The following is a 57671-nucleotide window of genomic DNA, read 5'->3' on the forward strand; positions in this document are numbered from 1 at the left end:
GGGCTGCTAGAGTTGCTGCGACGAGCTTCGCCGCGGCGCTGTGCGCGAGCTGCGGCCTGCTCGAGGTCGGACCGGCGAGCGAGATCACGACCACGGAGCCGATCTCCGCCCAGGTCCGCGTGGTCGAGCTCGGCCCCCTCGCGCCCGAGCGGGTGTTGTTCCCGAGCGAGGCGCAGATCTCGGAATTCCTGCCCGGCGACCGCGTGCGCCTCGAGGTCGTGGTCGTCGACCCGAGCGGCCTGCCCCTCGAAGACGCGGCGCTCGACAGCGTGTGGCTTCACTGCGGCGCGGGCCCGTGTCAGGGCGGGTCGGAGAACATCGTGTTCGCCGACCCGGTCTACGACCAGCCCTGTGACGAGCTCGACGACTGGACCACCGACTCGCGCTGCCGCCTCGGCGAGGGCCGCGGCGGTATCGAGTTCACGACGCCAGCGCTCGGAGAGGGAACGCTGACCAAGGGCGACTTCGCGGTCTATGCCGTGGTCGCCTGGAACGGTCAGCGAGCCGAGGACTGCTGGTCGACCCGCCGCGTGCGAGGGGTCATCGCCCCCGACTGCGGCTTCGTCCGCTTCGACGGGAGCGTCGGACCTTACTGGACGATGTTGGTCCACGCGGAGTCCGAGGGCCTGAGCACGCCCTTCGCGACCACACAGCTGCCCGCGGCCGTCTACGCCCAGCAGGCCAATCGGGCGCCGGTCGTCGACCACGTCGAGCTCGCGATCAACGGCGAGGCCCAGGCGCCGGTCGAGGTCGCGGCCAGCAGCTTCGTCGGGCCCGTCAGCGTCGAGCCCGGGGATGTCCTCGACCTGACGGTCGTCGCCGACCCAAACGAGCAGCTGGCTCAGCTCTACTTCAACCCGTGGACCCCGAGCGCCGACGCGTTCACGGTTGTATTCGAGACCCTGTGGCTGCGCGTGTCCACGGCCGGCGCGCTCACCTTCGATCGAGACAGGATCGAGGGCCCCGCCCTCCTGGCGATGGACTCGATCGAGCTGCAGGTCCACGACGCCGCCGGGCCCGGCACCGCGCGCGTGGTCCTGGTGACCTACGACATGCGCGGCGCCGAGGATGTCCTCTGGCTGGAGCTCGAGATCCAATGACGGTGGTCCGAAGGCTCGCGCCGACCTCGCTCGCGGCCGCGCTGGTGCTCGGATCCAGCCTGCTCGCGCGCGTCGCCGCGGCCTCGCCGCCCGAGCACGAGCGCTCGGCGGTCGAGCTCCGTGTGTCAGGCCGGGTGATCGAGGCCGGCGGCGAGCGCCGCGGTGTCGCCGGGGCCGTGGTCCTGATCGTCGACGCGCCCGCGAGCGCGCGACCTGGCAAGCGCGCACACGAGCCCCTCGATCCCGACGCGATCGCCTGGATGCGCAGAGCCGAGACCGACACCGAGGGCCACTTCGTGATCGACGAGGTCCCGGCTGGCAAGGTCCGGGTGGTCGTCGTCGCGCCGGGCTACACCCGCTTCGAGCAGTGGGCAGCGCTCGACGGCGCGAGCGGCACGGACGAGCTCGACCTCTACATTCGGCCCGACCTCCGCAGCGACTACCGGACCGTGGTCGAGAGCGAGCCCGAGCCCGACTACGCCGTCGAGCCCGAGCACGTCCTCGACGGTCAACAGGGCCGCGGCTACGCGGGCAGCGGCGACGATCCCCTGCTCGCCGCCCAGAACCTCCCGGGCGTCGCCCGCAGCCCCCTCGGCCTCGGACTGATCGGCTTCCGCGGCGGAGATCCACGCGAGGCCGGCCTCTACGTCGACGGCCACCCGGTGCCCCGGGCCTTTCACGTGCTCCCGATCGCGAGCGTGCTCTCGCCCCCGATGGTCGCGCAGGTCCAGCTCAGCCCGGGCAACTACTCCGCGGCCTACGGCAGCTTCGGCGGCGGGCTCGTCGAGATCGAGAGCCGCCCCGGGGGCCGCGAGGGCATTCACGGTCAGGCCCACCTCGACCTGTTCGACTTCGGCACGACCGTGTCGGGCGCCGTCGGCAAGGGCTCGGTTCACGTCGGCGTCCGCCGCAGCCACGTCGGCGACGTGCTCCGGGCGATCGACGCGCTGCCCGTCGGCAGCCCCCACTTCTGGGACTACCTCGCGCGCTTCGACTACCCCCTGCGCCCGGGTCACGAGCTCACGGTCCGGGCGCTCGGGGCCGGGGATCGGCTGACCGACGACGAGCTGTTCGATTTCGGCGCCTCCTTTCATCGCTTCGACCTCGAGTACCGCCGGTCCAGCGAGGACTGGACCATGCTCGTGAGCCCCTCGCTGCGCCTCGACGGCTCGCGACTGATCCGCGGCAACAGCGAGCTCCGCCGCGTCGCCGAGGTCTACTCGCTGCGGGCGGCGTTCACCCGACGCACCCAGCTCCCCTGGCTGAAGCTCGAGTTCGGTTCGGACCTCGTCGTCGAGCGCTGGCGCCGACAACAGCGCGTCGAGCAGGTCTTCTATACTTTCGATGGCGAGCAGGTGCCGTACGCAGAGCCGAGGGTCGACAACTCGCGCGGGGACCAGATGCGGCTCGGCATGTGGTTTGGTGTGCCGCTCGAGCTCGGAGCCTGGCGGCTGGTCCCCGCGGCCCGGGCCAACCTGTTCGCGTACTCGGGCTACCCCCAGCTGCGCCTCGATCCGCGCGTGGATCTGCGTGGCCCGGTCCACCCGCGCGTCGAGCTGCTCGCGGCCCTCGGCATGTACTCGACGCCCGTCGTCCTGGTCCGGACCGCAGACTCCGATCTGATCGACGAAGATGGCGAGATCGGCGACGGCCGGGCCGACGTGCCCCAGTATCTGCTCACCTACTTCGAGCCCGGCATCCAGACCGACGCCGAGGATCGGTCCTCGAGCGCGACCTACGTCATCCACGCCTCGACCGGCGTCCGCGTCGACCTGCCCTGGGATCTCGAGGCCCGGGCGACCGGCTTTTGGCGAGAGGGCCTGCCAAAGACCCTCGATCGGACCGGCCGCGATCCCTACTACTACGGCCGCCGCCGCTCGATGGGCCTCGAGCTGCTCTTGCGCCGCAGCCTCGTGTCGGGCGTCGTCGACGGCTGGGTCGGCTACACGCTGATGTGGGCGCGGGTCGACACCGAGGACGGCAGCTGGCTGCCCGCGGTGTTCGATCAGCGCCACAATTTCGTGGCCCTGCTGAGCGCGAACTTGCCCCGCGGCTTCCGCCTGGGCCTGCGCTTTCGCCTGGTCTCGGGCAACCCCGAGACCCCCGTGGTCGGGCGCCAAATAGGCTCGAACAACGGCAGGTGGAGCTACCGCCCGATCCGGGCCCCGCGCGGGACCACCTACCAGCCCCTGTTCCACCAGCTCGACCTGCGCCTCGACAAGCAGTGGGTCCTCGACCGGACCAGCGTGACCGCCTACCTCGACGTCCAGAACGTCTACAACCGGCTGTACCCCGAGGTCTGGATCTACACCTCGGACTGGGCCGAGCGGCGCTCGCTGATCGGCCTCCCGATCTACCCGAGCCTCGGCGTTCAGGTTGATTTTTGACTCGAGCGCGCGCTCAGCCGCTGGGCTGACCCACGACCGAGCTGAGCCCAAAGCCGGTCATGTCGCTGTAGGTGTACGCGCCGACGAGGCCGCCGTAGGTCTCGACCTCCTCGGTCTCGGTGTCGAGCCGGAAGGCCTGCGAGCTGGCGAAGGTGACGCCCCAGACCTTGCCCGTGAAGTCGACGCTGATCCCGTGGACGTAGGCCGGGATGACGTACTCCTTGTAGGGCATCACCGTGTCGGTATCGATTGCGATGATGACGCCCTGGGAGTAGCGGCTGTGATAGAGGGTGCCCTCGCCGTCGGTCATGCACCCGCCGATGCCACTGGACGCGCCCGGGGTCGACTGCCAGGTCTCGGTCTCGGGGTCGAAGCGCGAGGCGTGGCCGCCACCGCAGGTCCAGATCCGGTTTTGCGAGTCGACCGCGATGCCGTAGCCCGGCCCGCCGCCTGGCAGGGTCCAGTCTTGGACGGTGAAGTCTTCGCGATCCACGCGGACGATCCGCTGGCTGTTCTGGAGGCCCCAGAAGTTGCCGTCGCCGTCGACCGCGCCGCCGTAGAGGTACGAGCTGCCGACCTGCGGGATGTTGATGGTCTCGTCGATGTCGCCGGTCTCACCGTCCAACAACAGGACCTCGGTGCCGCCCTGGTACGAGCCCGAAGTCCACAGCTTCTCGTTCTCGTACTCGCAGGTGCCTTCGTTGAAGTCGCCGGGCGCCCAGGCCATCGGCCGGTTGGACCAGTAGGCCTTGCCCTCGAAGGGGTTGTGCCAGGCGCGGCACTCCTCGACGTCCCAGGCGAGGATGTCGTTGGCCCCGGTCGAGGTCTGGATGCCGGGCATCCCGTTGCTCTCCTGGCAGTCGTCGAGCTGGGCCCAGAATTTGGACACGCCGCCGTTGTTGCTGCGGGCCGAGATCGCGACGTCGCCGCTGAGTGACACCGTGGTGCGCGAGGGGCTGCCGCCGCCGTCGGGGCGCATGTAGTAGCGGCCCTCCTCGACCATCGTCTCGGTGTTGAGCTTGGTCATCGTCCCCTGGGACGAGTTGGCGATCCAGATGTAGGAGAACTCGGTGTCGCCGCCGATGCCGCTGCCGCACTGGTGGTTGCCGTCGGGGACCGCGGTCACGTCCCACTTGTGGTTGCCGCCGCTGCCCTCGGTGTCGGCGTCGCCGTCTCCTTCGCCTTCGCTGGTGTCGCCATCTCCGGTGGCGCCGTCTCCATTGCTGCTGCTGTTGCTGCTGGTGCCGCCGTCTCCGCTGGTCTCGGCGTCGCCGTTGGACGCGGACGCGGACGCGGACGTGGAGATGCCGGTGTCGCGACCCGCGACCTCGCCCTCGCCGCCGCAGCCGACCAGGAGAGTCAAACAAGCAAGAGATCCAAATCCAGCCAGGAGAGACGTCCGCATGGCCCGGAGTCTCCCAAGCAGCCGCATCAATGTCCAGCCGGATTTGGGTGCCGGAGACCTCGGGGCATTCGCCCGGCGTCGGGGCCCAAATGGCCGAGAAAACCCAAAGGGCCGAGGAAGCCCGCGCGGCAGAGTCACTGCTGGCTGACGTGAGCTAACAGCCCGGGCTGCTAGCAGGCTGCTGACCTCCGATGCCTTTTCGCCAAACGCTCGCAGTATGGCCCGATACAACTTCGTTTTGTCTTCGCGGCCTCGAACGCCAGTGACGCACTCTGGGTCGCGTTGGGGTTTTCAGCAGCCTGCTAACGCTAGCAGCCTGCTAGCGAATGTACCGGGCCCGAGCGACTCGCGCCAAGTGATCGTTGGATCGCCCACCTCCGAGTCAGGGCGCGACGCAGACCCCGACGTCTTCGAGACCCGGGCATGACCCCGACCACGGCCTCGACCACGCAGGTGTCGGGGTGGTCATCGAGCACAGGCGACAACGCGACCGCGAGCTCCTTGCGCAGCGCGTCTGCGTGGGCCTGATGTCGGGCGGCTGTGCTCTGCTCGCGGTGGTCAGGCCGGCCGCAAAATTTGGTCCCGGTCGGCGCAAAATCTCGTGCTCGAATCGATGCACATCAGATCATGATGGCGCATCTTTGCCGGTCGCCGACTGACTTTATCGATTGATACCTCCGGATTGTCTGCCAAAACTGACTCGTGGTATCGCACAACGTTGTCGTCGTGGTGTCGCTGAGCTTCAGCGCCGCTCTTGCCATGTCTGGCTGCGTCCCCGAGGACGGCGGCTCGAACACGCTCGATGACGGCGTGACCAGCCTTGGAGAGGACACGGGTGAAGGGGACGAGCCCGGCGACGGCGATCCCAACGGCGATGGCGACGATGACGGCGATGGCGACCCCGGCGACGATGACGGCGATGGCGACCCCAGCGACGGCGATCCCAACGGCGATGGCGACCCCGGCGACGGCGATCCCAACGGCGATGGCGACCCCGGCGACGGCGATCCCAACGGCGATGGCGACCCCGGCGACGACGGCGACGATGACGGTGATGGCGACGACGGCGACGAGAACGGCGACGAGAACGGCGACTGCATCGGCGGCACCCCCTACGCAGGCGGCTGGGACATCGGCTGCTGCCAGGACGACATCGTGCCGGGCGCGTGGTCTCCGGGCCAGGTCAGCGCTGGCGCCGTGCTGCCTGACTGGATCTTCAGCGATCAATACGGCGATGCGGTCCGCGTCTACGACTTTTGCCACGAGGCGATCTACTTCGAGTACGCCGCGATGTGGTGCGTCGCCTGCATGGCCCACGCGCCCGAAGTCGCTAGCCTGTTTGATACCTACGACGCCCAGGGCCTGATCACCCTCACCTACATGAGCCAGGACGCCGAAGGTGCCCCGCCGTCTCAGGCCGACGTGGACGCGTGGGCCCAACAGTTCAGCCAGGACGGCATCGTCGCGTTCAGCGACTTCTCGAACGTCTGGTACCCCTTCGGCGTCGACCAAGGCGGTGGCAGCTACTCGATCAGCCTGCCCGGGACGATGCTCGTCGCGCCCGGCGTCGAGGTTGTGAAGGTTGGCGTGCCCAGCCTCGCCGAGCTCGAAGCCGCGCTTCCGTAGGTGGCATGGCCAGGAGCCCGTGGTGCAGGCCACGCGCGACGGTCAATCTGTGGCACAGTACGGGCCGAGGGAACCTCGACGTCCTGGTCGTGTCTCGCCAAGCCCCATGCTCCGCCCGATCTGTCTCGCCCTAACCCTGCTCACCTGTGCCTGTGCCACCGCCCCGCGCGAGCGCGCCCTCCCCCTGACCAAGCTCAGGCTCTACGAGACGGGCGTGGGCTACTACGAGCGCGCGGGCGAGCTCGGCGGCCCGGCCGGGGCCACGCTGCCCGTGCCCTCGGGCCACCTCGACGACGCGCTCAAGAGCCTGGTCGTGCTCGGGGCCGACGGCGAGGTTCGCTCGGTCGCCTTCGACAGCCGCCAGAGCCCCGCGGTCGCCCGAGCCCGCGCCGGGCTCCCGCCCCAGTCCGACGCGCCGATCCGCGTCCACGACATCCTGCTCGGGCTCCGCGGCCAGGAGATCATCATCGACCAGAACAAAGCTCGCCGCGTGCGGGGCCGACTCGTCGATGTGATCGGGGTGCCCGACCCAGACCTGCTCGGGGTCCGGCCGACCGAGGACAACCCGGGGCCGAGCACGGCGGAGCAGGCCGGCGCGGTCCCTGAAAAAACCTTCGCGCTGCTCGTGACCCGGACCGGGCGCTATCGCCGAGTCGACGTCGCGGCGATCGACGAGATCACCCCGGTCGATCCCGGCGTCCGGGCCCGGATGCAGGCGGCCCTCGACGCGACCGTCGCCCTGCGCAGCAACACTCGCGGCGAGCTCGAGCTCGAGGGCGAGGGCGCCGACCTGAGGATCGGCTACCTGGCCGAGTCGCCGGTCTGGCGGGCGAGCTATCGCCTGGTCCTCGACGCGGACGAGGCCGCGACCTTGCAGGGCTGGGCGCTGGTCCACAACGACACCGAGGAAGACTGGGACGACATCGATCTCGAGCTCGTCAACGGTCGGCCCGACTCCTTCTTGTTCCCTCTCGCCGCGCCCCGCTACGAGCGACGCGAGCTGGTCGTGCCCGATCGTGAGCTGTCGAGCGTGCCCCAGCTGCTCGACACCACGCCCGACGCGATGTGGGGCGACTTCCTCGACCTCGACACGCTCAGGAGCTACGGCGGGAGCAGCTCGGCCTACGGCCGCGGCAGCGGGAGCGGCTTCGGCACCCGTGGCACGCGAGTCTCCTCCGTGCGCAGCACCCAGACCGGACGCAGCGACCTGCTCTCGGTCGGCAACCTCGCCGAGCTCGCGACCGGCTCGGGCCGCGAGACCAAGACCGCCTTCGTCTACGGCGCCGGCCAGCCCCTCGACCTCGGCGCCGGGCGCTCGGCGATGGTGCCCTTTCTCCAGTCCGAGCTCGAGTCGGCCGCGATCACCTGGTTCTCGAGCTTCGCCAACGGCACCGCCCGACACGCGATCCGCGTCGTCAACAGCACGGCCCAGACCTTGCCCGAGGGAACCCTCGGCGTGTTCGGCGACGGCGGCTTCGCGGGCGAGACCGTCCTGCCCCGGCTCAAGCCTGGCCAGCGCCGCTTCCTCGGGATCGGCGACGACCCCGACACCGAGATGACGATCGTCGAGCGCGACTCGAGCGACGAGCCCAAGCGCCTCGTGTACGCCCGCGGCCGGCTCGAGGAGCACTTCTTGCGCACGACCACGATCGTGCTCGACCTCGACAACCGCAGCGGCCAGGCCCGCCACGTCCACGTAAAGATCAACGCGAGCAGCAACACCACGATCGAGGGCGCCGACGCCGTCGACTTCGACGCCGAGCGCGAGCACCCCCTGGCGATCTTCGAGCTCGGGGCCAGCGCGAGCATCGACGGGCGCAAGGTCGTGATCCAGGAGGGCCTGTCGCGCAGGACCAACGTCGCCGACCTCAGCGAGGCCCAGATCGAGCCGCTCTCGGTCGCCGCGACCCTGACCGAGGCCGAGCGCGAGGCGATGAAGGCCACCCTCGCGCGCCTGACCGCCCAGCACGAGGCCGAGGCCGAGGTCGCGCGAATCAAGGCGGAGCTCGCCACGGTCGAGGCCGACATCGAGCGGCTGCGTGGACACCTCCAGGCGACGGGGGGCGAGGGCGCCGGGCAGCAGCGCCCGCTCGTCGAGCGGCTGCTCGAGACCGAGGACCAGCTTCAAGCCATCCGCGATGAGCTCGACGAGGCCGAGGCCACGCTCGCCGAGCGGGTCGAGACCACCCGCGAGGCCGTTTCGGTGCTCGGAGACTGAGCGCCCGCAGACTGAGCGCCCGGGGGCCAGCGCCTCGCGGGGCTGTTCGCCGAGGGCTCTGAAGTCGTCGGCGCCAGCGCGCAGAGCCCCCCTGCGCCGGGCAGCTGATAAGCTCCGCCGCGCGATGCGAAGCACGCCACCGCGCTCCTGGATCTTCGTGGGCCTCGCCGAGACCTTCGCCCCCGGCGAGGTCCACAGCGTCGAGATCGCCGACTCCTCGCGGGTGGTCTATCGGACCGCGAGCGGCCAGCTCGTGGTCACCGACGCCCACTGCCCCCACGTGGGCACGCACCTCGGCCAGGGCGCCACCCTCGAGGGCGATCGCATCCGCTGCCCGCTCCACGGGCTGCGCTTCGAGCCCAACGGCGAGTGCGTCGAGGCCCGCGCGAAGGGGGTCTGCATGCGCCTGGGCGTGCACCCCGTGCGCGAGCTCGCGGGCATGGTCTTTAGCTGGTACGCGCCGGATGGCTCGGGCCCGAGCTTTGAGCTCCCGCAGCTCGACGACGAGGCCTTCTTGCCCTACCGCATCCGCACCGAGCGTCTCGCGCTCGCCATGGAAGAGCCGCTCGAGGTCCACGCCGTCGACATCGGTCACAACACCACGCTCCACGCCGAGCGAGACGTCGAGCCCGTCGACCCGCTCACGATCGACGCCAGCAGCATCCACGCCTCGCTGGTCATGCGCCACCCGGCCACCCCCGCGGGCCGGCGCTTGCTTCGCCTGATCGGGGTGCCCGACGGGCACGTCCGGACCCACGTCGAGGTCCGCACCGTCGGCCTCGGCTACCAGCACATTCGTTCGACCGTGGACAGCATGGGGATCGTGGTCAATCAGTTCATGCTCGCGGTTCCGCGCGCGGCCAACGAGCTCGACCTCCACGTCGTCTACAGCATGCAAAAGCTCGAGCGCCCCCGCCTCCCCGCGATCTTTCGACCCTTTCCCCTGGCCCTGATCGAGCCCCCAATCGAGCGCTCCGGTCACGCCGAGCTCATGGCGGCGACCGACGAGCACATGCAAATGTGGACCCGCAAGCGGCAGCTGGCCGCGCCCGCCTGGCTGCCCGAAGAGAGCGGGCTACGCGACTATCGAGCCTGGGCTGACGCCTTTTATTCCTAGCGGGCCAGGGCTAGCCAAAGTCGGGCTCGAGCCCGTACTCGAGGGTCTCGAAGCGATCGCCGCTGCGGTTTTTGATCCGGAGCCGAGCCACGCGCTCGCGGGTCAAGAAGCGCAGCCCCTTCGCGGGCTCACGCTGCGCGACCTTCGGCGCCTGACTCGCGATCACGAAGTCGGCCCAGTCGTCATCCTCGCCGTCGACGTCGAGCTTGGCGAGCATCGGGTGGATCCACGGAAACGACGCCTCCACGCTGTCGCAGATCCGCCAAAAGCCCGCGGGATCCTGGCTGACCTGAACAGCGACGACGGTCTGCGCGTGGGTCAGCCCAGCGAGCGTGCGAAAGAACGCTGGCCCGAACAGGCGCGAGAGCTCGGGCCGGGTCTCGGCTGGGAAGTCGCAGATGACCACGTCGTAGGTCGGGCCGCGGGTCTCGATGAACTCGAGCGCGTCACCGATGATCAGGCGGACGCGGGGGTCCGCGAGGCTGGCTTCGCTCAGCTCGACCAGCGCGGGCACGGTCTGGGCCATCTCGATCACGAGCGGATCGAGCTCGCACAGCGTGACCTCTCGAACCTCCTCGTAGCGCAGGACATTGCGCAGCGCGAGGCCGTCGCCGCCGCCGAGGATCAAGACCCGGGCCGGGTCCGCCGCCATCAGGATCGGCGTGTCGGCCAGGACCTCGTGGAACACGTGCTCGTCCTGCGAGCGAAATTGCCAGACCTGATCGAGGGTCAGGTTGATGTGCCCGTCGGCCTCCTGGGCGAGCACGATGTCCTGAAAGTCAGAGCGCGCGCGGTAGAGCACGCGCTCCGTCGAGTCCGCAGCCGTCACAGCGAGGGCACGATCCGGTAGATGCTGCCGTTGGCGGTCGTGATGAACACGTCGCCCCAGGCGTTGCCGCCGAAGCCGAGCACGTTGTCGAACACCGGGGTGTCGAGGACCTCGCCGTCGTCGTCGAGCAGCGTGGCCGTGTTGCCGTCCCAGGTCAGCGCGTCGACGCGCCCCTTGCAGTAGTCGGCGAAGAAGTAGGTCCCGCTCCACGAGGGCACCTCGCAGCTGCGGTACACGTTGCCGCCCGTGACCGAGCAATTGCCGTTGCTGTGGCTGTATTGGTGGATCGGGTAGGTCAGGCCGTCGTCGTTGACCTGGCCCGCGGTCATCGGGCTGCCGGGAATGCACGGGCTGCCCTGGAAGCAGTCGAAGCCCTCCATCACGCTCCAGCCGTGATCCGAGCCGGCCTCGACGACCGTGATCTCCTCGCGCAGGTTCTGGCCGACGTCGCCGACGTAGAGCTCGCCGGTCTCCCCGTCGAAGGCGAAGCGGTAGGGGTTGCGCAGCCCGAGCGCGTAGGCCTCGTCGGCGACCTCGGGATCGTCGACGAAGGGGTTGTCGGCCGGGATCCCGTAGTCGAAGGGGCCGTACTGCGGGCAACCTTCACACGAGACCGGATCCTTGTCGGCGTTGCCGGTCGGCTCGACGTCGATGCGCAGCATCTTGGCCAACAAGACCTGGAAGTCGCGACCGGTATTGAAGGTGTCGTCGGCCCCGCCGCCGTCGCCCATACCAATGTAGAGGTAGTCGTCGGGCCCGAACGCGATCATGCCGCCGTCGTGATTGGACGCTGGCTGATGGAGCTCGAGGATCACCCGCTCGCTGTTGGGTATGGCCTCGTTGGCGTCGAGGTCGATCATGAACTCCGAGATTCGGGTCATGCTCTCGCCCTGCGGCGAGTAGTTGATGTACACGCGGGGATCGTCGGGGTAGTAGGGGTGAAACGCGAACCCGAGCAGGCCAAACTCGCTCTGGGTGGTGACGTCGACGCTCAAGAAGGGGTTTGGCTGCTCGTCGCCCGTGTTCATGTCGATGACCAGGATGTCGCCGTTGCGCTCGACGATGTAGAGCTCGTCGGGCTTGGTCGGGTGCCCGGTCACGAGCAGGGGCTCGCCGACTCCGCTGGCGATCAGCTCGGTCGAGATGCCGGTCGGGTTGTCGACGGGGGTGTACGGACACGGCGGGGCCATCGGCTTGGTGTCGCCGTCGCCGTCGCCGTCGCCGTCTCCGTCGCCGTCGCCGTCTCCGTCTCCGTCTCCGTCGCCGGGGTCACCGTCGCCGTCTCCGGTGTCGCCGTCGCCGTCGCCGGTGTCGCCGTCGCCGTCGCCGGACGTGCCGGTGCCCGTGTCGGCGGGCGTGTCGTCTTTGCACCCGGGCGCGAGCGCGAGCGCGGCGATGAGAAACAGGCAGGAGGTCCCAAGGCCATGCCGAGTCATGCGGCATCGTCACCCGGGCGAGGCGCAACGCCAACGACTGATTGGCCCGGCTCGGGTGCGGAATCTCGTGAGCGACGGTCTCCCACAGGCCGCGCAGGTAACCGCCGTGGACCTCGAGGAGCGCGAACCCGACCGGCCCGCGCGCAACCGAGCCCGTGCAAAACGCGACGCCCGCCGCCTGGTCTCAGCAGCAGCACCCCGGCCCGGCCGAGAATCCGAACCGCGATCCGCGCGACCCAATCCATGCCGCGGACGCGGCCCGGCCGAGCGTAGAGGCGCTCGCAAATCTGCTTGCAAGCTCCCGGACATCATCGCATTATTGCGCTGCTTGCGCGCCATCCGCACAGCGTTCTTGCTCTGGGCAGTCCTCTTGTTGAGCGTCGCCGGTCCGTCATGGCCGAATCTGCTCGACGACGACGACAAGTCGGTGACGAGTGAGCAAGAGGACGAGCGCGAGCGCGAGCACTGCGAGCGTGAGTCCCAAGACCGCAGCTCGAGCGAAGACGACGATGACCGGGCCCTCGGATCCGGGATGAACGCCAGCGCCCACGCGGCGCCCATCGTCCACGTTGTCTACCAGAGTCGATCGCCGCGTCCCGGCTACTCCGACCCACCCTTCCGTCCGCCCGCCGTCCTTCGCGGCTGAAGGCGGCTCGTCGCGCGTTGATTCGCGCTGACGACATCGGAGCGTGTGCCCATTTAGAGGGCGCGCGCGTGGTTCACGAGTACGAAGACGGCGATAGCAATGACCCAAGACGACAAAGTTCCAATCGAAGACGACGGCATGACTCGAACCGGGCGCCTCGCTGGCGGCCTGCGCAACGACCTGCGTCGACGCCTCCCCCATTACCTCAGCGACTGGCGCGACGGCCTCCACCCCAAGGTCGCCGGCTCGACCCTGTTTTTGTTCTTCGCCTGCCTGGCCAACGCGATCGCGTTTGGCGGGCTGACCGGGCTGGTCACGGGCGGCGAGATCGGGACGGTCGAGATGATCGTCGCGACCGCGGCTGGCGGCATCCTGTTCGCGCTGTGCGCGGGCCAGCCTCTCACGCTCCTCGGCGGGACCGGGCCGATCGTGATCTTCACGGGCTTGCTGTACACGACCTGCGTCGAGCTCTCGCTGCCCTTCTTGCCGGTCTACGGCTGGGTCGGGCTGTGGTCCGGGCTGTTCCTGGTCCTGCTCTCGATCACCGACGCGAGCTTCTTGATGCGCTACTTCACGCGCTTCACCGACGAGATCTTCGCGGCCCTGATCGCCGTGATCTTCATCGTCGAGGCCGTGAAGTCAGTCACGCTCGGATTCACCGAGGACGGCTCGGACATCGCCGCCGCGCTGCTGTCGCTGATCTTGGCGGTCGGGACCTACCTCGTCGCGCGCTCGCTCAAGGGCTTCTTGCACACGCCCTTTCTCCACCGGCGGGTCCGCGAGATGGTGTCCGACTTTGGCCCGGCGCTGGCGATCGCCGCGATGACCGGGGTCGCGCTGCTCTTCCCCGACGTCGAGCTCGAGGGCGCCGCGATCCCCGAGACCGTTGCGACCACGTCCGGCCGCCCGTGGCAGGTCGATCTGAGCGACGTCCCGACCTGGGTCATGTTCGCGGCCTCGGGCCCTGCCCTGCTCGCGACGATCCTGCTGTTCCTCGACCAGAACATCTCCACGCGGCTCGTCAACGCCAAGAGCCACAAGCTCGAGAAGGGCCCGGGCTTTCACCTCGACTTGCTCGTCGTCGGCGCGATCACGGTCGCGTGCTCGATCTTCGGGCTCCCGTGGATCGTCGCGGCCACGGTCCACGCGCTCAACCACGTCAAGAGCCTCGCCGACACCGAGGTCGTCGCCGAGGGCGGAGCGATCCGCGAGCGGATCGTGTCCGTGCGCGAGAACCGGGTGTCGCCCCTGATGATCCACGTGCTGATCGCCGGCTCAATCCTGATCCTGCCGCTGATCAAGCTGATCCCGATGGCGGTGCTGTTCGGGCTATTCCTGTACATGGGCTTTGCCACGCTCAACGGCAACGAGCTCGCCGATCGTGCGCGGCTGTGGTTCACCGATCGCTCGCTCTATCCCGAGACCCACTACATCCGCACCGTCCCGCGCCGCAAGATCCACCTGTTCACGATCATCCAACTCGGCGGACTGATCGCGCTGTGGGTGCTCAAGACCAGCCCGCTCGGGCTGCTGTTCCCGATCTTGATCGCGCTGCTCGTGCCCCTGCGCCTGGCGATGAAGCGCCTGTTTACCGAGGCCGAGCTCGAGGCCCTCGACGGCGAGGAGTCGGCCGAGGACATCGAGCACGACCACATGATGGCCGGCGATCTCCATGCCTAGCAGCCCGGGGTGCAATCCATCGTGTCGCCTCGCGCCGGAATTTTCGCCGAGGGCGCGAAGCCAAAACGCCGCTGTACCGGGCGTACTGCAAGTTTTGGCGACAAAGCCCTCGGCGAAAAGGCCAAGCGAGGCGGCGCGAGGGATTGCACCCCGGGCTGCTAGCAGCCCGTGGTGCAGTTCGCCGAGGGCGCGAAGCCAAAACGCCGCTGTACCGGGCGTACTGCAAGTTTTGGCGACAAAGCTCTCGGCGAAAAGGCCAAGCCAGGCGGCGCGAGGCATTGCACCACGGGCGTGTCCGTCCGGGTGACTGCGCCGAGGCGTCGTGCCTGCGCGAATACAGGCCCTACTTCAGGACTGACGACGGTCACGCCGGATTCGCCCCAGTCGGGAGCTACCCCGCCGGCGCCCGGGGTTCCGCTGCGCTGCCGACCCTCGCGTCGACTGAGCAGAGGTCTTCGCAGCTCATGGAGGATCGCAGGAATCGATCTCCGGTCGCAGTTTTTCGACGGCAGCCTCCTCGTAGCTATCCGTAGCCAAGTCATAGGGCAGGTGAACCCTGGAGGTGGGAGATGAGCAAACTTCCGCGAGGCAGTCCTGCACGATGTAGTTCGAGTTCATCTCGATGTCGCACCACGTCGCCGTCACCCCCTGGGGCGTCAACTCGACCTGCTCCCCAGCGATCTCCCGATCGGCGTACATACCGAGAATTGACGGGCGCATCTCTTGATGGATGATCGCGTCGAGTTGCCGGGTCAAGTTTGGCCGCAGCACTGTAATCCTCCGCTGAGCGTAGCTCTCGGCATAGTAGCTCCGGTAATCATCCGACGGCTCGGTGAGCTCGTAGTCGTCATCGAGGGCTACATGGCTTGTTTGCAGCACGATCTCAGCCGCCCCGTCCCCATCCACGTCCGCCACCTCCAACTGCTCGACCGAGATATCCGCGACCGACCTTCCCAAACCCCAGCTCTCAAAATCGTCGACAGGTTCTCCGCAACGACCAAAGTCGTCAGCCTCACAGGCACGAAATGACATACGAGCCCGTTCAAGGCGAGGCCGCCCTGGATCCGTATAGGACACCACCGCAACACCGAGAATATCCTCTGCCTCCCACGGGATGTAGGGAACGCTGACCGGACTGTGCTCACAGTCGTCCCAATCATCCTCATCAGCTATCATCGTGCAATACATCCACCCGCTTGTAGCAAATACAACAACATCATACCACCGACCACCGCGATAATCCAACTGCCGGAATGCGTGGACATCCTTAACTGAGAAATCCGAATTCAGCAGAGCCAACTCGACTTGTGCAATATCGAGAGGCCCAGGGGCCGGCGGCGGCGGCGTGTAAACCTTGGGTCGCTCCACCACCACATGTGGCGACTCGAGGCGTGGCCCAGAGCTTGGCACCTCGACGTTCGCAGTGGGCTTGCAGGAAATGAGAGCAAGATGTGCGACTAGACAAGGGAGGCGACGATTCATGATGTCACTCCGGGGGGAGATAGGACAGAAGGTCCGTGGCAAGGTTCTGTGTCTCGCGTCAGTCAGGCGGGGTCAGCACCCTCGCCTGGCCGCCAGGGCAATCTAGCAGCCCCTACATGCCGATCCGGAGCGCCCCGATGTCGGGCGCGCTGCCCTCGTAGGCCCGCGCGACCCCAACACCATCACCCCAGCTCAGCGCGGTGTCGAGGGTGAGCGTGTGCGTCACATCGTCGATCGCAAGCACCCGCGCTCGCTCGGTGCCGCCGTCGAGTTGAATGAGATCACCGACCTCGCCCGCGATCCCGTAGCCATCGAAGAACCAGCCCGAGTCGGCGACGACCATGCTCGTCCCCTGCCCGGCGCCAACGGTGGTCGTGAGAAACGCGCCCGCGTCGATCAGCGGGCTGGCCGGATCGAGCCGCAGATCACCGCCAGCCGCGTCGACAAACATCGGGTCCACCTCGAGGTTGTCGCTGAACAGCGCCGGGTAGTTCGCCTCGAACGACGCAAGGGTGCCCGCGGGCCCAAACAGCTCCTCGATCACGGGGTCCCCCACGCTCGCGCCCATGATCGCGTTATTGACAAACGAGAAGCCCGTGAGCCCGCGATAGACGATCTGAGCGGGCCCGACGCCCTCGCAGCCGAGGTTTGCAAACAGGATATTGTTGACAAATAAGTTGTCCTCGAGCTGCCCTGGCGCCCCCGAGCCCACGCTGACCCCGCCACACTCGTTTGCGTAGAAGGTGTTATTGTAGATCCGATTGTGGGTGTCGAAGTTGGCCTCGTCGCTGTAGCGCTGCAGGCCAAGGCCACCGTTGGTGTCGTAGAACGCGTTGTCGCGAAAAACACCGTACTGCCCCGCGTTTTGGATGCCGTTGCCGCCCGAGGTGCTGTAGTACTTGACCGCGAGCGCGAAGGTGTTGGCCTCGACGAGGTTGCGCCGGGTCGCGTCGAATGCCGTGATCTGGTGATCAAAGCCCGACGCGTCGCAGTCGTAGATCTCGCCGATTTTTTGATCCGCGTTATCGAACAGGTTGCCGCGCACGATGTTGTTATTGCCGCACTTGATCGCCCACAGCGTGTGGGCGGCGGTGCGGATCGTGTTACCGGCGATCACGTTGCGATCGCACGCGTGCAGGGCGAGGTTGTCCTGGGTGCTGTCCTCTATCAAGTTGCCGATAATTTTGTTGTCGTCGGCCTCCTCGAAGAACAGCCCCGTCTTCGAGCTGCCGCCGCCGTCCAGGGCCCGGGTGAAGGTGTTGTCACACAGGACGCTGTGGCTGGTGCCGCGGGCGTAGAGCCAGCGCTTGACCTCGTCGACGACCAGGCCCGAGATGAACACATAGGACTGGCCAGAAAGGTCGACGGCGGGCTCGAGGTTCGCGCCGGTGATCGTCGCGACTTCGCCCTCGTACGCCGCAAACACCAGGTAGTTGCCCGGCGTGCCCGAGCTCTGCACGATCAACGGTTCTTCATAGCTACCGCCCCGAACCACGACGGCGTCGCCAGCCGTGGCCACAGCCGTGGCGCCTGCAAGCGTAGCGAAGGCCACGTCGCTGCCCATGCCGCACGCACGCGCTGTGGGGTCGTAGCTGTCGCAGTCACCGGGGAGCTCGTTGTCGACGTAGATCGTGGGGGTATACACGATGGCGCAGGCGTCGGTGTCCCCGTCGCCGTCTCCGTCCCCATCGCCGTCGCCGTCACCGTCGCCGTCGCCGTCGCCGTCGCCATCACCACCGCCGTCGCCGTCGCCGTCGCCGTCGCCAACACCGCCGTCGCCGTCGCCGTCGCCGTCGCCGGTTTCGTCGCCATCACCGACTTCGCCGCTGCCGTCATCTGGACGATCGTCGCCGCACGCGGCCACACTCAATGACAGCACAATCGCAACGCCAAGACCCTGAGATATTTGTGTCGGCATGGGGCCGGCACCCTATCACAGCCTAGCAGGGTCTGGGATTAGTGTAGGATCGTGTTGTTAGAGGGGTGTAGGGGTGGGAATTCGGAGGGGTCCGAATTCTGTGGGTCGTCAGTGTGCTGCAGATCTGCAGCGGGCTGCGGAGCAAGGCGACGGATCAGTTCGTCGCCCAAGCCTCGGGCCAGGTGCGCGTACCTCATGGTCACGACGATCGAGCCGTGACCGAGCCACTCCTGGACCTGGCGGATCGGGATCCCGCGCATGACCGCGTGACTCGCGAAGCTGTGACGCGTGCAGTGGTTGTGGATCCGGCGGATGCCGGCGGCCTCGGAGATCTCCGCGAGGACCTCGTTGGTCTTGTTCGCGGACAGGACTTTGCCGTCCGCTCCGGGGAACACGAGCTCGCTGTCGACATCGACGAGCTCGCGCTGGGCTTCGAGGGCCGCGACCGCGTCCCACGTCAGCGGGAGCTCGCGGATCTTGTCGTTCTTCGTCGACGTGAAGCCGTTGTGCGGGTTGTAGGACTGCTGCACGGTCACACGACCGCGCGCGAGATCGATGTCCTCGCGCCAGCGCAGCGCGATCAGCTCGCCGATCCGAAGACCGGTCCGCAGCGCCACGACCACGAAGGGGTGCCAGTGTGGAGCGTGCTGCTTCGCCGCGGCGATGAACGCGTCGGCCTCCTCGAAGGTGAGGAAGTCGAAGTCGGTCTTGCGTGCCTTGAGCAGGCCGACCTCGGGCACGTCCGAGATCAGCTTCCACTTGCGCGCGACCCGAAGGATGCGCGCGAGCAGCTTGAGGTGCTTGTTGACGGTGTTGGGGTTGTAGGACTTGCCCCGCCTGGTCACCTGGTCGAGCTTCTCGACCTTGTAGGCGTCGATCGCCCGCTCGTCGATCTGATCGAGCCGGCGCTTGCCGAAGACCGGGAGCAGGTGAACGCGGAGGATCATCTCCTTGTTCGCTAGCTCGGACGGCTTGTTGAGGGTCTTCTGGTACGCGAGGAACTCCTCGGCGAAGCCCTCGAGGGTCGGGGTCTGCTTGCGATCTCCTTCCTTCCACGAGCCGGACGCCAGCAGCTTGCGGACCTCCCGCTCGTAGGCCTCGGCGCCGCGCCTGGTTTGCACGGGCGAGACCTTGCGGATGGACTGCTTGCGGCCGTCAGGCCAGGTGTGCTCTACGTGGATCATCCAGCGTGTGTGTCGGCGGCCATGCTTGTCCCGCCAGGTTCGTTTCCTAACGCTCATCGGTGTTCTCCTCCGATGGCGCGTCTTGGCGGAGCCAACGTAGCACGGATCCCCGCTCGAAGATCAGGCGTCGGCCCAGCCGACGGTGCGGGATCTCCCCGCGACTCGCGGCCTCGTAGATCGTCTTGCGGTTGACGCCGAGAAGCTCGGCGAGCTGGTCGGCCGTGAAAATTTCGATCGCTTGTTCTTCGCTACGCATCAGGGACCTCATCCGTGAGTGCTCCGGCCGCTGCGTGAGCGGAGCGGAGGCAGTCCATCGCCAATGGGTTTCGGCGTAGCACCTTGGCGTGGAGAGGCACGTGAATGCGCGTGGGACGCTCGCGAATTTGTCCACGCACGCCCATATCGATCTCCCCACGCACGTTCTCCACCACCCGAATTCGGCCTCCAAACTGCCCTCCACGTGCGTGAGAGCGACTCTTCGGATGTAAACCGCCAAGAATCTGTCGCGGGCGCCGAAACGGGTAGGTTCCCCACGACAACCCACCGCCGCCATCTGGCGGCAGACCGATCTTCAGTTGTGGCTTGCATATCCGACAGCAGACGAGCGGGTCTCGGAAGCGTGGATTCGACCCGTGATTGCCAGCCTCCAGCGGTGCTCGAGAGCCGGCCAACCTCGGGGGCGATCCCACGGCGACGGCGAGTGCGACGGCGCCGAGCTGACGACAACCTGACTCGGAGATCGAGCTGATGAGACTGCTGGCGGCGAGGGGGTCGATCGCTGCGTCGACAGGGTGCTGCATGGTGGACCTACTCATCATCGGAGGCAGCGCGGCTCCAAGGATCGCGACACGAGCCGATGCAACGCCGGTGATTGCAGTTGCACGGTGGGTGAACCTCATGTCCCTTGCAAGCCGCTCGTGCTGCAACTGGGGTTGCGCCTGCAACTGGGGTCTAAGTGCTTGGAATCACTGATTGCAGGCGGAATGCAACGGACATTACTTGCACCGAGTTCGCCCCGCTGTAGGGCTCGCATCACCCACCACGAGGTTCTGCGAGTAGGCACCCCCTCCGGGATCATCGCTGTCGAGCAACACGAGCGCGATGTCGTCACGCTCGCGCGGCCCAAGTCGTGCTCTGGCTTCGGGGATCATCGGCCGCCCATCGACCGCGAAAGCCCAGCCAACGGCAACAACGCGTGACGTACGATGGCATTCAGCGTCCAGAGGATCGGGGTCAACCGTCCTTCACCGACTTTGCGTCCGAGCTCTGTGGCTCCCCTTGCACCACTGTCACGAGCAGAGCGACCAACTCGTCGAAGTCCATTCGGTCCTCCGGTCGCGGCTGCAGCGCGGGCAGGAGCAACCGGGTCAGGTCAGGCATGCGCCCATCCTCCACCGGGAGCACCGCCCCCTCTCGAGCCCGATCCATCAACCGTTCGAGTTCCCCATCTTCCCCGGTCGATGCCCCGAAAGGCGGAGCACCGTAGACGCTCGCCCAGACCGTGCACGCGAACCCGAACACATCCGCGGCGACCCCGATGAGCCCACTACCTACCTCGGGCGCGATGTAGCCAGCGCTCCCGCGGACCCACAGCCCCAGACCTCCGTCGATCGCCGCCAAGTCGAGATCGGCAAGCTTCGCGGCCCCATCCTTGATCAGGATGTTCCCGGGCTTGACGTCGCCGTGGACCAGGCCCTCGGCGTGAACGGCTTGCAGCCCGCGACCCGCCTCGACGAGCCGCTCGAGCACGTACGGCCACGACTTCCCGGGGGCCCACACGCGCAGGTTCGCATCGCACAACTCCATCGTCGTGAACAGCTGGCCCTCGTGCTCACCGAGATCGTAGATGCGGACCACGTTGGGGTGGTCGAGCCTGGCCATGGCGCGGTTGCCGAACATCAGCTGTCGTCGCGCGACGACCTCCGTCGTGTGGTGAATTTTCAGCGCGACCGCGCGGGCGAGGATTTGATCGACCGCCGCGAACACCGTCGACGATCGGGTCTGGGCAAGACTGTCGAGGATCAGGTAGCGGCGGCCCCCGGGCTCGGCCAGTAGCTTGTCGGCGACATCGCCTGCGTCCTCGCCGATGGACTCTGCGACCAGCTCGACGACATGGTCAGCACGGCCAAACACCGCCGTGTCCATCGCAGGACCCCACGAATGAATAGGCTCTTCGGTCCATCGACCACGGCCAGCTTGCCCGGACTCGTCCTCCACACGCCCTCTCCTCAGCGACAGTGCATGAGCCTGACAAGCGGACCACCGGGGCTGTGGGCGATCCATTGAGCGAAACCACGAGCCAACCAGATGTTCGGTCCAGCCAGATCGACGATCATGCATGGTATCTCCCCAGCGATGTCTGTGGTGAAGCCCGTCCGGTTCTCCGACTCCGAGTTCAGGCGACTCAATCGAGCTCTCGTCGGCTACTTCCGCCGCCGCAACTACAGGCACGAGTCCGAGGATCTTGCCGCCTCGACCTGGGTGGACATCATCCGCTACTACGAAGGTCGCTGCTCACTTCGCAGCTTCGCCTTCTTGGTCGCGCGCAAGAAGGTCGCCGAGGATCTGCGCCGGAGCCGACGTCCGTCTCGTCGCGCTCTGATCGAGCCGCTGCGCGATGCCGGCGATGAGAAGCTCGGTAACACCCCCACCGCCGATGGCCCGAGCCCCGACAGCATCTTGATGCTCGCGGCCGGCAGCGAGGCGCTCGTCCGGGCGCTCGAGTCGGTCTGGGACTCGTACCGGGAGGTTGTCGCGCTCTGGCTCGAGGGCTTCTCGGCTGTCGAGATCGCCGCTGAGTTGAGCGTCCCCTACAACACGGTTCGATCGAGGCTCCACCGCGGCCGGACCCAAGCTCTCGCGGCCCTCGAGCAAGAACTCGGTCTGTGAGCCGACGCTTCGACGCGACGTCGACCGCGAACACCCGGCGGCGAGACTCGGGGAGTGGCGCGGCCGGTTGTGCTCACGCGCCGTCGCGGATCCGCGCCAGCGGGAGGTCGCGCCCAGGAACTCGGCCTGTGAGCTGACGCCAGGCTTCCGCGTGACTCGTAGATCGACGTCTCAGGGGCGCCCTGTAGCGTTCCCAGAAATTCCAGATCCCGCGCTACGCGCCTGGGTATGGTGCAGGCGTGCAACACCGGCCCCTGCACGAGATCGTGTCGGAGAACCTCAAGCGGCTCACCGAGGAGAAGGGCATCCCACTGGCGACCGTCGCCGATCGGGCTGGCCTCGATCGACGCGCGTTCTTCGATGGGTGAGGCCGCGGGCCTCTCGGAGCTCGCGGACGCGAGCGCCGAGATCATTGGGGGTCACGATGGCCATGACACGCCCGTGCCAGGGATGGTCGGTGATTGAGGGTGGTGTTGCATGCGGCGATCGTTTCCGGCATGCGGGCGCGGAGCGGGTGAGAGACCACTCCGCTACTGACCGAGCCCCGGCTTTTGCTCGGCAGGCCATAGGTAGTCCAGACGTGACCGCCTACGGCAGGGTTGAATTGTTGTCTGGCCCCTCTCACAAGGCCCGGGACGACCATACCAACGCGCCGACGCAGGCGCAACGGGTACGACGCACGCTCGAACCCGACAGGTTTGTCTGGCTCCGGGCGACATGTCCATCAGGGTTCGGTCCTTTGGGAGGCGCGACCAGGGAGGTCCCTAGCGCTCGGGTCGACGCGGACCGCCACGATCGCGCTGGCGTCGGGGTCAAGCCGACCAGGATCGAGGGCGCGGGGAGCAGCGTCGGCGAGGGCTGAATGGCTGACCTCAGTGCAGTTGCTGCAGGCGGATCGCCTGCGCGTGAAGTGAGGCGCCATACCTGCGAGTTGCCATGGTGACGGTCGATGTCGGGCAGCGAGGCCCCAACCCGAGTGCTGGTCAGACGCGCTCACGGGTGAATTCGCGGGATGTCGTCTACGGTTGCGATGGCGGTAAACAGTCGCCATCGTGGTGTAGTCGGCGTTTGGAGCGGTTTCGGCACCTCATTTTGGTCTAGTGGCGGGGCTATTCTTCCGTCGGATGAGCGCTTGCGTGGGAGCCTCGGGCGGTTCCCATTTCCGTCCTAACTCGTCGATTTCGCGGAATGGGAGGCGCCGCTCGTGTCCGCCACACGACGAGTAGTCTGAGTCAGATCGGGGGTCCCCCATCGCGTGCGGACGCGGCCCAAAAAGGGCCGTGAAGACGCAGGTCAACTTTGAATCACTCCGCGTCTACGACGAGTTACCATGGAGTAAGTCGACGATCGCCGATTTCTTCACGAGGCTACATCATGAAATCTTCACGGGCCGGCGAGAACAACGCACTGAGTGGCCAAAAGAGCAACCCCGAGGTAGTGCCCAGCTGGCTGACCGCGTTCCTCGAGGGTTTGATCTCGCCCAGCCCAGCTGTCAGGCAACACGAGCCCGATACCGTGATGCGCGGCGTAGGTCGCGGGTCTGCGGGAACCGCAACCAGCATCGCGCCGAGTTCGGGGGTCACCGGCTGCGCACCGACCACCGAAACTCGGGCTCACGAGTAGCGAGCGGTCTGCTACCCGCACCCGCGTGCACCCGAGGCCATCACCACTCACCAAGTCTTCCCGCAGCGCAGCGACTAAGTTCATGACCAAAGCCGAGTTGGTGGCAAGTGTCGACGACGCCTGGGATCCGCGGCTGGATGCGCGCGAGTCGACCAGTGTCCGAGTAAGTGGTGGCGTTCCGTCTGGCCAGTCGGTGGTCGGCGAGGGCACAATGACGTCGATGCGGTCTCGGCCTCACGGTCTCGCAGCTCATGGTCGACGACTTCGACCACGCCGACGATCTCGCCGCGATGATCCGCGGCCTGCCGGAGACCGAGCAGCGCCTACGCCATGCTCGGCAACCTCTACGTCTACGCCACTGCCAACCGCTGACGGTCAGTCCTGCTTGCGATCGGGGTCGGCGAACAGCTCGGTGACATCGACGTCGAGAGCGTCGGCGAGCTTGTTGAGCCAGTCGAGCTCGGCGTCATACTCGCCGGCCATCATGGCGAAGAGCTCACGTCTTCCGGTGACGCACTTCGTCACGCGGCACTCTGCGGCCCGACCCCGCAGTCGCCCAGCCCCCCCAGCGCCTCATCAGGCGTCGGGGTCGTGACCGAGTCGACGAAGTGCATCTGCGAGCATCTCGGCTTCGGGAATGCCAAGCGTCCGAGCGTCCCGTAACGCCGTCGAATACAAACGCACGATTTCGGGCTCGTCCTGGTCTGGCGAGTCACGACGCTTGAGGAGGCCAGCAAGGTTGGCTCGAGCGAAGACAAGCGATAGCCGGTCGTCACGATGCTCGAGAATCGGAAGGCACTCATGTCGGAACAACTCGATAGCGTCTTCGATGTGGCCTTGTGCACCCAAGATCAAGGCGAGCTGTCCCTTGGCCTGTGCGATCTCGAGCGGATCACCGACCTCTTCAAGAAGGGGTAGCTGCTCATCCTTGCATATCCGAAGCGCCTCGCCGAGGTCGCCCCGTTGTTTATGAATGTCAGCGACGTGCCCCTTGGCTACTGCCAGGAACGCCTTCATGTTCAAGCGTTCGTAGATCGGGATTTCTTTCTCAAGACGAATACTAATGTTCTGAGTCCGTAGCAAGCAAGAAAAGTCAAACGGAACCAAAGACGTCGAGTACGCGCTGACATCGGCGGGCGACAGAGGCGATGATTTGGTCAGCGGTCTTGTGCCAGATGAAGGCCTTGGGGTCCGCGTTGTGGGCGTCGAGGTACTCCATGATTGCCTGCTTGAGTTCGCGTGTGCTGCAGTGGACGCCCTGACGGAGCGCTCGCTCCGTCAGCAGCGCAAACCATCGCTCGACCTGGTTGAGCCACGAGCTGTAGGTAGGCGTAAAGTGGAAGTGGAAGCGAGGATGCTTCGCTAGCCAGCGCTTGATGATCGGAGCGCTGTGCGTGCCGTAGTTGTCGAGGACGATGTGGACCTCGAGGTCCTTGGGCACAGCCTTGTTGATGGTGTTGAGAAATTTTCGGAACTCGATGGCTCGATGCCGAGGGTGACACTCCCCAATAACTTCGCCGGTGGCGACGTTCAGAGCGGCGAAGAGAGTCGTCGTTCCATGCCGGAGATACTGCGGCGTCTTTTGCTTGGGGTGACCCATGAGCATCGGGAGCACCGGCTGGCCCCGCTCCAGTGCCTGAATTTGAGATTTCTCGTCGACGCACAGCACCAAGGCGTTATCGGGCGGGCTCATGTAGAGCCCAACGACATCGCGGACCTTCTCGATGAAGAAGTCGTCGGTGCTGAGACGGAAGGTCTCGACCCGATGGGGCTTGAGGCCGAAGGCCCTCCAGATCCGAGACACGCTCGACTGACAGACCCCCGCTTTCTTGGCCATCTGGCGCGTGCTCCAATGGGTCTGCCCTGGAGGAGTGGTCTCGATCGTTGTCCGAATGATCTCCTCGACCTTCTCATCGGAGAGCTTGCGGCTCGTCTTCGGACGAGTGAGGTCACCGAGTCCAGCGACCCCCAACTGCGAGAACCGCTTGCGCCACTTGGAAACCGTGGTCGGTGTGACGCCGACTTCGGCAGCGACTTCGCTGGTGGCTTTGCCCTCCGCGCAAAGTAGGATGATCTTCGCGCGAGTGACGAGTTGCTGAGAGACAGTGCGGCCTTTGCGTTGGCTCAACGGGGCAAGGCGGGCGGCCCATGCGTTTCTTGGTCTGCATGGCCGCTGAACGCACCATAGCATGCAAAATTCCCAGTTTTCTACTTTTTTTGCTTGCTACGGACTCAGGACACTAAGTGCTTCGTCGAGTTTGTCGGTCTTCTGATAGATGTTCCCCACGCGACCATGTGCGATGGCTTCGTCTCGTGCATACTTCAGCTTTTGATATGTGGGTATGATCTCCTCCAGATACATCTTCAACGCCTCGTCTCGGTCGCCTCGATGTTGTAGAATATCTGCAATTTCGCTCATCGTGCCCGCTCGACCCGCCGGAGTTCGGAGTCGGTCGTATATGGGCAAGAGGCTGTCGAGGACGCGGAGCGCCTCGTCGAAATCTCCCTGATCACGGTAGATCTGAGCCACATTGTGAAGAGCGATCGCTCGCTCACGCTCGTCGCCAAGGGTCTCGTATGCTGGAATTTCTTGCTCGAGTCGAATCTGAAGGGCTCCACTCAGATCTCCCTTGGCTCGGAGTACGTGCGCAATCCGCCCCATGACACCGGCCTTCATGCTGAGATCGCCGGTACGTTCGGCGATCGGCAGCTGTTTGCTGCGATGGATGTGCAGAGCCTCGTCGAGTTGTTCCATCTCGCGGTGTGTGTCGGCAATCATGCCCCACGCAATTGCAACTTCGCGAAGATCCCCCAGCCGCTCGAATGTCTCGATCTGCATCCTCCAGACATGATCAGCTGACCTCATGTCCCCGCGCTTGGTCAAAATCATGGCGAGTTTCCCCATGCAAATGGCGGCCTCGCGCACGCAGCGAAGGCGTTTCAGGGTAGGCAATGCTTCCGATTTGAGAATTCGTATAGCTGCGTCAGGTTGACCTTGTCGCTCCAAGATATCTGCGATGTTGACTTTGGTGAGTGCCCATGAGCGCAGATCTCCCGATCGCAGATATATCGGTAGCTCAATCTCCTCGCGAATGGTCAAAGCTTCGGCGAAGCGTCCCTGGATCACGAGTATGTCTCCAAGCCTGCCGGTAATTATTGCTCGGTCGCGTTCGCTCTGGCTGCCTTCGAGCAGCTTGAGGGCCTTTCGCAGACAAACCTCTGCTTCTTGGACCCTCCCGCGTCGAGCCATCGACATGGCCAGGTTGTAGTTGGCTCGGCTGTGATCGTCGCGAGAGTACTGGGCGGTGTTTTCCAAGGCCGAGAGGGCAGCTACCAAACAGTGATGATGGAATTCGCCATCATCACCAAGCTGGTGGATCCGCGCTGCGATCTCGTAGAGGAGGGGGTTGGGCGGAGCGTCGGCGGCTTCAAGGCGTTGCACGAGATCGCGGGCATAGCTTCGTGCGACCTGAACTGGACGGGAGCGGGCCACCCACGCAAGTGCCAGTTGGCCAAAGGATGAGGCCACATCCCAATTCGAGGTCTTCGACGCGAGCTCGACCAGCTCGTATCCAGCGCGCATCTTGGCTGGGTCGCCAACGTGGTTCCGAACTGGAGCCCAGTGCCGTGCCAGCAACGCGACGAGGCTCCTGGCTGTCTCCGGCTGGAGCTTGAGCTGCTCATCGTCGAGCCCGCGTATGGCAACGGCTCGCACGCAGTTCGTAACGACGAAGGCCCGCCCACCGTCTCCGATGTCGGCGAGTTCCTCCCAAACACCCCAAGCGATCAGGCGCTCGCCGTCCCCATTGCAGGCCTCGCCCGCGCTCGCAAGTATGGCCGCCGCCGTGAGCGGCAACGGGATCTGGAACACCAGGGCGCGCCGAAGCAACTCTCGGTCACCTTCGGCGAGCGAGTCGAGAAGATCGTTGATGGCGATGTCACCGAGCAGGTCTGCGAGTTCCTCATCGTTCGGGTCGTGCTCGTGGAGCCCTTCGATCTCTTCGAGCACTCGCTTGCATCCACTCGGATCAATTCCCGCTCGCTTGAGCAGCAGAGCCAACACCGCCGGATTGCCTCGACACGAGGCTGCGCAACGCAGGCGCAAGTCATCGTCCGTCACCAGACGGGGCTCGCGACGGCATCGCTTGATCGCGTCACTCCGTGTGAATGCAGTCAGCGGCACCGTCGCCAGCGCGGAGGTCAACTCCCGTCCCGAGCGGTCGAGCAGCGTGAACCTGTAGCGACTCGTCAACAGCAACCGCGAGCGCGTCGTGGCGTGTCGAAACGCATGCAGGATCGCGGACATGGTCGCCACTACCGAGGCCTGAACGACATGTAGAGCGCCGGGCCTGCGCTCGAGCAGTTGCTCGAAGTCGTCGAGAACCAGCAGCATTGGTCGCGCGCCGCCGGCCTCTCCGAGCACGCCATCGAGTAGATCCCGCAACGCGGCATCGAGTTCGTCTTCGACCCGTAGCGACCACTCGCGGTACCAGCTCTCCACGCGCGTCCCAAGTGAGTCGTGAATCGTCTCGATCAGATTCCTGCCGTCGAACCTGCCGTGCACCACCACGGTGTCGTGATGGCACATGCGATCGACGACGCGCGCCGCGAGGCTCGACTTGCCGATGTTGCCGGGCCCGTGCAGGAGCACGCCAGCGTGGTCTGGGCTTCGCAATTGTCGGACACAACGCTGCAAGAGTGTGCGTCGTCCGACGAACACTTCCGGCCCGGCGACGGGAAGCCGGCGGTCACCAGCCAAAAAGCCGCTGTGGATCGGTAGTTGCTTGCGGCGAGCACCCCTGGGCCGGGCAAGTTGACCGCCGCCAGCGGGGCCGAGGAAAAGCCGCGCGAGGTGCCAATCGGGATTGGGGATCCGCCGAGCGAGCAGCACCAAGCGCGCTCGGACCACGGCCTCCTCGAGCGGATCGCCGAGGGCGAGTCGTTCGTAGAGCTTGGACGCGAACGTCGTCGCGGCGTAGTCACCTACCGGTGCCGCCCAGCCCAACACGGCCGGGAAGCCCGCGCGCGCGAGGGCCAGTGCTACCGAGTCCTGGTCGCGAGTAAACCCGCCGCCGGCCGCAGTCGAGCAAGCCGAGACGAATAGCAGGGCAAGGTTGCGGGCCATGGCCCCCAACGCGTCGAACAGCTGCCTGGCGGAGGTCCTCTCCAGCGCGCCGGTCTCATCTTCGAGCGCAAGGACCGGCTCCGGCGAGTTGTGCCCGTGACAGCTGATGTGAACGACATGGAGGGCATGTGCGTCGTCGGAACCCAAGCGCGCGGCCTGTAAACTCAGCTCCGCAGCCGTCCCTGTTTCCTCGACGAACAGGTCGATCCCCAGCTTCTCCGTCGCGTCGAGAATGAGAGCTTCCTCGTGCTCGAAGTCCAACTCGGAGACGCCCGCGGGCGAGGCCGCCATGAACAGCACCGAGAACGCGCCCTCACGAGGGCCGACGATCTCACCGATCTTGCCGACACGACGCAACGGTGTGTAGCCAACGCTGATGTCTCGAGCCCAAAAGTCGTTCTCGTCGTGGAGCAGCTCCCAGGGGGCGTCGAGCAGTACGCGATCCCGAGGCTCGACCTGCTTGGGTGTGGCGATCTCGAAGATCAGCGGTGCGGACAGCTCGCGGAGATCGCTGACCCAGCCTTGGCTCCCCTCGAGCCAGGTCGCCAGCTGCCGGCCGATGGCGACGAACTCGGCAGCCTCGCGCAATTTCACGGCCCGGTCGTAGCGCCGCGTGAGCTCGGACAGCTCGTCAACCGCGGCCTGACCGAAGGGTCTGCGGTTCTCGGGCTTGTCGCCGATGCGTAGTGCCAGCTCGCGCCGATCGTTCGTGAGGTGCAAGTGGGCGGTCGTCACCTCGACATGGTCGGACAGCCCGCGCGGGGCGACAAGTGAGCGGTGACAGTTCGCGTGGTCGCCGGGGTGTCGAACCCGCTTAACAAACCGCTGGGCCGTGTCATCAGGCTCCGGCTCGGCGGTGGCGGATCGGGCGCACTCTCCCAACTCCGGAGATCCAGGCCGACAACCCAGGCCTGGCCAAGCCGCGCCACTCGCCGAGCCCGTTGTAGGATTCGCCTCGATGACCGGGGCCATGGCACCACGACCTGCGATACGTGACGCGCTCGAGCGTCGGTTCCGCTGGCAGACCAACGAGGCCCAGATGGTGGCCGACATCCTGCTTCCAACGCTGCGGAGGATGTTCGCGGGACCCAACACCGAGATCAAGGTCGAGAGCCATCTGCAACTTCGACTCGGTACCAAGTTGTACACGATCGACAGCACGCAAGAGAAGAACGCAGCCACGGGTCGCGCGGACTTCTTCATCATCGATCGCAGCCGCAACGACCGCGTCATCGCGGTCGTTGAGGCCAAGCGACCTGGGCATGCGCTAGAGGCTGAAGACCGTGACCAACTCGGCAGCTACATGGGCACTGTCCGGCCCCTGGCGTCATTCGGTATCCTGACCAACGGCGAGGCGTCGGAGATCTACACGTGGCGTGACGGTGACATCGTCCCAGTCGACAGCATCGACGGGCTCGCGCTCGCCGGGCCCAGCTTCGACGAAGAGATTCACAAAGAGTACACGCGCCGACTCCTCGCGGTATCGGCCGAATATCGCGATCAGGTCGCTACCCAGATCGCCCGTACCAAGCTCGAGTCTGTCGCTCGCCCGTGTCTCCATCCGCGCACCGTCGTCGCTGCGATCCAATCCAGGATATCGACGCGGACACGCTCGGTCACAGTCGTGACCTCGCCGCCCCAGTGCGGCAAGACTCAAGTCCTCGTCGATCTGCTCGACGCGCATATGGGCCCCGCGTTCCTTGTCGATGACGACACGGCTGGCGTCGTCACCGCCATGTTCGAGCCTCCCCCCTCGACTGCGAGCGATATCCTCGTCGCCTACCTCGAGGCCCGCGGAGCACTGGCCCCGGTCCTCATCCTCGTCGACGCGACCGAACCTGACGCGCGGCTGACTCAAACCCTCAATCACACCGCGACCGTCGCCGACGCACGTTGTCACGTGGTCGTCGCCGCCAACCCCGACACGGTACGCAGGCTACTCACGCGCGAGGACTGCTCGCTGCTGTTTGACGCGGACGCCCCCGTTGAGGTCTACGAACTCGGCGCGTTCACGGACGAGGAGTTCACCCGCCTTTACCCCGACGCAGACCTCACGCGCCTCGTCGAGCCCTTCATGCGCTTGGTTCGGTGGCCCGGCCTGCAGCGCGCGATCCGTGATCACGAACTTCGCTACCTTCACCTCGGCGACGCGCTCGCCGACTGGTTCGTACGCGCCGACGCCGATACCCAACACGCCATGATTGCGCTCGGCGACTTCTTATCCCAGAGCCCGTTGTCGATGCGCGGGCCGTTACCGTCGCGGTTCACCACCCAGCAGCATCACCACTTTATCCAACTTGAGCGGGCCGGGTTCGTTTGTCGGGTCCCCAACCCAAAGTCCGGCATCCCCAGTTACGTCCTAAGCTGCGTCGAGATCGCGGCCTACGCGCTGCTCGCTCATATTTTTCAGGTCGACCCGCCAGACCCCAAGCTTATCGATCAGATTGTCGCGCGGCTACGGGCCGGACAGTCCGACGCAGAGTTCACGGCGATCGTCGCGCTGCTGCCCCACTTCTTGACGACATCTGCGTCCTCTGGTGCACGCGGGAAGATCGCGCGACGGATGCTCGCGCTCGCGCTCGATGTCCATCGGCTCGAGGGCTTCGTCCGCGCGACTGGGTCTGACGCGGGCGAGGGTCTCGACATCGCACCCGTCCGCGGCGCCCTTGATGTTCCGCGCAGGGTCGAGCGAGCTTTGCTCGCGCTACGCAAGCATGCCGGCAACATGCCGAACTTCCGTGAATTCGAGCAACTGATCGGACCAAGCCTGCGCTACGACACGAGCCGCCGTGAGCAGATTCTCGCCCTGAACCTGTCGAGCGAGGAGCTCACCGACGAAGCGGTCCTCACCAAGCTGACCCGCGGCCAATGCCTCGACATCCTGTGGATGCTGGCCGAGGGCGACTACGCTTGGCTCGACCACGGCGACCAAACGCGCGATCGAGTTGTGGCTGTCGCCGACGCTATCATCGCTACGCTCGGCCACGACCGTCGTGGCCTTCCGCTTGAGGCGACGCTGCCCGAGTTGGCCGGCCGCATCACTCGAAACGAGGCTCGAGACCTGGCCCAACTCCTCCGCCGCCGCCAATACCGACGCGGAACGCTCAACCTCGACCCGCATGTCTGTACCCTCGTCGCGCGCGTGGTCGAGGCCCACGTCAGCGGCGACTCGGACCCACTCGCCGACAGCCTCAGCCGCGCCGGAGCCATGTCTCCCGAGCTCCTCGAGGCGTTGCTCGACGCCGTCTTGTCCCACGGAACGCCCACTCAGTTCGTATACGTGCTCCTCAACGGCCTCGCCCGCGAGCTGCCCCAGTTCGACGAGACCCAGCAACGACGGGTTGTTGGCCGTCTCGTTGAGGTCGTCTGCGCAGACCCCAAACTGCTCGACGCGCTTGACTCGAACCTGCTCCGGTGGCTCGCCGCCGAGTTCGCCGAGCTGTTCGCTGATCTGTGCCAAGTCTCGACTCAAGCCTCGCTATTGACCCAGCTTCGCCTACTGCTCGAGCGCGGGCCCCAAGCGCTCCCGAATATCACCGAACTCGTCGAGAAAATGTCCACGGCCCAGATCGCGCAGGCTTGGGACCTGCCGAACTTCGCCGAGCTCCTATCGCGCGAGACCGAAGTCGATGCCTGGGTCGACGGCCTGGCACCAGGCTGCCCCGCCCGTCTCGTGGGCTCTCTGATCGAGCTTGATGGGACGGCGCTGGGGGCGTTCGTGCGACCGCCGAGTGAGCTCGCCTATGTGCGCATGCGTGAGCTCCTCACTTCGGCACGCGGGCTGTCTCCGACGCCGTGCCCTCCACCCGCACCGCGGTGGGTCCGAGCGCGAGTCAGCCAACTGCTTGCAGCCTGCTTGCCCGCGACCCCCGATCGTACGTCGCTGATCGCGCTCGATCGTTTGTTGCGCACGGCGCTGTTACGGGTCCACAAGTCCGCACTTCACCGGTGCGTCGTTCGTGAGCTCTCGACGTGGATGACGTCAGTCCCTAGCGCGCGCCCCGTCCTGTTCCGCCGCCTAATCTTGTCCGGCTTCGATCTGTGGGAGGTCAAACTCGACGACCCCGATTGTCCGATGCTGTACACGCTGCTCAGCGAGCTCCGCACGGCCGCCGGCTCGGATGCCGACGCACTGTTTCGCAAAGTTGCCAACTGGCTCGTGCAGCACTGGGCTCGAGTGCGTCAGCTGCCGCAGCTTCCCGTCTACTCCCTTCAACACCTGATGGGCGTCGAAGGGTTCACTCTTGCTGTCATGGACGCTGTCTGCGAGCAAACCGAAGCTGACGGCCCATCGCTCGACATCCTCTTGATCATGGCCGACATGCTCCCGTGGTTGGCGCAGACTCGGGTGCACGATCTCAGGCTCGCATTTCTCCATGGCCTGCTCGAGGACACCCCCAAACTTCACGGCGCGTTCGAGCGCGAGCACCCGCAGGCCTGGCGACAGTTCGAGCGGCATGGCCAGGCCCCGGACGACCCCCCAGCGATCGAGGCCGACGAACTCCTGCGTGAGCTCGACGCAGCCATCGAGCTGGTGCCCAGCCTGCCGACGACGATGCCCACGAGCTCGCCGATCATGTACCGCCGTTCGATGCTCGCGCCGCTCGATGGCGGGTTCAAAGCGTGGCTGCCCGATGCGTACCTGGCGAGCTGGCGCGTGGGGTGATTCCGTGGAGGACTGACTGTGCGGCCGCACGCGCACGTCAGTCGAGGTCGGCGCCACCGGCCAACATGGCGATGCGCACGCGCCGATCGATGCCGGCCCGATCGGGACGACCGTCAACGGGATCCCCTTGGTAACCCGAGCTTGACCTCGTCGTCGATCGCTGCGAGTGAGCACCGATAAGTTGTCTCAGATTCAATCGATTAGTCGTCGGTAGTTACTACCCAGCCACCGAGCTGGGGAGATCGGAAGACAAATGAACACCGACAAAACCGCATCTACCGTGCTCCGTCTCTTCGCCTGTGCCTGTCTGGCTCTCAGTGCCTGTACTGTCGAACACCTCGATGACGTCGACAGCATCGAGGAGACCGAACGCAACAAAGTCATCAATACGAACGAGATCGTGGACGACGGTCACGCCTCGCTCCACACCTTCGAGTCCGATGACATGGTCTACTCCATGAAATTCGGCCCGCTAGACGACGGTCTGTTCGTGGACCTGAGGCTTGAGACCGACGAAGGGACCTACGAGAACAGCATCGAGTACGAGTTCGTCGAGACCGATGAAGGCCCGTTCTTGGTGGTCGTCAACCAGGACGAGGTCGAGGCCAACGCCCAGATCATCCAGACCCACCTCGCGGGCAGCGACATCGAGGCTTTCCTGAACAGCGGGGAGGTTGAGTTGACCCCGGTCATGGCCCAGGACCAGTTCCGCGGGTGCGGCTGGGAGGCGACTTTGGTCGGGGCAGCTTGTGGCGGGACGCTCCTGGCACTCATCCTGTCCGGTGGTGGGTTCGCCATCCCGATCGCTGTCGGCGCCGTGGTCGCGGGAGTCCCTCTCACGGGCTTGTGTGTCGGGGCGATCCACAACTACCGCATCTGCAAGGGCTATTAAGTCGTCGCAGGTCTCGGCCGCAGTCCGTCACCTCGAAGGGCAAGTCCGCCGCGTGGACGTCGCTACGACGGTCCCAAAACAATGACGAGGGGTCCACTCGTCTCGTTTGGACCCCGAGGACATTAACTCGTCCCACTCTTGGGGGCATCCGCGTCTACAGACTGAGGCAACTCAGCCTCCCCGACAAGGAGCCTCCGATGTTCGACCGAACCAAACACAACAGCAAAACCAACCTCCTGTCGGCCATGGGGCTCGTCCCGCTCTTGGCCGCCTGCACCCCCGACGCAAACGACCAAACCCTCCGCGGCGCCGATGTCCTCGAGCCCCACATGGGCGACGAGGTCTTTCACGTCGGCATCCACGTGTTCACGGCGGAAGACAGCCCAGAGCAGGTCACTCAAAAAGCGCGAACCATCAAGCAGATGGTGCTCAACTCGCCCAACGCGTCGACTTGCTTCGAGGGACCGGCAGGGCGGGCCCAGCTTGCCATCCAGACCGAGTTCACTGCGCTGGAGTACGCGGAGGATCCCGTGGCGAGCGTCGAGGCCCTCGACCAGCGCCTCGACGCGCTGTTCGCCGAGGGCATCGCGGTCCACTTGCTGCTTCCGTTCCACTACATCACACCCCACGTCCTGAACAAGCAATGGCCACAAGTCGACTGGGCCGCAGCCAGTCAGTGGTCCAACAAGTCCTACTTCGCGCCCATGAAGCCCTGCGCGGACGAGTGGACCGACGGTGTTCAGTGCCCCTACGACGTGATCTTCCAGGGTTTCCAGCAGCCGGTGATCGCTCACCTCGTCGAGACTGGTCGCGCGGACAAACTCGCGGTCATCTATGTCGGCAACGAGTTCGGCTATGACCCGAACACCGACCCCGAAGACATTCCTGGTTCCGAGGCCGAGTGGGGCGGCGGCGCGAACTGGAAGGTCGCGCGCGCCGAAGCCCTGTCCTGGACTGCGCGACGGGCTCTCGACACGGCCCGCGACGCCGCCGACGGCCACGTCCGTGTTGGCCTGAAGTTCGTCGACGTTCAGAGCCCACACACTGGATGGACACCATACACGCCGGGCTCGGACCAACTATCCCACATCGTCCACGACGTCATGGGCCCGGGGGGGGATGTGTTTGGCTACGACGCGTATATCAGCGATACCGGCTACGACTCCAAAAACTACACGCGGCTGAAAGAATACTTCGACTACTTCCCCGATGGTCGGTTCGAGATCGCAGAGTTCGGAAGGCAGTGTGTCGGCGCGCCCGGCTCCTTGAGCGTTCACGAGCGCACGAGTGTCGCCGATGTCACGGGCACCGTCGCCAAGTGGTGGCCAACTCGCGGCATCAACATGTTCGGCTTCAACGTCACCGGCATCGAGGACGGATGCTACTCGCTGGTCGAGATCCGCGAACATCCGGGCAACGGCCACGCGCACGGCCACGGCAACGGCAACGGCAACAGCCACGGCCCCGACATTATCAAGACCCTCCCGGGCGCGAACAACCAAGCGCGCGGCCTGTGGGAACAATTCCAAGCGGCGACGGGAACCAGCGACCCCTGGCCCTGCGCGGACGGGCAAGTGGACGACCCGGTGATCGAGCCTGAGCCGTGCACGCCCACGGTCGACTCCGTCAGCCCGCTGACGGCGAGCCTGAACCAAAACCAGGTCTTCACCGTCCACGGCTCGTGTCTGCCGAACACGCTCGCCGCTTGGATCGCAGACTGCGACGAGCTCATGATCCTGGACACAGACACGGACATCGCGCAGTTCTCCTGCACGCCGAAGTGGACCTCCGGCACGAAGTCTGGGCTCGTCAAAGACGAACCGGGCGGGACGGTCCTCGCGGCCTTCGAACTCGACGTCCAGTAGCGAATGCTGGGCGCATACCTCAATGGTGCGAGGGGTCCGACTGGACCCCTCGCACTGCGTCTTTTCCGCGTTGGCCGTGGTCGCCGACATGCCCGTGCCCTGTGTGGTGTGGAAGAGCTGCTCGGCCGATGGCTGTGCGCCCAGGCGGGGTGGGTCCACGGACGCGTCCATGGGGATCGTGGTTCTCCTGCTCGCGGTTGGTCACCGACGGCGCCCGCGGAAGCGTGTTTGACCCTGGAGGCTGGCTCGACTGAGCGGGGGTGGCGGGTCAGCGTTGCTGGCTCCGACCTCGCAGCCATCGTCCAACGTCGGCCTCGCGCGGGTCTTTGTGTTCGCGATAGCCGTCGCGGGCCTGCGTGGCGAGCTTGCGGGCCCTAGCCTCGTGTCCCGGCAGCTCGACGAGCGTCTGCGCGAGCAGGAAGCGACAGGTGGCGAGAGTGAGGGGGTCGTCCGCGTTTGTGAGCAAGTCTAGCGCGCGCTGCAGCGACTCCCGTGCGAGTTCGGGCGAACCGAGTTCTCCCTTCGCTCGACCGACACACATAAGCGCAGCCGCGAGATTGCCGGGATCATCATTCCCTGAAACGGCAAAAATCGACTGAGCCTGTTCACAAGTCGCCAGGGAGGCATCCCAGGCCTCGCGTTCAAGCTCGATCTCCGCACGAACCAGCAGGCCGCGACCGTACTGCGGGTGCTCGGTACCCGGAGAGGCCGCCCAGATCTCCAGCGCGCGATCGATCGAGCCTTGAGCCTCGTTCAGGTCACCTCGCTTGCGCTGAATCTCGGAAAGCGGCAGCAGCGGGAAGCCGACCTCGGGGTGGGTCGGCCCGTGCTTGCTCTCGGCGATCTCAAGCGCGCGCGCGCAGTGCTTGAGCGCGAGTTCGTCGGCACCGACGTCCTCGTGGATGATGCACAGCGCCGAGTGACCCGCGGCGACCGTCGGGTTGTCGGCCTCAAGGTGAGCTTCCCAGGTCTCGATGGCCTGGTTGATCAAGCTGATGGCGCGATCGTATTCGTGAGCGCGAGCGTGGATGATGCCGAGGCTGTAGCGGGTGTTTGCTACCGCAGGGTGGTCGGGCCCGTAGACTTCCGTCCCAATCTCGAGGGCCCGCTCGGTCACCTCGATGGCCCTCGCGTACTTGCCCATCTTGCGGAGCGTGGCACCGATACTGCTTAGGGTTGAAGCGACGGCGGGGTGGACGGGGCCGAGGTTGGCCTCGAACACGGTCAGTGCCTGCTCGTGCATCGCGAGGGCCCGCGGATAATCGCCCGCCGACTCGTAGTCGCCTGCGAGAGAGGTGACGTAGCGCGCGACATCGGGGTGGGCAGATCCGAATGCGTCTTCGAATATCTTCAGCCCGCGGGTCTTAAGCTCGATCGCGCGGGTTAGGTCGCCGCTTTGAGCGTAGGCCCGGCCAAGATGAAGTAGCGACTCAGCGACCTCGGGGTGGGTCGGACCAACTCGCCGCTCCGTGGCCTCAAGGACCTCTGTAAAAATTTCGATTGCCTTTTGATTGTCCTGGTTGCGACCGTGGATGACCCCGAGCACGCTGTGGAGCTGAAGACGGCGGATATCGTCCGCCGGTGTCTGGGCCCGGTCTAGGAGCGCGACGCCAGCGTTGTGCCAGTGCAGGGTTTCCTTGGTCCGCGCACCACTGACCCCGATGGCGTGGGCAAGCGCGTGAGTCGAGATGACCGCGACGTCGTCGGCGTTCGACGAGAGGGCGGCGAAGTAGGCGGCCTCGAGGTGTTTCTCCGCGAATTCGTAGTTGCCCATCTGCGCGTGCAGGCTTCCGAGCAAGTACAGTGTCTCCGCCTGCAGCGGCAGCCAGCCCAGCGCGTTGGCTTCTGGCTCGACCTGCTCGGTGATCTCAAGCGCTTCGGCGTAGTGGCCCGCTGCCCGCAAGGCCGCGGCCCGGCCCAACTCCGTTCGGATGGCGAGGATCTCATCCCACTCGTCCTCCGTGGTCATCGGTCGTGCGAGCAATTTCGCCTCGTCCTGGCACAGCGACACATCGGGTAGGCGTTGAAACGTCTGACCTGCTCCGCGGACGGTCCCGGGCTCTGCACCCAGCTTGGTGTAGATCTTCACGAATGAGTCGAAGGTCAGTCGTTGCTCTGCCAGGCAGTCTCGAGCCCGGGTCGCAAGGTCGGCATCCCACGTTTCATCGATAGACTCGGCACGGCACGTCGCCTCAGTCGCGCGCCTCCAGTGGGTGCTGAACTCACGCGCGTTGGTGACCATGGTCTCCACGGTCTCACTCGCGTAGATGACCTCGCTGGAGAGGATCGACTCGGATAGACTCCGCTCAATGGCCTCATTCCAGCTTTCGTCGATCGCGGCGGCCTCGGCCTCGCAGGCGGCGGCGGCCTCGGCGTGGGCCGCCCGTTTCTCGATGGTGAGCGCGCCAGCGACGAACGCGAACAGCACACCGGCGCCAAGGAGCCAACGCCGCGGACGTGGGTCGTTGTCGAGCGCCGCAGATAACTCGCGCAGGCTCGCATGGCGGTGATCAGGCACCTTTGCCAGGCCACGCAGGACGACCTTTCCGAGCCACCGGGGGACGGACACACGCGAGGGCGGGGGCGCGATCGCCATAGTTGTAGTTGCCGTGCCGACGTCGACGTAGGTGTCGGCGGACAAGGGCATAATCCCGTAGAGCGCGCGCCACAGAGCGACGCAGACGGAGTACTGGTCGGAGCGCTCGTCGCCGGAGAAGCCTAGGGACAGTTCCGGGGCCATGTACCCCGGGGTTCCGACAGGCCGAGTGGAACCCCGATTGCCGCCGGGTTGGCGATTGCCCGTGTCGCTGGCGAGTTCGTCCGCGTCCCGTGCCCGCGCTAGGCCAAAGTCGAGCACGCGGACTCGGTCGCGCCCGATCATCACGTTGGATGGCTTGAAGTCACGGTGTAAGATCCCGCGGACGTGAGCCGCGATCAGCCCATCGATCGCCTGTTTAAACACGTCGACGACCTCGCGCCAGGATCGCTCGGTCTCCTGCAGCCACTGGCTCATGGTCTGGCCCTCGATGAACTCCATCGCAATCCAGACCCGGCCCTTCCAAGTACCGACCTCGTAGACCGAAACAATATTCGGATGGTTGAATTGTGCGAGCGTCTGGGCCTCCTCAAGGATCTTCGAACGCGACGCATGGTCGAGATCCCCGTGGAGCATCTTGATCGCTACGTTGCGATTGAGCTGTGTGTCGCGGGCCAAGAACACGACTCCCATTCCCCCTTCACCGATTGTGGAGATAACGACAAAGTGATCGATGGTCGTCCCGGGCTTGAGAGTATCCAAGCTCGATTGGCCAGCACGAGGAAGCGTCGCTGCGTTGGTCGTTCGTTCGTCATTCATGTTGGCATCCTCCAGGAGCGTGGATCAGCTCGCACGTGGCGGAGTCGCCCTTGGATATGACGGACGGCAGTCGAGATCTGCGACGACATAGCGCCGATTCTCACCAATAAAATTTCGGGTTGATCGGTAGTTTGGTGCCTGGCTAGCACGGGACACGGGCTGGGTGTAGACTCGACGGGTCGCATGGAGTTGTCAGAGCATGATCTCATCACCGCCGTCGAGAGGGCGCGAGCGCATGTTGAGCGGGCACGGATTTTGTTGGGAGAACTGCGTTCCAGCGGGGAAGATGGCGATTATCTCGACGAGATCGAGCGCGTGTTGAAGCGCAATCTGTCTGCGGCATTACGACTTGCGCAGACAAATCACTTGGCCTCGCTTGAGGTCATCCTCCTGGCCGCGGATCGCGCACGCCGCGAGGCTTTGCACGCGGCGACGATCGTTCACGGTCGCCGGTTGGCGAGCTTCGCAGATCGCAAGGCAGGCTCCTACGACGAGGCCCTGTCCGCGACCTGGTCGATCGTCTATGAGGCGATCTTGACCTGGAGCGCTTCCGGCTCGTTCGAGGCCTGGTTCAAGCAGATCCTTAGGCACGAGGCCTACGAGTTCGACCGTCGCAGGGGGCGGCAGAAGCGGTGGGAGGAGCGTTACGAGAGCGAGCGAGCACTGCGCGGGGAGCCCCACGCGACGCCAATGACCGGGACGACCCGTCAGGGTCAGCGCCTTTCGCTGCAAGCCTTTGTCGATTCACTCGGTGCCATCGATCGTGACCTGTGGGTTCGGGGGATGGAGCTTGAGATGCAAAAGCTCGATCGAGAGGATATCTACGCGGCGCTAGCCTGCGACCACAGTCTGAGTCAAGACGCCATCAAGGGCCGCCTAGTCCGCCTCAGGCGGCAGTGTCGACGCTTAGTGGGGACCCACGAAGGTATGGCTGACCTGGTTGCGCTGTGGCTCGGGAGCGAGCGACAGGGCGACGAGTTCGTCATCGTCGCCGCGGGCATCACTGTCAACGACTTCAAGAAGCAGCTCATGTTTCGCCGTGTGAGTGAGGTCGGCCGTTCCGCCTTCGGTCGTCTATTAGAGACCCTGATCGAGCGAAATCTGCCTCGAGACCGCAAGCTGCTCGTGGTCACGGACCGCAGTCCAGGAGTGGTCAAGGCCCTGCAAATTCATCTGGGCGCCGACGCCGTCATCCAACCTTGCTTGACTGCACTCACTCGCGCAGTCGTCGACATCCTCCCCGAGGCCCGGCGCGGCTCGTTCACGACCAAGATCCTGCGTGCGTACAGGCGCCAGGACCTCGCTCATGCGCAGTCTGAGCTCGAAGCGCTTGTCGCTCGACTTGAGCCGATCAGCCCGCCAGCCGCAGAATTGCTCTCGCGCGAGCTAGCTAGGTCACTCACGACGAAGCGCTTCCAACTTCCCACAAGCCTTGAGGATCAGCTCAGCCACGTGCGCTTCATCGCCAACGAGTCGGGGCACGGGCAGGTCAGTGGCAACTGGCTCGCGGGGTTGTTCTCGAACTTGCGTAGTCGTCGAAGTCAGGAGTACCGCAAGGTCGCGCTCGCACGGCTAGCAGACGAACTCAACACTATCAGGCGCGACGACGAGGCTGCGGCTTAACCAAAACCAGTGAGAGCTCCTGCGTCGACGAGCTCTTCGTGCACACGCGTTGTGAGTTCCGTGGCGCAAAATGCGTCTACCTGGGAACAAGACACGATGAACGTCATGTCCCGCGTGGCTAGCGCCGCCGATAACGTGTTCCATTTCGGTCGGGGGTACCTCTACAGTACATGAGCGCTCATCTCATCTCAACCCAAGCGGGTCTAACGTGTGCGGTTGTCGCACTGTTGGTAGCTGCGGCGCTCACCTGCACGTTCAGCTGCAACCGAGTAATCCCTTGAGTTGGTACGGATCCTCCATGCCGATCCATTTTGAGGAGGGCGGGGTGCTCGGTGGAGGAGCGTGCGTGACGAGCGACAACCAGGCACCGCTCTGACAGACTCATTCTCCCACTGAGCGGCGCAGGGCGCGAGGGCTTTTGCTCCCTGCGAGCCGGTGCGGGAGCCCACTTTGGTCGGCCTCACTGTGAGCATCGAGGAGGTCAGGACCGTCCGAGTTCGAAGTCGGTCGACGTGGGGCTCCTCAGCTGTCTCACCCTTGTTGGCATGGGGCGGAGTGCTGCGAGTGTGCTGTGACCCTGCACCTACCCGCTCCCCACCCCGGAACCCCACGGCACCAAACGGCACGAGAAACCCAAACAATTCCAACGGGATGCGTGCCAAGTCCGCGCCATCATTACGGTTCTTCGCACCCCGTCGAAGACCCTAGCAGCCCGTGGTGCAATGCCTCGTGTCGCCTCGCGCCGGAATTTGCGCCAAGGGCGCGAAGCCAAAACGCCGCTGTACCGGGCATACTGCAAGTTTTGGCGACAAAGCCCTCGGCGAAAAGGCCAAGCAATGCCTCGTGTCGCCTCGCGCCGGAATTTGCGCCGAGGGCGCGAAGCCAAAACGCCGCTGTACCGGGCGTACTGCAAGTTTTGGCGACAAAGCCCTCGGCGAAAAGGCCAAGCGAGGCGGCGCGAGGCATTGCACCCCGGGCTGCTAGGCGATGATCGACAACCCCTTGGCCTTCGCCAGTTCCTCCTTGCGCTCTTTGGCCACCTTCGTACCCTGAAGATAGATTGTCAGCTTCTGGCAATCCATGAAGGCGTCAGGGATGTCCTCGACCGCGGAGTTGCTCAGGTTGAGGTAGCGGAGCTTCGTGCACCGGACCAGATCCGCCGGAACCGTGGTCAGAGCCGACTCGGCGCAATTGAGGATGTGGAGCTCGGTCAGGGCCCCGAGCCCCTCGGGGAGCGCGGTGATCGGAGCCGCAAGCTGAAGCTCCTTCAAGCGGACGAGCTGCAAGACCGTTGCCGGTAGCGCGATCGCCTCCGTCGACTTCACCAGCAGGACCTCGAGGTTGACCAGCGCCCCCAGGCTGTCGGGGAGCGGGCCTTCGGAGCTCCAGGTGATCTCGAGGGTGTTGAGGTTGACGATCGTCGGGATCTCCGCGGTGACCTGCCCCAGCGGTCCCGACATGAGGTGCAGGCGCTCGAGCGCGGGCAGCTCGGCGAGCACCGCCGGGATGGACTCGAAGCGGTTGCTGTTCAAGGTCAGCACCTTCAGCTTGCTCAGAGATTTGAAGGCGGCCGGGAGCTCGCGGAGCTGGTTCGACCCGAGGTCGAGCTCCTCGAGGTTCACGAGCTCGGTGAGCTCCTCGGGGACCTCCGTCAGCGACTTGAAGCGGAGGTCCAGCCGCTCCACGGCAGCGCGGCTCTTCGGCGACTTGGGGATCTTCTTGGCGATACGTGGCATTTCTCTACTCTTCGCTGATGATGAAGTGCGTGAACATTGCCCCTGACTGCCGGACGCCCGCATTCTAAAACCGAAGCGCGATCCCGCCCCCGAACGGCGACGGTCCGCCCCCCGGCCCAAGCACGAGGCGTGGCTTTCCGCGGCGATCGTGAACCAGCAGCGTCGGCCCACGCCGCACCACTGAGCCGAGCGCGCTCTTCCTCATGTTGATGCCTTTGCTGAGCAACGGCAGACCGATAGCGAACGAGACTACGGCACCGGGCACGCTGACAAAAGCCAGGTAGAGCGCGTCCGACTCGCCCAGCGCGACCCCGGCCCCAACAAGCCCGGTGATGAACCCAATCCCGAGGAGGAACACGCCAGCAGTCATCACCGCCTTGCCTTGTTCGTACTCCGCCCGATTGAGGATCGGCCGCTTTCCGATCTCGGATGACTTCACTTCCGGACCGGGCTTCGGCGCTTCTCCGCCGTTGAGCATCGCCACGCTGTGAACCTCCTCCCGAGCGACCTGACGCGCGATCCCGTCGCTCCCAAGGATCACGACCGACGTGTCGTCGACGCTCTGCAACTGGCCATAGACAAAGATACCGTCCACGCGCTGGACGTCGACCTGCTCCCCGAGCATCAGCTGCCACCCGGCGGTCGTTCGGTCGTTCGGGGCCAGGGTCGGCGCGGGAGCGGGGGCATCCGGCGTAGGCGGGTCGAACGCAGGGGAGTCGGCCAGTGACGGCGCGGTCCTCAGCTCGGGCGCGGCGTCTGGCGGCGCGGCCGATACATCTGGCGGCGCGGCCAACACATCGAGAGGCACCAGTGAGAGCGTGAACGCGACAACCGTCGCACTCGTGAGTAGCCGAAGAACGAAGCGTCGCATCGTGTCGATTGTCGGATCGCGCGCCGCGAAAGCCAAGCGCAAACGACGCAGATTGAGTTCGTGCCTCGACAGCTGTGGTCTCGCGCACAACCGGCACACCTTTGGCTCGCATGCGGTCATGCGGGGGTTTTCACGATGACCCCGCGCTCACCCCCTACTGCGACGGCGCCGGAGCCCGAGCAACACCAGCGACAGCAAGCCGACGCTCAGCGGCGGGCCGCTGTCGCGGGTCGAGCAGCTGCACCCGGAGCCCTCCTCGCTGCCGCCAGCGCTGTCCGTGCTGGTCGCGTCGGTCGTGGCCCCCGAGTCGCTGCCGCCCTCACTGTCACCAGAGTCGCCGTCTCCCGGGTCGCCGTCGCCGTCGCCGTCGCCCGGATCGCCGTCACCATCCCCAGGCTCCGGCTGCTCGAGCCCGGTCAGAGGCACGGTGACCGTGGCCGCGCCCAGGACCACGGGCTGGGGGCCGCCGTCGTCCATGTACATGTCGTGGACGGCCTGGCCTGCGTCGTTGACGTCGTTGTCGTCGCGCAGTTGATCGAGGTAGCTCGGGGTGTTGATCAGGTAGAGCAGCCGGACCGAGAGCTCGAGCTCGTCGTCGCTGGCGTCGTCGGGGGTCACGTCGACGACCGAGGCCGGCGCGAAGCTGTAGCTGTGATCGTCGTAGTTGGGCCAGGTGTCGTCAGGCAGCAGCGTGTAGCGATCGCCGACCGGATCGGTCTCGAGGTTTTGGACCGCGCCCTTGGCCGGGATCCGGGTGTCGAGCACCCAGTGGTCGTTGAGCAGCAGATGGTTGCGGGTCCCGTCGCTCCAGCGCTCGGCCACGCCCTCGTAGGTCCGGAGCTGGTCGTCGCTCTCGATGCTCTCGCCGTCCCACAGCCCCGATGACCACACGAGCTCGCCGGCGTAGCTCGCCGTGACCTCGAGCCACATGACGCGGCCCTCGGAGTAGCCCGAGGGCAGCTTGTGACCGGTCTCGTTGGTCACGCGCACGGCCAGCGCGTCGACGCCCACCGCGAGGTCGACGGCGGCAGGGAACTCGACGTCGAGGGTCGCGGCGGTGGCCAGGAAGTCGTCGTACAAACTGATCGCGACGTCGATCGCGTTGGCCTTGGCGCCGGGCGAGTTGTCGGCGATGACCTGCAGGGCCTGCTTGTTGGCGCCGAGGATCAGGTGCCGCCGGGCGCTGCCGTCGTCGTGGTGGCTGAGGTTCTCGTACTCGAGGCAGCCGGCCGCGGGCACCTCGACCGTGGCCATGTGGCAGTCCTGGCAGGTCCGGGCGTCGTCACCGGGCTGGGCGTAGGCGCTGCCGAGCCACTCGCTGTAGGTCCGCTGCTCGTTGAAGGGCACGCCCATCGACGCGCCCTGGTCATCGACGCGACCGCGCCCGGTCGAGACGTCGTGGCAGGTCCCGCACATGCGCGAGCTGGGCAAGAAGTCGAGATCCTGAATGATCGGATGCGGCGGCAGCTCCGGGCCGTTTGGATCGCTGTAGTCCCACGGGCCGCGCCGCGGCGGCTGCCCGTCGACGAGCACGTCGTCGAGGACATAGCGGGCGTTGCCGGGCGGGGTCTCGCCGTCGTCGATCGCCCGATGGCAGACCTCGCAGCTGACGCTGTCGAGATCGGGCGGGAGCAGCTCGTCGACGGCGATCGCGTCGCCGCGGCCCTCGAGGAAGGCCCGCGGCGAGTGACAGCGTACACAGTCCTCGGTCTCGCCCGGGTAGTCGTCCGAGGCCAGCGCGACCCCGGCCCAAAACACCGGGTCGCGGGCGGCGTTGGCCATCAGGGTGCCAAAGTAGGCCGCCGGGGCGTGGGGCGGGAGGTCGATCGCCAGCGCGTTGTTCTCGTACTCGTGGCAGCCCGAGCACATGAAGTCGAGGGTCAGCGGGTTCTGAAGCGACTCGGTCGGGGTCGCGTGGGCGACCTGGGGCGGCGCGCTCGAGAAGCACAGCGCGCTCAGGCCGACACAGACAAACACCGAGGTCACGGCAGCCCGTGGCGAGGTCGTCACCGCGCGAGCCTATCACGCACCGACGAGCCGGCCGCGTCTGTGCGCGCGAGCAGCAGCCGAACTCGACAGCCGAGGCCGCGGCGCGCCCGAAGCTCGCGCGCGGAGAAAAGCCTGGAATGTTTCGACCGCCCAGACGTGTACGGGGGCGCGGCGATCCATCTGCGGTATGGACGAGGGCTGTCCGCGGGTCCCCAAACCCGCTTGTGGTGGATCCGAACCCAGCCTGCTAGCCTCGGACCCGACTTCGGCCCCCCTGTGTCCCGCCCCGCGCAAGCTCCCCCGCGTCGCCGCAACACCAAGCTCAGCCGGGCTTGGGCCGCCGTCAAGCGCGGCATGACCCGCGCGCTCGGCCCCTTCCCGATCACGCCGCTGGGCTTGCTGGTCGGGCTCGGCTGCGGCTACGCGCTGGTCGAGTACGGCTTTGGGCGGATCGATCTCGTGCTCCTGGTCATCGGCGCGGTCGGGCTCGGGGTCGCGGCCTTCGGGCTGCTCGCGACCACCGCGGGCGCCCTGATCTTGTGGCTGCACCACCGCAAGCGCGGCCAGGCCAAGGACGCCAGCGAGGGCTCGCTCGACGTCGAGTGCGGCTACCCGGTTCCAACTGGCTTTTGGCTCCCGCGCCTGCGCGCCCTGCCCTTCGTGTCGATCAGCTGGCGCTGGATCACGCCCGAGGCCCAGGTTCGGATCGCGCCCAAGCGCGGTCGCCTCCGCGAAGAGGTCATCGCCTCGCGCCGCGGCCAGGTCGCCGTCGTCGTCCGCGAGCTCGAGGTCGGCGACATCTTCGGGCTCACCCAGATCTGCCTGCGCCTGACCGAGCGACGCAAGGTCCGCTTCGTGCCCTCGGTCGGCCAGCTCAAACGCGTCGACGTGATCCGCGGGATGGCCGGCGGCGAGGACATCTCGCACCCCGAGGGCCCCCAAGAGGGCGAGCTCTACGATCTGCGCGCCTACACGCCCGGCGACCCGATCCGCTTCGTGCTCTGGAAGGTCTTCGCGCGGACCCGCCAGCTGGTCGTGCGCGCGCCCGAGCGCGCCCTGAGCCCGATCCGCCAGACCTGCGCCTACGTGGTCGCGGGCAGCGGAGACGAGCCGGCCGCAGGCGCCGCCCGCCTCGCCGTCGAGCTCGGCGCGCTCGGCAGCGAGTGGGTCCTGGGCGCCGACGGCAGCAACGACGACGCGACCCGCAAAGATCAAGCCGTCGACGTGCTCGCGCGCTCGGCCGACGTCGCCGATCCGGTCGGCGGCAAGGGCCTCGGCGCGTTCTTGCAGCGCCGCGGCAAGGGCAGCATCGGGCGCGCGGTCGTGTTCGTCCCCGGCCGCCCGGGCCCGTGGCTCGACAACGTGGCCGAGCAGTGCAAGCACGTCGGCAGCCGCGGCGGTCGGATCGAGTTCGTGGTCGGGACCGACGGCATCATCCCGCCGCCCAAGCGCAAGTGGCTGGCGCGCCTCGCAATCCGCGAACACGCGCCCGAGATCCCGCCGGGCTCGACCGCCCCCGTCACCACACAGCAAGTCGCCGAGGTCGTGCGCGTGCTGTCCAACGCCGGGCGCGTGATCGTCGTCGACCGCGCCGCCGGTCGGATGTTCGCCGGCGGCCACCTCCACGCGCTCGACAAACAGCGCGCCGCCTGACCAAGCACGAGAGCCGAGCGAATGGGTCGACGCGAACTGCAACAAGAGCTCGAGCGCCTCGAGACCGAGAGCGCCGGGCGCCCGGTCAAGCCGCCGCGGACCTTCGCCGAGCGGCTGTTCGGCTGGCTCCGCGCGACCCGGCACCCGATCCGCGCCGTCGCCATGGCCATGGCCGCGCTCGCGCTCGCCTGGGGCATCGCAACCTCTTCGGGCCTGAGCGCGGCGATGCTCGGCGCCGTCGCGGGCGTGGCCGTGGGCGAGCTGCTCGCGCGCACCAAGACCCGGCTGATCGCGCTGGTCATCGGGATCCTCGCGCTCTCGGGCCTGGGCTGGTGGTTCGCCGACTTCGTGACCGAGGTCCGGGTGATCCCGGCCGCGATCGGGCCCGGCGCGGCCCTGGGCCTGAGCTCGGTCCTGCGCTTCTTCGTCCTCGCGCTGGCCGTGACCGGGACCTCGAGGGTCATCGCGGCCCGCCACAAGGCGCTGATCGGGATCGAGCTCGCGGTCGTCGGCGCGAGCGTGGCCTCGATGTTCGCCAGCCACCGCGAGGGCGTGATCGCCCGGCCGCTGTGGCTGTCCGACTGGGCCTGGCAGCACGGCTACGACCCCGCCGACGTGCTCCTGACGATTGGCGCGATCTCGGTCGTGGTCCTCGCCAGCTTGCTGATCGCCGAGTCCGAGCGCCGCGTGACGCTGGCCTCGCTCGGCGGGCTCGGCGTGATCGTGCTGCTCGCGATGTTGCTGCTGCAGGTCGAGGGTCTGCCCACCCCCGAAGCCAACAGCGACCTCGGGCTGACCGAGTCGCAGATCGGCGATCCGCCCAAACCCAGCGAGGACAAGGGCAACGGCCCCGGCGGCCAAGACAGCAAGGACCAGAGTGAGGGCCAGCAGCCCAAGAATCCGCAGGACAACCAAGACGGGGGCCAAGGCGGCGGTCAGCAGCAACAGCAGCAGCAACAAGGCGGTGGCCAGGGCCAGCAGCAAGACCAGCAGCAGCAACAGCAACAGGGCGGCCAGGGCCAGGACCAGCAAGACCAGCAGCAACAACAAGGCGGCGGCCAGGGCCAGGACCAGCAAGACCAGCAGCAACAACAAGGCGGCGGCCAGGGCCAGCAAGACCAGCAGCAGCAGCAGCAACAAGGCGGCGGTCAGGGCCAGCAAGACCAGCAGCCCAACCTCGACCAGCAGCCGTCCGAGGGCACCAAGCCCGCGCCGATGGCCGTGGTCCTGCTCGGCGACGACTACAGCCCCCCAACCCAGGCCTTCTACTTTCGCCAGGACGCGTGGTCACACTTCAACGGCTCGCGCCTCGTCGCGCCGGTCCGGCCCGACGTCGACCGCGACATCATCCGCCGGTTCCCCTCTCGGCCGCTCAACGTGCCCGAGGTCCCGCCCGAGGCCCTCCACACCACCGTCCACGCCGACGTCGTGCTCCTGGCCAAGCACGCCCAGCCCTTCGCGCTCGAGTCGGCGATCTCGATGAAGCCCGAGGCGAACCCCAACCCCCAACGCTTCTTGCGCGCCTACAGCTCCGTCTCGCTCGCCCCCGACTACGAGCTCGAGCAGCTCATGGGCCACGCGCCCGGCGATCCATCCTGGACCGACGCCCAGTGGCAGTTCTACACCACGCTGCCCGACGACCCCCGCTACCGCGAGCTCGCCAACGAGCTGATCGAGGAGCTCCCCGAGCAATACGGCGACGACCCCTTCATGCGCGCCCTCGCGATCAAGCTGTGGATGGATCGCGAGCTGACCTACTCGACCTCCGAGCGCCACGCAGGCGTCGCCGAGCCGACTGGCGATTTCCTGTTCGGCAACCGGATCGGCTACTGCGTCCACTTTGCCCACGCCGCCGTGTACATGTGGCGCAGCCTCGGGATCCCCGCCCGCGTCGGGACCGGCTACCACGTGACCGAGGATCAGCGCCGCGGCTCGACGATCGTGATCCGCGGCGGCGACGCCCACGCGTGGCCGGAGCTCTACCTCGAGGGCATTGGCTGGGTCATCCTCGACATCGCGGCCGAGCAAAACCTCGACCCGCCCGGCACCCCGGTCGACGACGACCTCGCCGAGCTCCTCGGCGAGATGGCCCGCAACGAGACCGACGAGGAGGGCGAGGCTGGCGAAGACCCGATCGAGCAGCGCAACTTCGGCCGCGACGTCACGTTCGGCTTCTTGTTCGTCCTGCTGATCGCGCTCGTGCTCCTCTACGCCGCCAAGATCTGGCGACGCGTGGTCCCCCGCCACGCCGCCCAGAAGCACCTGCCCCGCGTCGGCTACCGCGCCGCGATCGATCTGCTCGCCGACGCCGGGCTCACGCGCCGCTACGGCGAGACCCGCGAGGCCTTCTCCCGCCGCGTCCACGCCCGCGCCCCGAGCCTCGCCAGCCTGACCTCCATGCACGTCGCCGCCGCGATGGGCGACCCCAGCGTGCCGATCGCCGAGCGCCCCGAGTTCGACGCGAAGGTCTGGCGCAAGGGCCTCGCCGGGCTCCGCGGTGAGCTACCCCTGTCGGCGCCGCTGTGGCGTCGAGTCCTCGGTATCCTCGATCCCACCACCGTCTTGCGCGCTCGCTGACCCCCTCTCTACCGTGACCACCAACTCCACACCTCCCGGTTCGAGCTCTCAGCCAGGCGTCGAGGCGCCGGCCACCCCAACCCTCCACGGCCACGAGCCCGCGAGCTCGACCCAAAAGCAGCCGGTCGAGCCCGAGTGGCGAGAGCCCGAGGCCGGAGGCGCCCCGCCCGAGCAACGCGGCGCGGTCAGTGACTTCGAGCAGAGCAAGCACATCACCCACACCCTCGCGCCGCCGATCACCAGCCTCGAAGAGGCCTACGGCGTCGTCCAGCGCGTCCGCGATCGCCTCCGGGTCGCGGTCCGCGGGCGCGACAACGAGATCGAGCTGATCATCATCGCGCTGCTCGCCGACGGCCACGTGCTGCTCGAGGACTACCCCGGCTCGGGCAAGACGACCCTGGCCAAGGCCCTCGGCGACTGCATCATCGACGATCAGCCCCACGACGACATCGTCACGATCCGCCGGATCCAGTTCACCCCGGACCTGCTCCCGAGCGACGTCACGGGCACGACGATCTTCGATCCCAACACCAACCGCTTCTTCTTCCGCCCGGGCCCGATCTTCGCCCACGTCGTGCTCGCCGACGAGATCAACCGGACCTCGCCCAAGGTCCAGTCGGCGCTGCTCGAGGCCATGGCCGAGAAGCAGACCACCGTCGACAACCGGACCCGCCAGCTCGACGAGCTGTTCTTCGTGCTCGCGACCCAAAACCCCCTCGACCTCGCCGGGACCTTCCCCCTGCCCAGCGCCCAGCTCGATCGCTTCTTGTTCAAGATCATCATGAAGCACATCGACCGCCAGTCCGAGCTCGAGGTGCTTGCGAGCATCAAGAGCCGCCGCGACGGCGCCGGGCGCGAGCTCCCGCGCGTGACCCGAACCGAGGTCATCGACGCCCGCCGCGTGATCGAGGAGCAGGTCTTCGTCGCCAACGAGGTCCGCGAGGCCCTCGTCGACATCGCCAACGCGACCCGGGCGCACGCGCAGGTCCTCCAGGGCGTCTCGACCCGCGCGCTGGTCCTGATGATCCCCGCGCTCCAGGCCCGCGCGGTCACCCAGCAGCGCAACTACGTCAGCGCCGACGACATCGAGGCCCTGAGCTACCTCGTGTTCGGCCACCGCCTCGAGCTCGCGCCCGGCGCCGAGAGCCTCGACGGCGTGATCCGAGAGTGCAGCGCCGACGCCCTCGAGCGCCTCGCCCGCATCACCTTGCACCGTCAATAATGGTGTGAACCCACCCCCGGGCCTCGCCCGCCCCTTTCCCCGTGATCCCCCGTGCCCACTTTGACCGACAGCCAGCGCCTTCGCGCGGGCCGAGCCAGCGTGGCGATCGCCCTCGCGCTGGTCGTTGTCGGCGTGCTCCGCTTCGTCACCGACACCCTCCACGAGCTCGACCCCAACTACTGGCGCCCGCTCGCGGGCACGCCCCTGCGCTACCTCGTCCGCGCCCCGAGCGACGGGAGCTGGGCCGGGGATCTCAACGCCCAGTTCTTCAAGCTGCTCTCGATCCCGACCGGCCTGTGCCTGGTCTGGCTCGGCCATCGCTTCGGGTCCGGGACCCTCGAGCAAAAGGCCAAGGACTTCGCCGACCCGGTCATCCGCGCGGTCTGGATCGCCAGCTTCCTCGCCGGGTTCACGCTGATCGAGCTCGAGAAGCAGCACGACCTCCTCGGCATGGGCACGGTCCTCGTCGCGGGCGAGCGCCCGTGGCTCAACCATGTCAGCCACCTCGTGAGCGCCGCCGCGGCGTGGTTTCTGACCGGTTTTTTGAAGTTCGAGCCCCTCAAACAGGCCGAGATCGACCTCGAGCGCGAGCTCGACGAGCTCGCGCCGCGATGACGGCCTCCCAGCCGATGGACCTGCGCCCATGACCGCGAACAACAAAGGTCGACTGCTGTCCGGGCTCGCCGTGCTCGGGCTCGCGAGCACGCTCACGATCGCGGCCACGGTCGTCTCGGCCCAGGACCCGACCGACCCCCTCGCGGTCCCGACCGGCGCCCCCGCCCTCTCCCAACCCAAAGACTTCCCCCGGACCGCGGCCGAAGACGAGATCTGGCAGCTCTACCAGGAAGACAAGCTGCTCACCGCCCGGCGCAAGACCGAGGAGCTGCTCGAAAAAGACGAGGACTCGATCGTCGCCCGCTACGTGTTCGCCCAGATCCTGCGCCGCGCCGAGGGCAACCTGCCCAAGGCCATGAAGCAGATGGGCAGGGCCCGCGAGCTCTACGAGCGCAAGTACAAGCCCAACGTCACCAACCTCGAGACCACGCCCTGGCTGCTCCACCGCGAGATCCTCTACGCCGCCCAGATGATCGCCGGCGAGCTCGAGCGCCACGAGTACCAGCTTCAGCTGCTCGACTATCACGACTCGCTCTACGACCCCCGGCTCACGGCCGAGCACGCCTGGCCGCTGATGCTGCTCGGCCGCTACGACGAGGCCCGCAAGTACGCCGAGAAGGCGGCCGAGAGCAGCGACGAATTTCAGCGCTCGCTCGGCCGCAACGCCCTGTGCGCGATCGAGGGCGAGGCCGGGACCCGCGCGGAGCGCTTCAACGCCTGCCTCTCGGCCTACGATGACGCCGCCGACCGAGCCCGCGGCGACGACCCCTTCGCCAAGCCCGACGAGGTCACGAGCGTCACCGTCCACGCCTACAACGCCGCGCTCGCGGCCTTGACCGTTTTGCGCCCCGACGAGGCCGAGCGCCTGGCCAAGGCCGGCGCGACCCGCATCGAATTCACCCCCGCCAACCCCTGGCGCCTGCTCGTGCGCCTCTACACCGACCAGGCCCGGATGGAAGAGGCCGTGCTCGCCCTGCGCGAGATGCAGAGCTGGCGGCGCAAGATGCCGCCCCACCTGCGCGAGCAGGTCCGGGCCGAGACCGACGTCGCCTTCGCCACGGTCTTGCTCGTCGCGGGTGAGACCGGGACCGGGCTCGAGGTCGTGGATCGTGCGATCGCCAACCCCGATCGCCGCGGCCTGACCTCGTCGTCCAAAGACCAGGCCCTCGGCGCCCACGCGCTCCTGCGCCGGGCGATCCGCCAGACCCACGCCGAGGTCGAGGCCGAGCGCGCCGTGTGGTCCGGGACCGCCGAGTCGGCCCGCATCACCCGCGACGCCTTCGAGCGCGAGATCCAGGACTGGTCCGACTCCGAGCGCATCCGCGGGGTCCTCAACGACGACGAGCGCCTGGTCGCGACCTTTCGCATGTACGTGGCGGGCGGGCTCGAGCCCGTGCCCAGCTGGCTGGTCGGGGATCTCGTCCCGATCCTCGGCGCCGGGGTCTGCTCGGTCGTGCTCGACATGGTCCGCAAGGCCGAGACCGACGAGGCCCTCGATCCCTACTACGACGCGCTCGAGGCCGAGATCGCGATTCACCGCGGGCGCCGCGAAGACGCCTTGAAGCTGGCCAACAAGGCCCTCGACACCCTGCCCGAGTTCGAGGCGCTGCTGCGCGCGCGGGTGGCCGCGATCGCGGGCGAGGCCGCCTGGCGCCTCGGCCAAGACAAGGACGCGCTCGAGTTCTGGGCGACCGCGATGCAGCGAGACGCAGGCGTGATCCGCCGCCGCGGGCTCGCGCTGCCCGCCAAGCTGAGCAACGACGCCAGCGGCCCGGTCGCGGCCCGGGTCGTCGAGCTGCTCGAGGACTCGCCCCGCTTCGACTTCGACGACGACGGGTTCACCGTTACCCTCGCAGGCAGCGGCCGGGAGCTCGAGCTGTGCTTGCTCGAGCCCGCGGGCGGTGTCCTCGGCTGCGCGAGCACGCCGCCGCCCGCCGACGAGGCCGAGCCCGAAGCCACGACCAAGGCCGAGGCTGACGACGAAGGCGAGGAGCTCGACGAGCTCGACGACGACGACTACGCGTCGCTGACCGTCGAGGCCTTCCACAAGCGCGCATTTGCGATGCCCGTGGGCTTGTCGAACATCGACCTCGGCTCGCTCGACGGGACCGCGACGATCTCCGACGAGGCCAACCGCGAGCGCATGCAAGGGCTGCTCGACAAGGTCAAGTCCGAGGCCGGCGAGTAGCGCATCAAACTTCCTGACGCGAACGGATGCCACCGTCTGCGTGGGAATCCTCAATGAGGATGCGGTCCAGACGCTGCACGCACACCACGCATCACGGACGCAGAAAACGGCGCGAAAGCCCTTCTAGGGGGCCACACAAAGGGTTGCGAAACTCATCCCAGGCCAGCGAGGGAGGAGCGCAGCGAGCGAGCGACCGGCCGCGCAGCGTCCCTGTGTCGCAGTGTCACTGACGCCCGCGGGGTCCTACAAAATCTCGTGCTAGGGTTCCGTCGGCTCATGGCCGGCTCTCCGTTCCAGTACTCGCGTCCGCCCGGGCTCGTGTCCACGGCCGGCCGCTTCGTGACCTGGATCTTGCGGCTGGCGTTCTCGCTGGTGATCACGGTCGCGCTGTTCGGCACCGCGGGTGCCTCGTCGCTCGAGCGTGAAAGCGAGCCGGGCGAGTTCGGTGAGTTCGGCGAGTTCGGCCAGCTGTCCGAGTCGGGTGAAGACGGCGAGGCGGGCGAATTCGACGGGCATACGAGCGCCGCGTCCCGCACCCCGTCGGCCAGCCGAGCGCAGCGGCGCGCGTATGATCGTTGCTGCGTTCCACGTGTGCTCGCGCCCACGGTCCAGCGACGCACGGTCCATAACCCGCTTCAAAGTCGGCGGAAGTCCTCAGCGGACGACGACGACGACGACCCTCAGGGCTGATCCAGCTCCACCCCACCGCTCGCATGTCTCGTGGGCGTGCGGTCGCCGTGGGCAGTCGCAGCGCGTTGGCGCTGCTGTCGTGTCGTCAGTTGTCGTGGCTCTATCCGCATGGACAAGAAATCCTCTTCAGATCCCTCCATCTCCTCAACCTCCTCGCTCTTTGCTTCGCTCGGCCGCGACGTGCTCGCTGGCTCGGTCGTGTTCCTGGTCGCGCTGCCGCTGTGTCTGGGCATCGCCCTGGCCTCGGGCGCGCCGCTGATCAGCGGCATCATCAGCGGCATCGTCGGCGGCGTCGTCGTCGGGTCACTCAGCGGCTCACACACGAGCGTCAGCGGCCCGGCCGCGGGGCTCGTGGCGGTCGTGCTCGCGCAGGTCGCCGCGCTGGGCAGCTTCGAGGCCTTCTTGCTCGCGGTCATGTTGGCTGGCGTGCTGCAGCTCGGCTTGGGCCTGGCGCGGACCGGCGCGCTCGCGTCCTTTGTCCCGACCAGCGTGATCAAGGGCCTGCTCGCCGCGATCGGCGTGATCCTGATCCTCAAGCAGATCCCCCACGTGTTCGGCCATGACACCGATCCCGAGGGCGAGATGGCCTTCGCGCAGCCCGACCACGAGAACACCTTCTCCGAGCTGTTGGCGATCCTGGGTGACTTGCACCTCGGCGCCGCGGTCGTCGGCCTGCTCTCGCTCGCCCTACTGCTGGTGTGGGATCGCTACGAGCCCCTGAAGCGCTCGCGCTTTCCGGCCCCGCTGGCGGTCGTGCTCTTGGGTGTGGGCTTGAGCATCGCGTTCGACGCGATCGGCGGTGCGTGGGCGATCTCGGCCAGCCACCTGGTCCAGGTCCCCGTCGTCGAGAGCATGTCGGGCTTTGTCGATCTCTTGCAGTTCCCCGACTTCTCGCAGTGGTCCAACCCGCTCATCTACACCGCTGCGTTGACGATCGCGGTGGTCGCCTCGCTCGAGACCCTGCTCAACCTCGAGGCCGTCGACCGCCTCGACCCCGACCAGCGCCGCTCGCCACCAAACCGCGAGTTGCTCGCGCAGGGCGCAGGCAACGTTGTCGCCGGCCTGCTCGGCGGCATCCCGATCACCTCGGTGGTCATTCGCGGCTCGGTCAACATCGACGCCGGCGCGAAGACCAAGACCGCGGCGATCTTCCACGGCCTGTTCTTGCTCATCATGGTCTTGGGCTTGCCCTGGGCGCTCAACCGCATCCCGCTCTCGTGCCTGGCCGCGATCCTGCTCGTGACTGGGTTTCGCCTGGCGAGCCCGAAGGTCGCCCGCAAGATGTGGGACACCGGCTACGACCAGTTCATCCCCTTCGCGACCACGGTCGTCGCGATCGTGTTCACGGATCTGCTCGTGGGTCTGTGCATCGGCATGGCCGTCAGCCTGACCTTCATCCTCAGTCGCCAGTTTCGCCGCCCGGTCCGGCGCATCATCGAGAAGCACGCTGGCGGCGAGGTCACGCACATCGAGCTCTCCGAGCAGGTCACCTTCCTCAACCAAACCGCGCTCGAGCGGGTGCTCGAGGACATCCCCCGCGGCAGCCACGTGCTGCTCGACGCCCAAAACAGCACCTACATCGACCCGGACGTCCTCGCGTTGATCCGCGAATATCGTGATGTGCGCGCGCCAGCTCGCAACGTGGATCTGTCCATGGTCGGCTTCAATGACGAGTATGAGCTCGAAGACAAGCTGCTCTTCGTCGACTACTCGACCCGCGAACTACAGGATCAGGTGACGCCCGCGCAGGTCCTGGAGATCCTGCGTCAGGGCAACCAGCGCTTCGCCGAACATGGTCACCTCAACCGGGACCTCGCGCGGCAGGTCGGCGCAGCCGTCGAAGGGCACCACCCGCTGGCGGTCGTGCTCAGCTGCATCGACTCGCGCACCCCGGCCGAGCTCTTGTTCGACATGGGCCTCGGCGACCTGTTCAGCGTGCAGGTGGCCGGCAACGTGCTCAGCCCCCAGGTGCTCGGGAGCATGGAGTACGGGTGTGAGATCGCGGGCTCGCGGCTGGTCGTGGTCGTGGGTCACACCCGCTGTCGCACCGTGACGACCGCCGTCGAGCAAGCCCTGAGCTCGGCGCCGCCCGCCGAGCCGACCCGCTGCCAGCACTTCCACACGATCCTCGAAGACATCCAGACCAGCGTCGACCCGAGCGCCCTCACGGGCTTCGCCGAGCTCTCGGCCACGCGCCAAGCCGAGCTGATCGACGAGGTCGCGCGCCGCAACGTGCTCGCGGTGGTCAAGAGCGTCGTCGAACGCAGCGAGACGATCGCAAAGCTGGTCGCCGACCGGCGGATCGCGGTCGTCGGCGTGCTCTATGACGTCACGACGGGCACGATGGAGTTCATGACCGACGACGCGATCGGGCTTGACGAGTAGCGCCTGACCGCGCAGCTGCGAAGCCGGGCTCAGCGGGACTCGGCGACGCACTCGAGCGGCTCCGCCGCGCCCGTCGGGAGGACCCCAAAGCTGACCCCCGACGGGCGCTTCGCGTAGCGATACACCCGGTGATTCGCCGCGACAAAGTCATCGGCCTCGGCCGCATAGATGCTGTCGACCCACGCTTGGGGGTTGCGATCGACGAGCGGGAACCAGGTGCTCTGGACCTGAATCATGACCCGGTGGCCCGGCTCGAAGGTGTGCAGCACGTCTTGTAGCGGCACCCTGACCTCGGTCGGCTGATTGGGGTTGAAGGGCTTGGGCGCCGACGGGTCGTCGCGGAAGCGCCCGCGCAGCACCTCGCTGCGGACCATCATCTGATACCCGCTCATGTGCATGCCCTCGCGCAAGCCCTCGTGGTCTGGCGCGTCGTCGGGCAGCACGTCGATCAGCTTGACGATCCAGTCGGCGTCACGCTGATCCGTCGACACCCACAGCGACGCCGTCACCGGCCCGGCGATCGTCAGCGCTTCGGTCAGCGGCTCGGTCTGATAGACCAACACGTCGGGTCGGCGCGCGGCGAAGCGCTGATCGTCGGTCATGTACTCCCGCGTCATGCCCTTGGCGATCGCGGTCGTGAACGGGACCGGGTGCTCGGGATCACTCACGAAGGCGTCGA

At 66.7% G+C, this 57671-nt stretch carries 37 protein-coding genes (1 of these 37 running past the window's edge); 20 read left to right on the forward strand and 17 right to left on the reverse strand.

Features of this window, described 5'->3' with window-relative positions:
- Together ENSA5_RS36925 and ENSA5_RS03175 are read left to right on the forward strand one after the other, a co-directional pair.
- Window positions 1-1100 (forward strand): hypothetical protein (locus ENSA5_RS36925; protein ID WP_181197303.1); only part of this gene is annotated, 1100 nt, incomplete at its 5' end.
- Between the two features lie 2 nt (window positions 1101-1102).
- The gene (locus ENSA5_RS03175) at window positions 1103-3487 is read left to right on the forward strand and encodes a TonB-dependent receptor (protein WP_181197305.1); all 2385 of its coding nucleotides are present in this window, start codon (window positions 1103-1105) and stop codon (window positions 3485-3487) included.
- Between the two features lie 13 nt (window positions 3488-3500).
- Here the strand turns inward: ENSA5_RS03175 and ENSA5_RS03180 are convergent, their stop codons facing one another.
- The gene (locus ENSA5_RS03180; protein ID WP_106390072.1) at window positions 3501-4850 is read right to left on the reverse strand and encodes a Vgb family protein; all 1350 of its coding nucleotides are present in this window, start codon (window positions 4848-4850) and stop codon (window positions 3501-3503) included.
- A gap of 801 nt (window positions 4851-5651) precedes the next feature.
- Between ENSA5_RS03180 and ENSA5_RS36930 the strand changes: the two genes are divergently transcribed.
- From ENSA5_RS36930 to ENSA5_RS03195, 3 genes are all read left to right on the forward strand, one after another.
- The gene (locus ENSA5_RS36930) at window positions 5652-6518 is read left to right on the forward strand and encodes a TlpA family protein disulfide reductase (RefSeq protein WP_181197307.1); all 867 of its coding nucleotides are present in this window, start codon (window positions 5652-5654) and stop codon (window positions 6516-6518) included.
- A gap of 106 nt (window positions 6519-6624) precedes the next feature.
- The gene (locus ENSA5_RS03190) at window positions 6625-8736 is read left to right on the forward strand and encodes a DUF4139 domain-containing protein (RefSeq protein ID WP_106390073.1); all 2112 of its coding nucleotides are present in this window, start codon (window positions 6625-6627) and stop codon (window positions 8734-8736) included.
- 124 nt (window positions 8737-8860) lie between these two features.
- On the forward strand, window positions 8861-9853 hold the full coding sequence (locus tag ENSA5_RS03195) for a Rieske 2Fe-2S domain-containing protein (protein ID WP_181197309.1): 993 nt from the start codon (window positions 8861-8863) through the stop codon (window positions 9851-9853).
- Between the two features lie 10 nt (window positions 9854-9863).
- Here the strand turns inward: ENSA5_RS03195 and ENSA5_RS03200 are convergent, their stop codons facing one another.
- Both ENSA5_RS03200 and ENSA5_RS03205 read right to left on the reverse strand, forming a co-directional pair.
- The gene (locus ENSA5_RS03200) at window positions 9864-10682 is read right to left on the reverse strand and encodes a spermine/spermidine synthase domain-containing protein (protein ID WP_181197311.1); all 819 of its coding nucleotides are present in this window, start codon (window positions 10680-10682) and stop codon (window positions 9864-9866) included.
- On the reverse strand, window positions 10679-12118 hold the full coding sequence (locus ENSA5_RS03205; protein ID WP_181197313.1) for a PQQ-dependent sugar dehydrogenase: 1440 nt from the start codon (window positions 12116-12118) through the stop codon (window positions 10679-10681). Before ENSA5_RS03205 ends, ENSA5_RS03200 begins: the two co-directional genes overlap by 4 nt.
- A gap of 427 nt (window positions 12119-12545) precedes the next feature.
- Here ENSA5_RS03205 and ENSA5_RS36935 point away from each other — a divergent pair, with 427 nt between their 5' ends.
- Together ENSA5_RS36935 and ENSA5_RS03225 are read left to right on the forward strand one after the other, a co-directional pair.
- Window positions 12546-12764, forward strand: a complete 219-nt coding sequence (locus tag ENSA5_RS36935; RefSeq protein ID WP_181197315.1) for a hypothetical protein — start codon at window positions 12546-12548, stop codon at window positions 12762-12764.
- Between the two features lie 99 nt (window positions 12765-12863).
- Complete coding sequence (locus ENSA5_RS03225; protein ID WP_106390078.1) at window positions 12864-14444, forward strand: sodium bicarbonate transporter family protein; 1581 nt, start codon at window positions 12864-12866, stop codon at window positions 14442-14444.
- A 462-nt stretch (window positions 14445-14906) separates the two neighbouring features.
- Here ENSA5_RS03225 and ENSA5_RS35515 read toward each other — a convergent pair whose 3' ends face one another.
- From ENSA5_RS35515 to ENSA5_RS03250, 5 genes are all read right to left on the reverse strand, one after another.
- A complete protein-coding gene (locus ENSA5_RS35515; protein ID WP_181197317.1) occupies window positions 14907-15812 on the reverse strand; it encodes a hypothetical protein in 906 nt (301 codons plus the stop codon).
- A 226-nt stretch (window positions 15813-16038) separates the two neighbouring features.
- On the reverse strand, window positions 16039-17790 hold the full coding sequence (locus tag ENSA5_RS03235; protein WP_106390080.1) for a right-handed parallel beta-helix repeat-containing protein: 1752 nt from the start codon (window positions 17788-17790) through the stop codon (window positions 16039-16041).
- A 92-nt stretch (window positions 17791-17882) separates the two neighbouring features.
- Window positions 17883-19028, reverse strand: coding sequence for a tyrosine-type recombinase/integrase (locus tag ENSA5_RS03240; RefSeq protein WP_258182712.1), 1146 nt, complete (start codon window positions 19026-19028; stop codon window positions 17883-17885).
- Window positions 19029-19074: 46 nt separating this feature from the next.
- Window positions 19075-19284: a helix-turn-helix domain-containing protein gene (locus ENSA5_RS03245; protein ID WP_106390082.1), complete on the reverse strand. Its 210-nt coding sequence runs from the start codon at window positions 19282-19284 to the stop codon at window positions 19075-19077.
- A 977-nt stretch (window positions 19285-20261) separates the two neighbouring features.
- Window positions 20262-21368 (reverse strand): serine/threonine-protein kinase, encoded by a 1107-nt coding sequence (locus tag ENSA5_RS03250; protein ID WP_106390105.1) that lies wholly within the window; start codon window positions 21366-21368, stop codon window positions 20262-20264.
- 15 nt (window positions 21369-21383) lie between these two features.
- On the opposite strand from ENSA5_RS03250, the gene ENSA5_RS03255 reads away from it, so the two are divergent.
- Both ENSA5_RS03255 and ENSA5_RS39060 read left to right on the forward strand, forming a co-directional pair.
- On the forward strand, window positions 21384-21917 hold the full coding sequence (locus ENSA5_RS03255) for an RNA polymerase sigma factor (RefSeq protein WP_181197318.1): 534 nt from the start codon (window positions 21384-21386) through the stop codon (window positions 21915-21917).
- Between the two features lie 239 nt (window positions 21918-22156).
- A complete protein-coding gene (locus ENSA5_RS39060) occupies window positions 22157-22285 on the forward strand; it encodes a hypothetical protein (RefSeq protein WP_258182713.1) in 129 nt (42 codons plus the stop codon).
- A 1630-nt stretch (window positions 22286-23915) separates the two neighbouring features.
- Here the strand turns inward: ENSA5_RS39060 and ENSA5_RS36940 are convergent.
- The 4 genes from ENSA5_RS36940 to ENSA5_RS35525 form a co-directional block, all read right to left on the reverse strand.
- A complete protein-coding gene (locus tag ENSA5_RS36940) occupies window positions 23916-24065 on the reverse strand; it encodes a hypothetical protein (protein WP_181197319.1) in 150 nt (49 codons plus the stop codon).
- Window positions 24066-24116: 51 nt separating this feature from the next.
- A complete protein-coding gene (locus ENSA5_RS35520; RefSeq protein ID WP_146155271.1) occupies window positions 24117-24557 on the reverse strand; it encodes a hypothetical protein in 441 nt (146 codons plus the stop codon).
- Window positions 24558-24633: 76 nt separating this feature from the next.
- Window positions 24634-25731: an IS630 family transposase gene (locus ENSA5_RS03260; RefSeq protein ID WP_106390084.1), complete on the reverse strand. Its 1098-nt coding sequence runs from the start codon at window positions 25729-25731 to the stop codon at window positions 24634-24636.
- Window positions 25732-25764: 33 nt separating this feature from the next.
- Complete coding sequence (locus tag ENSA5_RS35525; RefSeq protein WP_181197321.1) at window positions 25765-29400, reverse strand: CHAT domain-containing protein; 3636 nt, start codon at window positions 29398-29400, stop codon at window positions 25765-25767.
- Window positions 29401-29623: 223 nt separating this feature from the next.
- Between ENSA5_RS35525 and ENSA5_RS03280 the strand changes: the two genes are divergently transcribed.
- From ENSA5_RS03280 to ENSA5_RS03290, 3 genes are all read left to right on the forward strand, one after another.
- Window positions 29624-33331 (forward strand): type I restriction enzyme HsdR N-terminal domain-containing protein, encoded by a 3708-nt coding sequence (locus tag ENSA5_RS03280; protein WP_106390086.1) that lies wholly within the window; start codon window positions 29624-29626, stop codon window positions 33329-33331.
- A 253-nt stretch (window positions 33332-33584) separates the two neighbouring features.
- Window positions 33585-34223 (forward strand): hypothetical protein, encoded by a 639-nt coding sequence (locus tag ENSA5_RS03285; protein ID WP_106390087.1) that lies wholly within the window; start codon window positions 33585-33587, stop codon window positions 34221-34223.
- Window positions 34224-34420: 197 nt separating this feature from the next.
- Window positions 34421-36088, forward strand: coding sequence for a hypothetical protein (locus tag ENSA5_RS03290; RefSeq protein WP_106390088.1), 1668 nt, complete (start codon window positions 34421-34423; stop codon window positions 36086-36088).
- A 268-nt stretch (window positions 36089-36356) separates the two neighbouring features.
- On the opposite strand, the gene ENSA5_RS03295 is transcribed toward ENSA5_RS03290, so the two are convergent.
- On the reverse strand, window positions 36357-39443 hold the full coding sequence (locus ENSA5_RS03295; protein ID WP_106390089.1) for a tetratricopeptide repeat protein: 3087 nt from the start codon (window positions 39441-39443) through the stop codon (window positions 36357-36359).
- A 183-nt stretch (window positions 39444-39626) separates the two neighbouring features.
- On the opposite strand from ENSA5_RS03295, the gene ENSA5_RS03300 reads away from it, so the two are divergent.
- On the forward strand, window positions 39627-41066 hold the full coding sequence (locus tag ENSA5_RS03300) for a transposase (protein ID WP_106390090.1): 1440 nt from the start codon (window positions 39627-39629) through the stop codon (window positions 41064-41066).
- Window positions 41067-42046: 980 nt separating this feature from the next.
- On the opposite strand, the gene ENSA5_RS03305 is transcribed toward ENSA5_RS03300, so the two are convergent.
- The 3 genes from ENSA5_RS03305 to ENSA5_RS03315 form a co-directional block, all read right to left on the reverse strand.
- Complete coding sequence (locus ENSA5_RS03305; RefSeq protein WP_181197322.1) at window positions 42047-42802, reverse strand: leucine-rich repeat domain-containing protein; 756 nt, start codon at window positions 42800-42802, stop codon at window positions 42047-42049.
- A 64-nt stretch (window positions 42803-42866) separates the two neighbouring features.
- Entirely contained in the window at window positions 42867-43793 is a 927-nt protein-coding gene (locus ENSA5_RS03310) for a hypothetical protein (RefSeq protein ID WP_181197323.1), read from the reverse strand.
- 27 nt (window positions 43794-43820) lie between these two features.
- Complete coding sequence (locus ENSA5_RS03315) at window positions 43821-45683, reverse strand: multiheme c-type cytochrome (RefSeq protein WP_146155274.1); 1863 nt, start codon at window positions 45681-45683, stop codon at window positions 43821-43823.
- Between the two features lie 255 nt (window positions 45684-45938).
- On the opposite strand from ENSA5_RS03315, the gene ENSA5_RS35530 reads away from it, so the two are divergent.
- From ENSA5_RS35530 to ENSA5_RS03350, 7 genes are all read left to right on the forward strand, one after another.
- The gene (locus tag ENSA5_RS35530; protein ID WP_146155275.1) at window positions 45939-47315 is read left to right on the forward strand and encodes a DUF58 domain-containing protein; all 1377 of its coding nucleotides are present in this window, start codon (window positions 45939-45941) and stop codon (window positions 47313-47315) included.
- Between the two features lie 21 nt (window positions 47316-47336).
- Complete coding sequence (locus ENSA5_RS03325) at window positions 47337-49892, forward strand: transglutaminase-like domain-containing protein (RefSeq protein ID WP_106390095.1); 2556 nt, start codon at window positions 47337-47339, stop codon at window positions 49890-49892.
- A gap of 13 nt (window positions 49893-49905) precedes the next feature.
- Window positions 49906-51114, forward strand: coding sequence for an AAA family ATPase (locus ENSA5_RS03330; RefSeq protein ID WP_181197324.1), 1209 nt, complete (start codon window positions 49906-49908; stop codon window positions 51112-51114).
- Window positions 51115-51165: 51 nt separating this feature from the next.
- A complete protein-coding gene (locus ENSA5_RS03335; protein ID WP_146155276.1) occupies window positions 51166-51729 on the forward strand; it encodes a hypothetical protein in 564 nt (187 codons plus the stop codon).
- Between the two features lie 28 nt (window positions 51730-51757).
- Window positions 51758-53917 carry a MalT transcriptional regulator family protein gene (locus ENSA5_RS03340; RefSeq protein ID WP_106390098.1) on the forward strand — a complete coding sequence of 720 codons (2160 nt, stop codon included), beginning with the start codon at window positions 51758-51760 and terminating at the stop codon, window positions 53915-53917.
- Between the two features lie 276 nt (window positions 53918-54193).
- Window positions 54194-54607, forward strand: a complete 414-nt coding sequence (locus ENSA5_RS03345; protein WP_146155277.1) for a hypothetical protein — start codon at window positions 54194-54196, stop codon at window positions 54605-54607.
- 108 nt (window positions 54608-54715) lie between these two features.
- Complete coding sequence (locus ENSA5_RS03350; protein ID WP_106390100.1) at window positions 54716-56992, forward strand: bifunctional SulP family inorganic anion transporter/carbonic anhydrase; 2277 nt, start codon at window positions 54716-54718, stop codon at window positions 56990-56992.
- A gap of 29 nt (window positions 56993-57021) precedes the next feature.
- Here the strand turns inward: ENSA5_RS03350 and ENSA5_RS03355 are convergent, their stop codons facing one another.
- On the reverse strand, window positions 57022-57671 hold the 3' end of the coding sequence (locus ENSA5_RS03355) for a CocE/NonD family hydrolase (RefSeq protein WP_258182714.1). 1396 nt of this gene lie beyond the right edge of the window; only the last 650 of its 2046 coding nucleotides appear in the window; the start codon falls outside the window, past its right edge; its stop codon occupies window positions 57022-57024.

This window comes from Enhygromyxa salina (assembly GCF_002994615.1).
In the GTDB taxonomy this organism is placed as follows: Bacteria; Myxococcota_A; Polyangia; order Nannocystales; family Nannocystaceae; genus Plesiocystis; species Plesiocystis salina_A.

Excerpts from the sequence above, each read along its gene's own strand:
- ENSA5_RS03255 (WP_181197318.1), top strand. The coding sequence starts at position 21,384 with ATGTCTGTGGTGAAGCCCGTCCGGTTCTCCGACTCCGAGTTCAGGCGA.
- ENSA5_RS03225 (WP_106390078.1), top strand. The coding sequence starts at position 12,864 with ATGACCCAAGACGACAAAGTTCCAATCGAAGACGACGGCATGACTCGA.
- ENSA5_RS03310 (WP_181197323.1), bottom strand. The coding sequence starts at position 43,793 with ATGACCGCATGCGAGCCAAAGGTGTGCCGGTTGTGCGCGAGACCACAG.
- ENSA5_RS03295 (WP_106390089.1), bottom strand. The coding sequence starts at position 39,443 with ATGAATGACGAACGAACGACCAACGCAGCGACGCTTCCTCGTGCTGGC.
- ENSA5_RS03300 (WP_106390090.1), top strand. The coding sequence starts at position 39,627 with ATGGAGTTGTCAGAGCATGATCTCATCACCGCCGTCGAGAGGGCGCGA.
- ENSA5_RS03340 (WP_106390098.1), top strand. The coding sequence starts at position 51,758 with ATGACCGCGAACAACAAAGGTCGACTGCTGTCCGGGCTCGCCGTGCTC.
- ENSA5_RS03280 (WP_106390086.1), top strand. The coding sequence starts at position 29,624 with ATGACCGGGGCCATGGCACCACGACCTGCGATACGTGACGCGCTCGAG.
- ENSA5_RS36930 (WP_181197307.1), top strand. The coding sequence starts at position 5,652 with ATGTCTGGCTGCGTCCCCGAGGACGGCGGCTCGAACACGCTCGATGAC.
- ENSA5_RS03325 (WP_106390095.1), top strand. The coding sequence starts at position 47,337 with ATGGGTCGACGCGAACTGCAACAAGAGCTCGAGCGCCTCGAGACCGAG.
- ENSA5_RS03205 (WP_181197313.1), bottom strand. The coding sequence starts at position 12,118 with ATGACTCGGCATGGCCTTGGGACCTCCTGCCTGTTTCTCATCGCCGCG.
- ENSA5_RS35520 (WP_146155271.1), bottom strand. The coding sequence starts at position 24,557 with ATGAAGGCGTTCCTGGCAGTAGCCAAGGGGCACGTCGCTGACATTCAT.
- ENSA5_RS03260 (WP_106390084.1), bottom strand. The coding sequence starts at position 25,731 with ATGCTATGGTGCGTTCAGCGGCCATGCAGACCAAGAAACGCATGGGCC.
- ENSA5_RS03305 (WP_181197322.1), bottom strand. The coding sequence starts at position 42,802 with ATGCCACGTATCGCCAAGAAGATCCCCAAGTCGCCGAAGAGCCGCGCT.
- ENSA5_RS03350 (WP_106390100.1), top strand. The coding sequence starts at position 54,716 with ATGGACAAGAAATCCTCTTCAGATCCCTCCATCTCCTCAACCTCCTCG.
- ENSA5_RS03240 (WP_258182712.1), bottom strand. The coding sequence starts at position 19,028 with ATGATCCACGTAGAGCACACCTGGCCTGACGGCCGCAAGCAGTCCATC.
- ENSA5_RS03345 (WP_146155277.1), top strand. The coding sequence starts at position 54,194 with ATGGCCGGCTCTCCGTTCCAGTACTCGCGTCCGCCCGGGCTCGTGTCC.
- ENSA5_RS03290 (WP_106390088.1), top strand. The coding sequence starts at position 34,421 with ATGTTCGACCGAACCAAACACAACAGCAAAACCAACCTCCTGTCGGCC.
- ENSA5_RS03195 (WP_181197309.1), top strand. The coding sequence starts at position 8,861 with ATGCGAAGCACGCCACCGCGCTCCTGGATCTTCGTGGGCCTCGCCGAG.
- ENSA5_RS03250 (WP_106390105.1), bottom strand. The coding sequence starts at position 21,368 with ATGCATGATCGTCGATCTGGCTGGACCGAACATCTGGTTGGCTCGTGG.
- ENSA5_RS03285 (WP_106390087.1), top strand. The coding sequence starts at position 33,585 with ATGAACACCGACAAAACCGCATCTACCGTGCTCCGTCTCTTCGCCTGT.
- ENSA5_RS03190 (WP_106390073.1), top strand. The coding sequence starts at position 6,625 with ATGCTCCGCCCGATCTGTCTCGCCCTAACCCTGCTCACCTGTGCCTGT.
- ENSA5_RS03245 (WP_106390082.1), bottom strand. The coding sequence starts at position 19,284 with ATGCGTAGCGAAGAACAAGCGATCGAAATTTTCACGGCCGACCAGCTC.